This window comes from Deinococcus marmoris, assembly GCF_001949125.1.
Taxonomy (GTDB): Bacteria; Deinococcota; Deinococci; order Deinococcales; family Deinococcaceae; genus Deinococcus; species Deinococcus marmoris_A.
The window spans coordinates 53,579-106,361 of sequence record NZ_MSTI01000028.1; the positions used below are offsets into that span (position 1 = coordinate 53,579).

50 protein-coding genes, 1 tRNA gene and 1 pseudogene are annotated in these 52,783 nt (G+C 64.5%); 37 read left to right on the forward strand and 15 right to left on the reverse strand.

The window, feature by feature from the left end; all coding sequences use genetic code 11:
- Positions 1–464: 464 nt before the first annotated feature.
- Positions 465–986 carry a helix-turn-helix domain-containing protein gene (locus BOO71_RS04120; RefSeq protein ID WP_139322734.1) on the reverse strand — a complete coding sequence of 174 codons (522 nt, stop codon included), beginning with the start codon at positions 984–986 and terminating at the stop codon, positions 465–467.
- 309 nt (positions 987–1,295) lie between these two features.
- Here BOO71_RS04120 and BOO71_RS04125 point away from each other — a divergent pair, with 309 nt between their 5' ends.
- The 17 genes from BOO71_RS04125 (at position 1,296) to BOO71_RS04215 (ending at position 20,349) form a co-directional block, all read left to right on the forward strand.
- Positions 1,296–3,221, forward strand: coding sequence for a hypothetical protein (locus BOO71_RS04125; RefSeq protein ID WP_139322735.1), 1,926 nt, complete (start codon positions 1,296–1,298; stop codon positions 3,219–3,221).
- Between the two features lie 95 nt (positions 3,222–3,316).
- Positions 3,317–5,425, forward strand: a complete 2,109-nt coding sequence (locus BOO71_RS04130; RefSeq protein WP_075830711.1) for a DEAD/DEAH box helicase — start codon at positions 3,317–3,319, stop codon at positions 5,423–5,425.
- A gap of 66 nt (positions 5,426–5,491) precedes the next feature.
- Complete coding sequence (locus BOO71_RS04135; RefSeq protein ID WP_075830712.1) at positions 5,492–6,052, forward strand: hypothetical protein; 561 nt, start codon at positions 5,492–5,494, stop codon at positions 6,050–6,052.
- Between the two features lie 51 nt (positions 6,053–6,103).
- Entirely contained in the window at positions 6,104–6,892 is a 789-nt protein-coding gene (locus tag BOO71_RS04140) for an HNH endonuclease (RefSeq protein WP_075830713.1), read from the forward strand.
- A gap of 52 nt (positions 6,893–6,944) precedes the next feature.
- Entirely contained in the window at positions 6,945–7,586 is a 642-nt protein-coding gene (locus BOO71_RS04145) for a hypothetical protein (RefSeq protein WP_139322736.1), read from the forward strand.
- A gap of 446 nt (positions 7,587–8,032) precedes the next feature.
- Positions 8,033–9,319: a hypothetical protein gene (locus BOO71_RS04155; protein WP_075830716.1), complete on the forward strand. Its 1,287-nt coding sequence runs from the start codon at positions 8,033–8,035 to the stop codon at positions 9,317–9,319.
- Positions 9,320–9,739: 420 nt separating this feature from the next.
- Positions 9,740–10,003: a hypothetical protein gene (locus tag BOO71_RS04165; protein WP_075830718.1), complete on the forward strand. Its 264-nt coding sequence runs from the start codon at positions 9,740–9,742 to the stop codon at positions 10,001–10,003.
- A gap of 188 nt (positions 10,004–10,191) precedes the next feature.
- Positions 10,192–10,277 (forward strand) — tRNA-Leu (locus BOO71_RS04170).
- A gap of 307 nt (positions 10,278–10,584) precedes the next feature.
- A complete protein-coding gene (gene tig / locus BOO71_RS04175) occupies positions 10,585–11,970 on the forward strand; it encodes a trigger factor (protein WP_075830719.1) in 1,386 nt (461 codons plus the stop codon).
- A 131-nt stretch (positions 11,971–12,101) separates the two neighbouring features.
- On the forward strand, positions 12,102–13,145 hold the full coding sequence (locus BOO71_RS04180; protein WP_075830720.1) for a beta-ketoacyl-ACP synthase III: 1,044 nt from the start codon (positions 12,102–12,104) through the stop codon (positions 13,143–13,145).
- On the forward strand, positions 13,142–14,068 hold the full coding sequence (gene fabD, locus BOO71_RS04185) for an ACP S-malonyltransferase (protein WP_075830721.1): 927 nt from the start codon (positions 13,142–13,144) through the stop codon (positions 14,066–14,068). Before BOO71_RS04180 ends, fabD begins: the two co-directional genes overlap by 4 nt.
- A 52-nt stretch (positions 14,069–14,120) precedes the next feature.
- On the forward strand, positions 14,121–14,579 hold the full coding sequence (locus BOO71_RS04190; protein ID WP_075830722.1) for a hypothetical protein: 459 nt from the start codon (positions 14,121–14,123) through the stop codon (positions 14,577–14,579).
- A complete protein-coding gene (gene fabG, locus BOO71_RS04195) occupies positions 14,576–15,328 on the forward strand; it encodes a 3-oxoacyl-[acyl-carrier-protein] reductase (RefSeq protein ID WP_075830723.1) in 753 nt (250 codons plus the stop codon). Before BOO71_RS04190 ends, fabG begins: the two co-directional genes overlap by 4 nt.
- Positions 15,329–15,452: 124 nt before the next feature.
- A complete protein-coding gene (gene acpP, locus BOO71_RS04200) occupies positions 15,453–15,683 on the forward strand; it encodes an acyl carrier protein (RefSeq protein WP_075830724.1) in 231 nt (76 codons plus the stop codon).
- Positions 15,684–15,787: 104 nt separating this feature from the next.
- Entirely contained in the window at positions 15,788–17,032 is a 1,245-nt protein-coding gene (gene fabF, locus BOO71_RS04205; protein ID WP_075830725.1) for a beta-ketoacyl-ACP synthase II, read from the forward strand.
- A 386-nt stretch (positions 17,033–17,418) separates the two neighbouring features.
- Complete coding sequence (gene ppk1, locus BOO71_RS04210; protein WP_439823015.1) at positions 17,419–19,545, forward strand: polyphosphate kinase 1; 2,127 nt, start codon at positions 17,419–17,421, stop codon at positions 19,543–19,545.
- 159 nt (positions 19,546–19,704) lie between these two features.
- Entirely contained in the window at positions 19,705–20,349 is a 645-nt protein-coding gene (locus tag BOO71_RS04215; protein WP_075830726.1) for a phospholipase A2, read from the forward strand.
- Between the two features lie 60 nt (positions 20,350–20,409).
- Here the strand turns inward: BOO71_RS04215 and BOO71_RS04220 are convergent, their stop codons facing one another.
- A complete protein-coding gene (locus BOO71_RS04220; RefSeq protein ID WP_075830727.1) occupies positions 20,410–20,901 on the reverse strand; it encodes a hypothetical protein in 492 nt (163 codons plus the stop codon).
- Between the two features lie 85 nt (positions 20,902–20,986).
- On the opposite strand from BOO71_RS04220, the gene BOO71_RS04225 reads away from it, so the two are divergent.
- The 6 genes from BOO71_RS04225 (at position 20,987) to BOO71_RS04250 (ending at position 27,246) form a co-directional block, all read left to right on the forward strand.
- Complete coding sequence (locus tag BOO71_RS04225; protein WP_075830728.1) at positions 20,987–21,667, forward strand: glycerophosphodiester phosphodiesterase; 681 nt, start codon at positions 20,987–20,989, stop codon at positions 21,665–21,667.
- Positions 21,668–21,821: 154 nt separating this feature from the next.
- On the forward strand, positions 21,822–23,120 hold the full coding sequence (locus BOO71_RS04230; protein WP_075830729.1) for an ABC transporter substrate-binding protein: 1,299 nt from the start codon (positions 21,822–21,824) through the stop codon (positions 23,118–23,120).
- A 180-nt stretch (positions 23,121–23,300) separates the two neighbouring features.
- Positions 23,301–24,599, forward strand: coding sequence for an ABC transporter substrate-binding protein (locus BOO71_RS04235; RefSeq protein ID WP_083652969.1), 1,299 nt, complete (start codon positions 23,301–23,303; stop codon positions 24,597–24,599).
- 180 nt (positions 24,600–24,779) lie between these two features.
- Positions 24,780–25,712, forward strand: coding sequence for a carbohydrate ABC transporter permease (locus BOO71_RS04240; protein ID WP_075830730.1), 933 nt, complete (start codon positions 24,780–24,782; stop codon positions 25,710–25,712).
- Positions 25,702–26,592 carry a carbohydrate ABC transporter permease gene (locus BOO71_RS04245; protein ID WP_083652971.1) on the forward strand — a complete coding sequence of 297 codons (891 nt, stop codon included), beginning with the start codon at positions 25,702–25,704 and terminating at the stop codon, positions 26,590–26,592. The genes BOO71_RS04240 and BOO71_RS04245 overlap by 11 nt, the downstream gene beginning before the upstream one ends.
- A gap of 138 nt (positions 26,593–26,730) precedes the next feature.
- The gene (locus tag BOO71_RS04250; protein WP_075830731.1) at positions 26,731–27,246 is read left to right on the forward strand and encodes an RNA 2'-phosphotransferase; all 516 of its coding nucleotides are present in this window, start codon (positions 26,731–26,733) and stop codon (positions 27,244–27,246) included.
- Between the two features lie 410 nt (positions 27,247–27,656).
- On the opposite strand, the gene BOO71_RS04255 is transcribed toward BOO71_RS04250, so the two are convergent.
- A complete protein-coding gene (locus BOO71_RS04255) occupies positions 27,657–29,174 on the reverse strand; it encodes a carboxypeptidase M32 (protein ID WP_075830732.1) in 1,518 nt (505 codons plus the stop codon).
- Positions 29,175–29,298: 124 nt separating this feature from the next.
- On the opposite strand from BOO71_RS04255, the gene BOO71_RS04260 reads away from it, so the two are divergent.
- The 6 genes from BOO71_RS04260 (at position 29,299) to BOO71_RS04285 (ending at position 36,559) form a co-directional block, all read left to right on the forward strand.
- Positions 29,299–31,131, forward strand: a complete 1,833-nt coding sequence (locus BOO71_RS04260; RefSeq protein ID WP_075830733.1) for a S9 family peptidase — start codon at positions 29,299–29,301, stop codon at positions 31,129–31,131.
- Between the two features lie 155 nt (positions 31,132–31,286).
- Positions 31,287–32,327 carry a rod shape-determining protein gene (locus tag BOO71_RS04265; protein WP_029480650.1) on the forward strand — a complete coding sequence of 347 codons (1,041 nt, stop codon included), beginning with the start codon at positions 31,287–31,289 and terminating at the stop codon, positions 32,325–32,327.
- A 123-nt stretch (positions 32,328–32,450) separates the two neighbouring features.
- On the forward strand, positions 32,451–32,879 hold the full coding sequence (gene fabZ, locus BOO71_RS04270; protein WP_075830734.1) for a 3-hydroxyacyl-ACP dehydratase FabZ: 429 nt from the start codon (positions 32,451–32,453) through the stop codon (positions 32,877–32,879).
- Between the two features lie 118 nt (positions 32,880–32,997).
- The gene (locus BOO71_RS04275; RefSeq protein WP_075830735.1) at positions 32,998–34,143 is read left to right on the forward strand and encodes an LptF/LptG family permease; all 1,146 of its coding nucleotides are present in this window, start codon (positions 32,998–33,000) and stop codon (positions 34,141–34,143) included.
- An 11-nt stretch (positions 34,144–34,154) separates the two neighbouring features.
- Complete coding sequence (locus tag BOO71_RS04280; protein WP_075830755.1) at positions 34,155–35,276, forward strand: MGDG synthase family glycosyltransferase; 1,122 nt, start codon at positions 34,155–34,157, stop codon at positions 35,274–35,276.
- A 137-nt stretch (positions 35,277–35,413) separates the two neighbouring features.
- The gene (locus BOO71_RS04285) at positions 35,414–36,559 is read left to right on the forward strand and encodes a polysaccharide deacetylase family protein (RefSeq protein WP_254843012.1); all 1,146 of its coding nucleotides are present in this window, start codon (positions 35,414–35,416) and stop codon (positions 36,557–36,559) included.
- A gap of 129 nt (positions 36,560–36,688) precedes the next feature.
- On the opposite strand, the gene BOO71_RS04290 is transcribed toward BOO71_RS04285, so the two are convergent.
- On the reverse strand, positions 36,689–37,198 hold the full coding sequence (locus BOO71_RS04290; protein ID WP_083652973.1) for a hypothetical protein: 510 nt from the start codon (positions 37,196–37,198) through the stop codon (positions 36,689–36,691).
- A 202-nt stretch (positions 37,199–37,400) separates the two neighbouring features.
- Between BOO71_RS04290 and BOO71_RS04295 the strand changes: the two genes are divergently transcribed.
- Complete coding sequence (locus BOO71_RS04295) at positions 37,401–37,991, forward strand: HD domain-containing protein (RefSeq protein ID WP_075830758.1); 591 nt, start codon at positions 37,401–37,403, stop codon at positions 37,989–37,991.
- A gap of 51 nt (positions 37,992–38,042) precedes the next feature.
- On the opposite strand, the gene odhB is transcribed toward BOO71_RS04295, so the two are convergent.
- Both odhB and BOO71_RS04305 read right to left on the reverse strand, forming a co-directional pair.
- Complete coding sequence (gene odhB / locus BOO71_RS04300) at positions 38,043–39,350, reverse strand: 2-oxoglutarate dehydrogenase complex dihydrolipoyllysine-residue succinyltransferase (protein ID WP_075830736.1); 1,308 nt, start codon at positions 39,348–39,350, stop codon at positions 38,043–38,045.
- A gap of 55 nt (positions 39,351–39,405) precedes the next feature.
- Positions 39,406–39,843, reverse strand: coding sequence for a DUF1801 domain-containing protein (locus BOO71_RS04305; protein WP_075830737.1), 438 nt, complete (start codon positions 39,841–39,843; stop codon positions 39,406–39,408).
- Between the two features lie 153 nt (positions 39,844–39,996).
- On the opposite strand from BOO71_RS04305, the gene menC reads away from it, so the two are divergent.
- From menC to BOO71_RS04320, 3 genes are all read left to right on the forward strand, one after another.
- The gene (gene menC / locus BOO71_RS04310) at positions 39,997–41,106 is read left to right on the forward strand and encodes an o-succinylbenzoate synthase (protein ID WP_075830738.1); all 1,110 of its coding nucleotides are present in this window, start codon (positions 39,997–39,999) and stop codon (positions 41,104–41,106) included.
- An 80-nt stretch (positions 41,107–41,186) separates the two neighbouring features.
- Complete coding sequence (locus BOO71_RS04315) at positions 41,187–41,948, forward strand: acyl-CoA acyltransferase (RefSeq protein WP_075830759.1); 762 nt, start codon at positions 41,187–41,189, stop codon at positions 41,946–41,948.
- Positions 41,949–42,046: 98 nt separating this feature from the next.
- On the forward strand, positions 42,047–42,592 hold the full coding sequence (locus BOO71_RS04320; protein ID WP_075830739.1) for a single-stranded DNA-binding protein: 546 nt from the start codon (positions 42,047–42,049) through the stop codon (positions 42,590–42,592).
- Positions 42,593–42,700: 108 nt separating this feature from the next.
- Here the strand turns inward: BOO71_RS04320 and BOO71_RS04325 are convergent, their stop codons facing one another.
- The 8 genes from BOO71_RS04325 to BOO71_RS04360 form a co-directional block, all read right to left on the reverse strand.
- Positions 42,701–43,507 (reverse strand): alpha/beta hydrolase family protein, encoded by an 807-nt coding sequence (locus BOO71_RS04325; protein ID WP_075830740.1) that lies wholly within the window; start codon positions 43,505–43,507, stop codon positions 42,701–42,703.
- Between the two features lie 142 nt (positions 43,508–43,649).
- Positions 43,650–44,495 (reverse strand): alpha/beta hydrolase family protein, encoded by an 846-nt coding sequence (locus BOO71_RS04330; RefSeq protein WP_139322737.1) that lies wholly within the window; start codon positions 44,493–44,495, stop codon positions 43,650–43,652.
- Positions 44,488–45,171, reverse strand: a complete 684-nt coding sequence (locus tag BOO71_RS04335; protein WP_075830742.1) for a phosphatase PAP2 family protein — start codon at positions 45,169–45,171, stop codon at positions 44,488–44,490. The genes BOO71_RS04330 and BOO71_RS04335 overlap by 8 nt, the downstream gene beginning before the upstream one ends.
- Before the next feature lie 106 nt (positions 45,172–45,277).
- A complete protein-coding gene (locus BOO71_RS04340; RefSeq protein WP_075830743.1) occupies positions 45,278–45,742 on the reverse strand; it encodes a PepSY domain-containing protein in 465 nt (154 codons plus the stop codon).
- Between the two features lie 189 nt (positions 45,743–45,931).
- Positions 45,932–46,807, reverse strand: coding sequence for an alkaline phosphatase family protein (locus BOO71_RS04345; RefSeq protein ID WP_075830744.1), 876 nt, complete (start codon positions 46,805–46,807; stop codon positions 45,932–45,934).
- A complete protein-coding gene (locus tag BOO71_RS04350) occupies positions 46,804–47,397 on the reverse strand; it encodes a DedA family protein (RefSeq protein ID WP_075830745.1) in 594 nt (197 codons plus the stop codon). The genes BOO71_RS04345 and BOO71_RS04350 overlap by 4 nt, the downstream gene beginning before the upstream one ends.
- 67 nt (positions 47,398–47,464) lie before the next feature.
- On the reverse strand, positions 47,465–47,863 hold the full coding sequence (locus BOO71_RS04355; protein WP_075830746.1) for a hypothetical protein: 399 nt from the start codon (positions 47,861–47,863) through the stop codon (positions 47,465–47,467).
- A 110-nt stretch (positions 47,864–47,973) separates the two neighbouring features.
- Complete coding sequence (locus BOO71_RS04360; protein ID WP_075830747.1) at positions 47,974–48,780, reverse strand: COG4705 family protein; 807 nt, start codon at positions 48,778–48,780, stop codon at positions 47,974–47,976.
- 207 nt (positions 48,781–48,987) lie between these two features.
- Here BOO71_RS04360 and BOO71_RS04365 point away from each other — a divergent pair, with 207 nt between their 5' ends.
- Genes BOO71_RS04365 through BOO71_RS04375 form a run of 3 tightly spaced genes read left to right on the forward strand, consistent with a single transcriptional unit; the run spans position 48,988 to position 51,297 of the window.
- Positions 48,988–49,827 (forward strand): undecaprenyl-diphosphate phosphatase, encoded by an 840-nt coding sequence (locus BOO71_RS04365; protein ID WP_075830748.1) that lies wholly within the window; start codon positions 48,988–48,990, stop codon positions 49,825–49,827.
- Between the two features lie 10 nt (positions 49,828–49,837).
- Positions 49,838–50,515, forward strand: a complete 678-nt coding sequence (locus BOO71_RS04370) for an ABC transporter ATP-binding protein (RefSeq protein WP_083652975.1) — start codon at positions 49,838–49,840, stop codon at positions 50,513–50,515.
- Positions 50,512–51,297 (forward strand): ABC transporter permease, encoded by a 786-nt coding sequence (locus BOO71_RS04375; RefSeq protein ID WP_075830749.1) that lies wholly within the window; start codon positions 50,512–50,514, stop codon positions 51,295–51,297. The genes BOO71_RS04370 and BOO71_RS04375 overlap by 4 nt, the downstream gene beginning before the upstream one ends.
- Positions 51,298–51,726: 429 nt before the next feature.
- Here the strand turns inward: BOO71_RS04375 and BOO71_RS04385 are convergent, their stop codons facing one another.
- On the reverse strand, positions 51,727–52,608 hold the full coding sequence (locus BOO71_RS04385; protein WP_303046712.1) for a COG4705 family protein: 882 nt from the start codon (positions 52,606–52,608) through the stop codon (positions 51,727–51,729).
- Here BOO71_RS04385 and BOO71_RS28225 point away from each other — a divergent pair.
- A pseudogene (locus tag BOO71_RS28225) lies at positions 52,538–52,783 on the forward strand (hypothetical protein); the annotation flags it as partial. The gene BOO71_RS04385 and the pseudogene BOO71_RS28225 overlap by 71 nt on opposite strands.

Below are 52,783 nucleotides of genomic sequence, written 5' to 3' on the forward strand. Positions count from 1 at the left end.
CGGGGTGGCCTGGGTCAGGGGGTGGGGGAGTGATAAGAGAAGAAGAGAAGAGGGTAGGACTGTGGTTAACATGGATGACTTTCGAGCATCCCAGACCCTTCCCCAGGTCTGACCTTTGGCCTGTTTTCGCCGTGTTTGTCGCGTTTCAGGCTTCTTGCATGACCTCACCACCACACTCATCGCTGGTCACCACCCCGGCAGCCGTCAGACGTGACCCGATCTGCGTGGAGGAGTTCTACACTTGACTTACTGAAGGACAAGCGTTGCTTAACTCCTCCCTGCTCGTGCTTCTGCACGGTCGGGGATAGCAACATTTTTACTGGATCTGGTCCGGTGGTGGGAGTGATAAGAGAAGAGATAAAGGAGAGAGCATCTGTGGTCTTACATGGATGACTATGGGACATCCTCGCTCACCCCCGCTCGAGGTCTGACCTTTAGGCCTTTTTCGTCGTGTTCATCGTGTTTCAGTCAACCGGTTCTAGCCCTGCAAGCGTCCCGAGGTGCTCAGCGCGCACCGGGTCCTCGCCCTGCCGCAGGATCGCGGCGCCCCGTCCCGTCCGCCACACATGCAGCCCCGGCGCATCGGTCGGCGCAGTCATCACCATCAGCCGAACCGGGGTGTCAGATGCGATGAGACCCCAGGTGCTATCTACCTGCACCTCGCTGGCCCCATCAAACGCCCACGCGCGGTCCCTGTGCAGCCGCCAGACGCCCCGGCGCGCCTCGGGGATGCTGAGTGCTTCCCACAGGTCCGCGTCGCTCCAGTCGGGTTCCAGACGCCCCACAGCAGCCGCTATCTGACCGGCCACCGCGTCGCTGGTTCGGGTCGCCAGATCGCGCCCGAGGTTCGTCCTGCCGCCGTTGAGGAGCATCGCGAGGGTCTGCTCGTGCACCCCACACAGCTCAGCCATCCCGCGCACGGTCAGGCTGTGCCGTCGCATGATCTGTTTAAGCGCTTCACCACGCTGTTTACCGCTGTTATCCATGTCCGACACTATAGGACACACCCCCCTATACCCCCACTGCCAGTCTTCAAACTGACCCCATCTGAATCGTTTCAGAAGGGCCTTCGGAGGGGGTCAGTTTGAGTCTCAGGCTATGCACGTACAGGGTGTCTGATGTATGGTTGGAGGACCAGCGGATGTTGCTCCCTGCTGCTCTGGAACAAAAGGACCACCCAGACAGCAAAAAGCAACCGCGCTCTATCCCGGACGGAGAGCGCGGTGGTGACGCGAAGGAGGGACGCCAATCCCTGCGACAACGTTACCACAGGGACTGCGAAGGAAACAGCCACCATGACCCCGAAAACAGCGATGGACCCCGTGCAGCTCGACACCCTCCCCACAGTGCTCACCGACGCCCCCCTGTGGCGCATCTGGAAGCGCACATCGACCGGAGGCAAGCTGCCGGTCGGCCTGGACGGCATTGCGCGCGCCGGGAACAGCGGCCACGAACTCGCTACCGCGCACCCGCTCGAGACCGTCCTGCCGCTGCTGAGCAACCGCTACGGCCTCGGCGTCACCACCGGCTACGCCCCCCTGCCTATGGTCGTGATCGACGTTGACGAAAAAGAAGGCAAGTTCACTGGCGCGCGCGTCACCGCAGAGATGGCCGCCCGCATCCCGCGTCTGACCCCGCTGATCGGCATGCCCTACCTCATGGCAGCGATGTCGATCGACAGCATCGACGCCGACGGGTACGTTGAGAAAAGCGTGAGTGGACGCGGCCTGCACGCGTTCCTGGGCGGCACCGCGCCCCAGGGCCACGGGGTCAAGTGGCAGTTCGACGCGGACTACGCGATGCTGAACCTCACGACGTTTTTCGGCATCGCTGGCATGCGCGTGACCGTCGCCGTGCTCGAAGAAGAATTCGCGCTGTACAAAGACAGTTGCGAGGGTGAGATCTACAGCGAGACCCGCTGGCTGACCGTCACGGGAGACCAGCTGCATCCCGCCGGCACCGACACCGCCGCGCTGGCGTTGGCACCGACTGAGTATGGGCAGGAGATCATCAACCGCACTCTGAGCTGGGTGGGCAAGAAGGCACACAAGGCCAACCCCTCAGCCGTGGCGATCGACGCCAGCCTGCGCGCCCAGTACGTCGCCCCCGAGAGCCTCACCGGCCCCCTGCGCGCGTTCAGAAGCCCCGGCCTCGCTAAGCTGTGGCGGAACGAAGCCGGGCAGAACCAGAGCGACGCTAACTTCGCGCTGTGCATGACGCTGTTTGAGATACTGGGAGACGAGCCCGAGCAGGTCAACGCCGCTTTCATCACCTCGGGCATGATGATCAGGAGCGACGGCGACCCCACGCGCTGGTTTGACCGCGACGCAGGCGGCACGCACGGCTCACGCACCATCACGAACGCCCGAGCGAAATGGATCGCGAACGGCTGCAAGAAGTCGCTGGGCGGCTCCCACGGTGCTCCCGACGAACCCGTTGTAGTTGACTGGCCGCAGGAAGCGCGCGACCAGATGCTGACTAAAGTGCTCAACGCCGCGAAGGGCACTCTGTCGCAGCGTCAGGCCGCGCGCAGGCTGCTCCTCGATCTCTTCGACCTGATCGACGCGGGCGAGTACCACCCACACGGCGGCGAGCTGCACATACACAGCGGCGGCCTCGCTGCGATCAGCGAGCGCGTCGGCGGCTCCACAACCAGCATCAGCGCGCGTCTGGAATGGTTCGCGATGGCTGGCATCATCAGCAGCTACAGCAGAGACTCGGAGGGCCGCCCGCGCATCGTGATGGCCGCGAGCGCCGCGCAGTGCATCGCGCTCCAGGAGGGGCTTCGGCCCGGTTGCGACATCATGCCCTGCCGCCCCCCCAGCAGCAAGCCTCGCAAGCCCCGCGTGACCCCGGCTGCGCCCCGTGTGGCACGCGATCCGCTCCCCCGGCACATCCAGCGGGCGGAATGGACCATGTGGATGATTCACAGTGGCGAGCGGGACCTGAACAGCATCGCCGCGCTGACCGGACAGAGCGCCCGCAGCACCAAAAAGAACGTGCAGGACATGCAGGAGCTGAACCTGCTGACCGATGACCTGACCCCCACCTGCACCCGCCCCGAGTTCCGCGCGCTGGTGCTTCAGGAGCGCCTGCGCAACAACGAGATCACCCGTGCGCGGCGTGCAGAGGCAACCCTGGAGTACCGCAGGCGGATGGAGATGCGGAACGTGACCTACAACAGCGGCGGGTATGACGAACTGGCGAACGCAGCTGACTGATCTCGGCGGTGGGGGCGCTCACTACCCCCATACCCCCATCGCCAGACCGCTCAATAGGACACAGCTACATGTATAGTGATCTCAGGAGACACCACATGACCTCAATGCCCCACCTGTTCGCCCCGGCCCCCGTTCACCAGCCCCTCCCCGCCGCCCTTGTTCCCCGTCTGACCGCCCCTGTCGCCCGCGTGCCCACCGAGATCACCGACGCGCAGAACGAACTGCGCCGACTGCTGCGCGCCGCCGCTGAGCGCGGGGAAACCGTCGCTGGGATGGCTGGTCCGGCTGCCGCGCTTGAGATCGTCAAGGTCAAGGCTGAGGGGAAGGGCTGGCTGTACCACCAGAGCAACGGCACGGCGTCTGTGATCGCGCGCACCGATGGCCTCCCGCGTCTGTGGAAGCGGGGTCAGTGGGTCAGTCTGCTGCTGGCTGTGGAGGCTGTCCAGGGCGAGGTCGCGGAGGTTTCGGAGCTGTCGGTCGGGCTGCCTGGGGAGGGGTTTGCGCTGCGCTGGTATCAGGCGCGTGCGATCGACGAAGTTGAAGCGGCGTGGGAGATGATGCGTGAGGTTGGGCCGACTGAGCCGGCGGGCGAGTCAACACCTGTTGAGCTGCTGTTGCTGCGGTCTAAAGCGGTGCTGCTGCAAAGCGTGACAGGGAGCGGGAAAACGGTGATGCTGGTTAAGCTGATCAAGCGGCATCAGGCGCGCTACGGCGGGATGGCTGTGGTCATGGCGCATCGCATTGAGCTGCTGGAGCAGACGCGCGACAAGCTGATCGCTGACGGGATGCGACCTGAGGAAGTCGGCATGCTGGGGAACGGGCACGTTCCGACAGCGGGCAACACTGTGGTCGTCTCTACCGTGCAGAGCGCGCACAAGCTGCAGCGTTACGTGAGCGCTGGCTCGCACCTGATGGTGGTCATTGACGAAGCGCATCACTCGCTCGCTGCTGGCTACATCAGGGCCTGCATTGAGCTTGACCCCTATGTGATCCTCGGCGCGACTGCGACCCCCATGCGCAGCGACGGGAAGGGACTCGGAGACATGTACGGCCACATGGTGCAGGGGCTGGGGTACGTCGCAGCATTTGAGGCCGGGCCGAACGGTGAGCCCGCTGCGCTGGTGCGGCCCACCTACTACTGCGCGAGCACGCCTGATCTTCAGGGGGTCAAGTTCAGCAGGCTGACCGGCGAGTATGACGCCGCCGGGGCAGAGGCGGCCATGATGGTCCCCGAGATCGTCGCTAGCATCATCAAGACCGCAGACTCCCTCTATAGCGACAAAAAGGCGATCGTGTTCTGCGCGACGAGGAGCCACGCCGCTGCGGTGCTTGATCTCTATATCAAGGGCGGCTACGTCGCTGAGTCGGTTGACGGTGAGACGCCCGCGCAAGAGCGCAGAGAGCTGTTCAAGCGGTTCCGAGACGGCGAGACTCAGGTGTTGATCAACGTGCTGGTCGCAACAGAGGGGTTTGATGACCCGAGCACCGAGGTCGTGGTCAACCTCGCTCCGCGCAAAAGCCCCGTGCTGTGGGTGCAGAGCGTCGGGCGTGCCCTGCGCCCCGCCGACGGTAAAGAGGTCGCCCTGGTGGTTGACCACACCGACACCATCCACCGGCTCGGCCCCGTTGATGCGTATGACACTTGGACCCTCGACACGTCGAAAGGCGCAAACAAGACCGTTGAGCGCATCTCGCGCGAGCCAGCAGAGCGTGAGTGTCAGTGCGGCCACACCTACACCGGCGGCAGCAAGTGCCCGAACTGTGGTGCGGTGAGTCTCGGCAAGCGCTGGCACGCAGAAAACAGGGCGGCGCTGGATGCGGAGCTGGTCGAGTACGGCGGGAAGAAGATGCTGGTCAGCCAGATCAAAGAGGGTGGGCACGCCGCGCTGATGGCCGCGCTGGCTAACAAAAAGGTGCCGAAAGAAGAGCGTCAGGCCGCCGCAAAGGCCGCGCTGGACGACGCGCAGAGGGAATCTATCTACCGTCAGATGGTGCAGTGGGCGGTCGCACAGGGGAAAAAGCCGGGCCTGGGGTACGTCATGTACAAAGATGTGTTCGGGACCGGTACGAGCAACGCCTGGTCGCGTGATGGGCTGCCGGTCACGCCTGAGATCGCAGAGTTGTGCGCTGCTGCGAAACGGCGTATGGACATCGCATGGAGGCTGAGCCAGGGACCGCGCAACGGTGCGAGCTGGAAGCGCTGATAGTACACAGTTTTATGTGAAACGCCCCGTAAGCTCAGCGGGGCGTTTTGCCGTACCATGCGCACTATGAGCTTGCTTCACCTGATGACCGGCAAGCGCCGCAGAGACGCTGGGCCAGCGCCAAAGCCCGCTGAGTTTGACGACGTGGACGCGTGGAGGGCGAAACGTTTCGGACACTGGCTGAGGACCCACAACGTCACCGTCGACGGGTTCAGCGCCGTGTCCAAGCAACTCTCTGCGCCCGGCATCTCCCGCACGGCCGTCATCGCGCTCAGCGGCGCGGCGGGCAGCGCTGTGACGTCTCGCTGGTCAACCATCCGCCGGCCAACGCTCATCGCGGTGTGGCAAACGATGAACCAGGTGGAGCCGCTGCGTTTGCATGAGCTGCGAGGGATGCTGGACGTCGCCGCTGACCATGACGCAGGTGTGTGGGCTGAACCGGAGGCGGTGGCCGGAAGGGGAGAGGGGGCTGTGAGTGTGGACGGCGCGCTGTCTGTGTCATGGGATGTGACCGATGCGCGCGGGCCGCACGTGTACGGGGTGGAGGGAGGCTATCTGATCACCACAGAGCCGCTTGATGGCGGGTCACGACTCGGCAGGCTGCGCGCGATCACGCCCACCGACTGATGGGCGGGTGTGCGTCGCTGTTAGGACATAACTACATGTATACTGATAGGCATGACACAGAGAGCGCTCCCGCTGAGCACCGCGTACAAGCCCCTTGACCACAAACCGCACGCCCTGGTTGCTGACTATCCGGAGGGTTTCGGGGAGGCAAAAAGAGCGTTCCTGGACTGGCACCGCAACGGCAAGCCAGCCAGTGAGCGGGGTCGCTGCGAACACTGCGGGCGCACGGAGCAGGAGGTGCGCGCTGCCGGTGAGGGCGAGACCAACTGCTCGCATATCGACCACAACCCTGACGATCTGAGCGCGCTTCAGGCGCTGTGCCCGCGCTGCCACCGTGCCAACGACAAGGTGCAGCAGAGTTGCGCGGCGGCCTTGACGCTGATCTGTGAGGGCCGCATGGTGCAGGAGCGCCTCAAGCTGCGCCTCGAGGACCTGAAACGCGCCGTGAGTCTGCTGGGGCTGCCTGGCGTCACACCAGGCGGCGCAGACTTGGCTGTGGTGTTGATACTGCACGCCGCGCAGGACGGCAGTTCAGAATCCGAACTGAAGACCGCGTTCAGAAAACTGCTCGGTGGCCTTGCTGAAGAGAGCGACGAGGACGTGCGCGCAGTGATCCGGGCTGCGCTGATCCGCCTCAGGATGCGCCGCGTTCCGGTGATCACCACAGAGTCTGTGGCCGTCGGTGGTCCGCTGATCTGGTCCAGCTCCGGCCTGTATTGGCTGCAGCTCGAAGGCTCGCTGACGCTGCCTGGACACATCACAGAGGCAGGCCCAGGACTGTGGGAAGAGGCAGACAGGCAGTACCGCTACGCACGCAACAGCCGCTACGCCCGCCGATAGTACACAGATACACCCGAACCGACAGGAGCAGACCATGAGTAAACTAGCCCCCATGATCATCAGAAGCACCCGTATGCGGTTCACCCCACAGGAGGCGCAGACACTCGCAGGCGCAGACCGTGATGCGCTGACCAGCATGACCCACACGGCCATGCGCGGCCCCGTCGCCGCCCTGCCTGAGCCGATACCTCGGGCAGACCCCACAGCCGCCTACCTAGTGCTGCCGCGCCTGGTCCTGACCCCCGATCTGGCTGAGCAGTGGCAAGCTGCCAGTCAAGAGAGACGCGCGCAGTGGGTGCGTGCTGGTCTCGCCCGTCTTGCACGGCACCACAGTGAGGGTCGCTACCTGCTGAGCGATGTGCCGTACCCCGGCGTTGAGGGCGCGTCTAGGCAGGCAATGACTGTGGGAAACGGCAACCGCGTGATGCGTGCCGCCTGGCTCACGCGGCACGGACAGACCCGTGCGGGGACGCGGCCTGGGCAGGTGATCGGGGCCGGTGAGATCGGACTTGCTACATCGCTTCCCCTGTGGCGCGTAGAGGACGAGAGGAAGATGTTGCTGCGCGTGATCGCTGCCGAGAGCCTGTTCGGAGCAGCCTCGGAGGAGCCGGCCCGCAGCTACCGCCCGGACATCCTCGATAACTACCAGGAGCTGCTTGCTGGACGTGTGGACGCCTCCGACTACCTGATCTAAACGCAGACAGTACCCCCTACCCCCCAGCGCGCCCACCTGGGGGTAAGTATTAGGACACACCTACATGTATACTGATATAAGACAAGGAGAAACGCCATGACCCACAGAAACATCCCGTTCACCCCCGCCCTCACCCGCCGCTGCGACGTATGCGCCGCGCCCGTCGCCGGAGCCGCTCGGTGCGACGACTGCGTGGTTGCCGGGCTGGCCCCGTTCGGCACCTGCGAGACCTGCGGGTACACCCTGCCCTGCCCGTGCGTTGGGGAATCCGCCGCCCTGGATCACTGCATCATCTGCGGGCAGGAGACTGAGAGCACGGCCCACCCGCTCTGCAGCAGCTGCTACGGGGACCCCCTGCTGCGCGCCCACCTGCGTGCCGAGCTGCACGCTGACCTGCACGAGGGTGTGTCTGGGGTTCGCGTGCTGTGGGAAGGGGAGGGGAGGCTGTGACCCAGGTTCAGCAGCTCAACCTGATCCCACCCGCTGCCGCATCTGGGGAGCGGACACAGCGCGCCGAGGTAGCCGCAGCGCTCAGGGGTGGGCTGACGCTCAACGCATCTCAGATCGGGTTTGCCTTGCGCGCCCGCGCTGGTGTGATCCGCCCTGAAGCCCAGTGCACCGTGAAGTTCGAGGGCCGGGAACTGCTGACCGCAACGGGTGGCGAACTGCTGCGGATGATCGCGCAGGAGCGGGAATATGGCCTGGTTCCCGGCGGCCACGTACGCCTGGGAGACCGTTGCGGTACCGTACTGACCCTGACGCCGGCGGATGTGTCAGAGGTCCTGTATGGCCGTGCGGTTCAGCCACAGGAGGCGGTGTTCGTTGAGGATGGCAAGGCGGCGATGTTCGGCGGCGAGATCGTGCGCCGTGAAGCGCTGACCGTTGACCACGCTGGGCTGATCGAGCGGCTGGAGCAGGCGCTGCTCAGATGCGAGGGGTGGGGTGACTCAGAGTGTGAGAGTCAGAGGCGGTGTCACGTTGGCCTGTCTCAGAAGATGGAGCGGGCGCGCGCCGGAGACATGACCTCTTACGACATGATGGCCGCAGAGTGGGACTGGCAGACCTCACAGCCGGGGTTCTGGAACATGCTGGCCCGTGTTGCGCGCATCGTCAGTCCGCAGGAAGCGGCGGCTGTTGATGAGAAGTTCCCGGCGTCGTCTGTAGCGTCTCAGGGCATCATGCCCACCCCCCGGTCTGTCATCAAGGAAACTGATGACGGGTCAACGTTTGAGCAGGTCATGGTTGACTGCTACAGCACCATGGTTCGGAACATGCCGGACAACGGGATGCAGATCATCTGCTTCGCTCATACCGATCCACGCGCCTGGATGCGGTTCGGACTGGTGCTGTCCGAGGCGGGGCTGGCCATCTCTAAGGTCCACATGATCGTGATGGACCCCGCCTCAGTACGGCGTGGCGACGCGCTGACCGAGGCTGCGGTGATCGTCTGCCGGAAGCGTGTCGCCGCGCTGCCAGTTCTGACGCAGCAGGAGTTCGCCGCCGCTGTGGAGCGGGCCGTGGAGTGCCGCCGCGCAGACAACAAACGCGCGGGCTTGAGACCAGCCGGAAAGGACCTCAGGCAGCAGGGCGTGGTCGCAGCCATGCAGACGGCGGTCAACAACACTATCGCTGGCACCGATCGGCGCGTCGAGATGGAAGCCACAGCGAAGGGGGCCCCATACAACGCCATGGCAGAGATGGGCGGCAAGCTGATGTTGGGGAGTGGCGCATGAGCAGGTGGCCGAGTCCTGACTTCATCCTGCCCGTGTCATCTCGGGAGCTGCGCGAGATGGTCCGCACACCGCGCGGGCTGGCAAGGGAGTGGGACTGTCTCGACGGGAGCAAGTTGCGGTTCGCGATCAGGTGGGAGTGTGGATACCCCTGGCTCGCGTGTCTGCTGCTGTGGCCGAACGGGTGCACCAGTGTGTACGAGGTGCGCGGCGTGAGAGTGCCCGGGGGCCGATACGCCGACGAAGAGAGTGATGACTGACCCACAGCACCCCCTGATCTCTGCCGACTGACCCACCGTCACTGTGCCATCTTTTCAACCGCCGCTGAAGCTGATGCCCGCGCGCAGCCCGATCTGAGTGCGCAGTTGGTTAGGTCAGTCGAAGTTACTGAACGCTTTTTCTCATCTTCAGAGGAGTCCAAACATGCAACTGCTCACAGTTCGCCCCCTCAGCATCACCCGCCGCCCGGACCCCTCAGCCCTGGTTGCAGCCGCTCACATCTGTCTCGCTCGCACCACCTGCATCGCCGCCGCCTGTGAACTCGCCTGTCGCAACCTGACGTGCCGACACGCGATCGACATGACGGTGCAGCTGATAGAGCTGGTGTGGTCTGAGCTGCGCGGCCTGGTCAGTCTCGGCACCGCACTCCGCGCCGCTGGTGAGATGCTCCTCGCGTTCAGTCGCTGAGTCCTGCAGGGATCACCTGCCCGGGTGATTCTCTTGACTCCCTACACCCCCGCCCCAGCGCGTGCAGTCGCCGAGGGGTTGCAGCCGGGCGTGATCTAGTACCGCCTGCCCGCCCGGTGGTGTACTATGTTCGCGTGGCTGCGGAGCAAACAACGCGTCCCACACGCGGGCTTTAGCGAGTTGCACATGCGGGGATGGCGGAACTGGTAGACGCACTAGACTTAGGATCTAGTATCCGTAGGATGTGAGGGTTCAAGTCCCTTTCCTCGCACCAGCAAGACAGGCACAGCACCAAAATACGCAGAACACAGGCAGCGCGGCGGTTTTTCCCACACGGGAGGGCCGCCGCGCCGCTGTCTCTGCCAGCAGATGAGGGAAGGGGCAACCGGGGTGGGTGTACGCACAGGGTCGAAACGCACTATGATGCCGGGCGGCATGTCGCGTGCGCGCTGGTCCCGCAGTCTCAGGTAAGGAGTGCAGGAGCGTCACCGACACGGCAAAAAATCAAAGCTGGAATGCGCCCCCGGCGGTGGTCCCCACTGGACCCCTGGCCGCGTGGGACAGCGAACGGGAGAAATGACGTGGCAGAACTGATCAGCAGAGAGGGCAACAAGGTGGAGTTCAGGGTTTCCGTTCCCGCCTCCGAAGTGAACCGGGCATATGACCAGGTGTGGTCCGGGCTGGCGCGCGACGTGCGCGTCCCCGGCTTCCGCCCCGGCAAGGCTCCCCGCAAGGTCATCGAGGGCCGCGTGGGCAAGGGTTATGTGGAACAGGAAGTGCGTGACCGCCTGCTCCAGGCCAACTACAGCAAGGCCGCTCAGGAGCTGAAGCTGAGCCTAGTGGACGCCAATATCGATCCCCAGGAAGTGGTCAGCGGACAGGCTTTCGAGTTCACGGTCAAGGGCGAAACCTACCCCGAAGTGAAGCTGGCCGACTGGAGCAGCCTGAACCTCAGCGCCGAGTCGCCCGAGATCACCGACGACGTGATGGAGCGCACCCTGGGCGACCTTCAGGAGCGCAACGCCACCTTCGAGGAAGCCGAGCGTGCCATCGAGGCCAGCGATCAGGTGACCGTGGAGGAACAGGGCGAGGACGGCGGCACCTACCCCATCTATCTGGACGTGGCCGAAGAGCATGTCCGTGAAGCGTTGCTGGGCAAGAGCAAGGGCGACACCGTGGAAATCACGGTTCCTGCCCACCAGCACGGCGATCACGAGCATCCCGAACACGCCGTCACGGTGGTCATCAAGGACGTGAAGGTCAAGAAGACCCAGGCCCTGGACGACGAGTTCGCCAAGAGCCTGAACTTCGACAACCTGGAGCGTCTGCGGACCGATCTGAAGGCCGAGCTGGAGCGCCGCGCCGCGCAGGAGGGCGAAACTGCCCGCCGCGAGGAATTCGTCTCGCACCTGACCGAGAACATGGAAGCCGACATTCCCGCCGCGCTGCTGGACCGCCGCCGCGACGCCATGCTGGAAGAGATCAAGGATGATCTGGGCCGCCAGGGCGTCAAGTGGGGCGAGTACGAGAGCTTCATGCAGGAGCAGGGCAAGCTCGACGAGTTCATGGCCGACCTGTCCAAGAACGCCGAGAGCCGGGTCAAGCGCGATCTGGCCCTGGAAAAGCTGGCTGAGGACCTGAAAGTCCAGGTCAGCGACGCCGAGTTCAACCAGACCATGAACGCCCTGGCGCAGGCCAACGGCATGAACCCGCAGGAACTGAGCAAGAACCTGGGGCCGGACGGTATCAACACCTACTACGCCAGCCTGATGCGCGAGAAGGGCCTCCAGCAGGCGATGGCCCAACTAAGCAAGCCTGAGCAGGAAGAGGCCGCTCCGGCAGAAGCTGCTCCTGAAGCAACGCAGGAAACCAAAGCCGAGGAAGCGCAGCCGGAAGCCGAGCAGCCCCAGACCGAACAGGTTGAGGGCGAGCAGACCGAGGGCGAAGGCGAGAACAAGACCGAGTAAATCAGAACCGAGAGAGGGGCGCGTCCTGCGGGGTGCGCCCTTTTTCGTTGCTCGTTTGTAGATGTGTTCCGTCCTTCAAAGCTGAACTCAATTCATTGAACGTCCGTTCAAAGAATGCTACCGTGATTGACATGACCGCTCCCACCGTCCGCCCCAGCATCGGTATCACCGCCCTGGGCAGTTACACACCCGAACGTATCGTGCCCAACGCGCACTTCGAGGCGTACATGGACACCAACGCTGATTGGATCGAGTCGCGCACGGGCATCCGCGAGCGGCGTTTTGCGGCCCCCGACGAGTACACCTCCGACGTGGGCGTGGGCGCAGTGCGCGACATGCTGGCGCGTGACCCGGACGCCCTGGGGGAGGTGGACGCGGTGATCTGCGCCACCGTCAGCCCGGACGCGATGATGCCGTCCACCGCCGCACTGATCGCCATGCAGGTGGGGCTGGCGGGCGCGGCAGCCTTCGATCTGTCTACCGCCTGTAGCGGCTTCGTGTATGCCCTGAGCGTGGCGTCGGGCCTGATCCAGTCTGGCGTGGCGCGGCGCGTGCTGGTGGTGGGGGCGGAGGCGCTGAGCAAGATCGTGGACCAGCAGGACCGGGGCACGGCCATCCTGTTCGGAGACGGCGCGGGCGCGGCGGTGGTGGGGCCGGTTCCGGCTGGCCTGGGGTTTCAGGAGTTCATCATGGGCGCGGACGGCGCAGGCGGGTCCAGCCTGTATCTGCGCGGCGCGGCTCCGCAATTGCCCGGCGGTTTTCAGATGGGCCAGTACGTGGGCATGAACGGGCGCGAGGTCTTCAAATTCGCCGTGCGCGTGCTGGGCGACAGCGGCACCAAGGTGCTGCAAAAGAGCGGCCTGACCAGTGCGGACGTGGACTGGGTGATTCCGCATCAGGCCAATGTGCGGATCATCGAGGCCGCCGTGGAGCGCTTCGGCATTCCCATGAGCAAGACCGTGGTCAATCTGGACCGCTACGGCAACACCTCCAGCGCCACCGTGCCCCTTGCGCTGCATGAGGCCGTGCAGGACGGGCGCGTGCAGGACGGCCAGCAACTGCTGCTGATCGCCTTTGGCGGCGGCCTGAGCTGGGTGGCCGGAACGATGAAATGGTGGGGCGGCGCACCCAGCCTGAAGGCATCGGCCCCTGCGCTGGCCGAGGTGGGCGCTTGAGTCCCCTCAGCAGCACCAACAGAATTGCCGCCCTGTTTCCCGGCCAGGGTTCGCACTCGGTGGGCATGGGCGCTGATCTGGCCGCCGCTTTTCCGCTTGCCGAAGCCGTGTATGCCGAGGCCGAGCAAACACTGCCGGGTCTGCGCGCGTTGATCGAAACCGGACCCCTTGAAGACCTGACCCTGACGGCCAACCAGCAGCCCGCCCTGGTGACCGCCAGTGTTGCCGCATACCGCGCATGGCAGGAAAAGACGGGCCTGACGCCGATGGTGGCCGCTGGACATTCGCTGGGCGAATACAGCGCTCTGGTGGCTGCCGGAGTCCTGTCTCTCTCCGATGCCCTGACCCTGACCCGCAAGCGCGGCACGCTGATGCAGCAGGCCGTCGCGCCCGGTGACGGGGCCATGAGCGCCATCATGGGCGATCCGGCAGTGGTGGCGGAAGTCTGCGAGGGGATCACGGGCGTGCAGCCCGCCAACTTCAACGCCCCCACGCAGACCGTGATCAGCGGCGAAGCTGGCGCAGTGGCCGAGGCCAGCGCCGAGTTGAAGTCACGCGGCCTGAAAGCCATTCCCCTGAAAGTCAGCGCCCCGTTCCACTGTCCCCTGATGGCCCCGGCTGCGGCAGGTCTCTCGCCCGATTTGAAGGCAGCGGCTTACGGCCCCTTTGCTTTCCCGGTGCTGGCGAACGTCACGGCTGAATTGAATGACGATCCCCAGCGCGTGCCAGAGCTGCTGGAACGCCAGATCACGGGCGCGGTGCGCTGGGTGGAAACGATTGAGGCGCTGGCGGGCATGGGCGTGGACACCTTTATCGAATTCGGCCCCGGCAAGGTGCTGAGCGGACTGGTGGGCCGCATCGTGCCGGGCGCAAAGACCCTCCAGATGGGCACGGCGGCAGATGTGGAAGCGTCCCGGTTGTGAGGGTGCTGGATGATTTGCCCTTGCTCCCTGTGGCAAGCCAGAATGGTCCACTATGAAAAGACTTGCTCTGGCGTTTCTCGTCGCTGCGGCGGCCACATCCTGTAACCGGGAAGTCGGGTTCACGCCCACGCCCATCTCTTTCGCGGACCATCCCAGCGTCCTGCGGGGGCCGTGGAGCGGCGACACCACCGCCGGGCAGAGACTGCGCCTGCAACTGACCGCCGCCTACGACACCGCCAGCAGCTACCGGGTGACCGGAACGGGGAGCCTGGATCAGGAGCCGCTGAGTGTGACGGGCAGCGTGGGGGGCGGCTCGCTACACACCTATCTGCGCCCGCAACTCACGCCCGCTCCAGAGACGGCGAAATTGACGTTGCAGCGTGCAGGTAAGGCCGATCTGGAGCTGCGGTGTTACGACATAGGCGGCGACGAGGCTGGAGCCGCCTGGCTCTGGCAATGCTTCCTTCCCGACAACACGAAATCGTTCAATCTCACCAGGGAAACGTCATGACCGAACCACAACCCAACAAAGTCGCCCTCGTCACTGGCAGCAGCCGGGGCCTGGGCCGGGCAATGGCCCTGAAACTGGCCGCAGACGGCTTTGATCTTGCCGTCCATTATGGACGCAATGCCGCCGAGGCCGAGAAGGTGGCGGAGGAAGTCCGCGCCTACGGCGTCCGTGCCAAGGTGTTCGGCGCTGACCTCACCACGCCTGCCAACGCCGGGAAACTCGTCGAGGACGTGATCGCGGGGATGGGGCGTCTGGACGTGCTGGTCAACAATGCCGGAATCCCCCGCGACGGCCTCGCCATCCGCATGAAGGACGAGGACTGGGACGCCGTACTTCAAACCAACCTGTCCAGCGCGTTTTTCGCGTGCCGGGCGGCCATCAAACACATGATGCGCGCCCGCTCTGGCCGAATTATCAACATCGCCAGCGTGGTGGGATTGACCGGCAATCCGGGGCAGGCCAACTACGTGGCCAGCAAGGCTGGACTGATCGGGCTGACCAAGGCGCTGGCCAAGGAATACGGCGGGCGCGGCATCACGGTCAACGCGGTGGCCCCCGGTTTCATCGAGTCCGACATGACGGCCACGCTAACCGAGGATGTAAAAAAGGGCTACCTGGCTGGCATTCCCCTGGCCCGCCTCGGCCAGCCGGAGGAAGTCGCCGCGTTGGTGGCGTTCCTGGCCTCCGACGGTGCTGGATACATCACTGGGCAGACCATCGGCGTGGACGGCGGTTTGAATCCGCATTGAGAGAGTCTAGCTGAGAGCTTTCTTCGTCCCTGTTTGCACCCCGTTCAGGAACGTAGCCTCCCACACCCTGCCCGTGTAGACTGGGCCAGATTTCAAGGACACTTCAAGACAGGAGGAAAAAACTATGGCGACTTTTGATGACGTGAAAGATGTGATTGTGGACAAGCTGGGTGTGGACGCGGACAAGATCAACCCCGAGGCCCGCTTCGTGGAGGATCTGGGTGCAGACAGCCTGGAAACCGTCGAGCTGATCATGGGCCTGGAAGACAAGTTCGGCGTGACCATCAGCGATGAGGATGCCGAGAACATCCGCACCGTGCAGGCCGCCGTCGATTACATCGAGAACAAGCAGTAAACGCGCCTGTCCCGGCGACGCATCGAGCGCAGCCAGGACAGTGAATGGGGGCGGGGCGCGGGTCATACCGTCGCCCCGTTTTCTGTTGGAAAGGGAGGGGATGTATGGGCGTTTCAGGATTGAGGCGGGTGGTGATCACGGGGCTGGGGCCGGTGACGCCCATCGGCATGGGGGCGGCGGCGTATGCCGAGGCGCAGCGGGCGGGCCGGAGTGGCATCGGCCCGATCACGCACTTCGACGCCACCGACACCGCCAGCAAGATCGCGGGTCAGGTCAAGGGCAGCCTGGATGAATTCATCGATCCACGCGAGGCCCGCAAGCTGGACCGCTACGTGCAACTGGCGCTGGTGGCCTCCGAACTCGCGGCGCGTGACAGCGGTCTGACCCCCGAGGAACTCAGTGGCGAGCGCGTCGGCACGGTGGTGGGCAGCGGTATCGGCGGGGTCAAGACCTTCGAGGATCAGGCCGGGGTGCTGCACGAGCGCGGGCCGGGGCGCATCAGCCCGATGTTCATTCCGATGATGATTGCGAACATGGCCACCGGACACGTCGCCATGAAGTTTGGTGCGACCGGGCCGAGCAGCACCGTGGTCACCGCCTGCGCCACGGGCACGGGTTCCATCGGTGACGCGGCGCGCTACATCCAGCTCGATCTGGCGGATGTGATGATCGCGGGCGGCACCGAGGCCGCCGTGACTGCCATCGCCGTGGGCGGATTCTCCAATATGAAGGCGCTGTCCACCCGCAACGACTCGCCGGAAACGGCCAGCCGTCCCTTCAGCGCCACCCGCGACGGCTTCGTGCTGGGCGAGGGCGCAGGCATCGTGATTCTGGAAGAGTACGAGAAGGCCAAGGCGCGTGGGGCCACCATCTACGCCGAAGTCGTCGGCTACGGCACCAGCGCGGACGCCCACCACATCACCATGCCTGCCCCCGAAGGACGTGGCGCGCAGGTGGCCATGCGGATGGCCCTGAACACGGCGGGGGTCAACCCTGAGCAGGTGGGTTACGTCAACGCGCACGGCACCAGCACGCACTTCAATGACCTGTACGAGACGCAGGGCATCAAGCATGTGTTTGGCGATCACGCGAAGAAGCTGGCGATCAGCTCCACCAAGTCCATGACCGGACACCTGCTGGGCGCGGCGGGGGCTATCGAGGCGATTGCCGTGGCGCAGGCGCTGAAAGACGGCATCCTGCCCCCCACCATCAATCTGACTGATCCCGATCCCGCACTGGACCTGGATTACATTCCCGAAGGCGCACGCGAAAAGCAGGTGGAGTACGTCCTGAGCAACTCGTTTGCTTTCGGCGGTCAGAACGCGACGTTGCTGTTCAAGCGGGTTTAATTGGGTCTGAAGGTCTGAAAGAAGGCGGTGCTGGGGTGGCCCTGCCCGCTTAACCCCTCCACCCCTCCGGGGCACCTCCCCTTAAAAGGGAGGCGAGAGTTGCGGAATTGCCCGGCCAGCCGCTTTTCTTGGCTCCCTTTTGAGGGGAGCTGGCTGCCAAGCAGACTGGCTGGCACAGCTCCGCAGGAGAGAGGTTCTCTTTTTGCCTTCCACCCAGCCGCCCCATTCCCCCACGAACAATCAAGCTGAATACCGGGTCACTCACGCAAATCGGTGCTTTAATGCCCTGATAGTCGCCTGATAGACCCGGTTTATCTTTTTCCGACTGACTCAAGTTCCAGCTCACTCTAGATTTCCCACCGTCCCGCTTAAAGGAGTTGTCCTCTGTGTCCCGCGCCAAAACGTCCGCCGTCCTGACTGAACCCGCCCCGGCCAGGGCCAAACGCCACCGCAAGAAGCCTGAGCCGGAAGGTCTGGGCGAAACGCGCACACACAGTACGGTGGCAAATACCGAGAGCCGCTACCTGAACCGTGAGCTGTCCTGGCTGGCCTTTAACGAGCGGGTGCTGGCCGAGGCGCGCGACGTTCGCAATCCGCCGCTGGAACGGCTGAAATACGCGGCCATCTGCGGCAGCAATCTCGACGAGTTCTTCATGGTGCGCGTGGCGGGCATTCACCGCCAGATCGCGGCGGGGGTCAACACGCCGGGTCTGGACGGCATCACGCCGCGCGAGACGCTGGCTCTGGTCCGCGAACGCACCCAGGGCATGCTGCGCGAGATCGAGAAGACGACGCGCAAGGTGCTGAAGCTGCTGATGGACGAGGGCCTCAAGCTGGTGCGCGTGGCCGATCTGGGCAAACGCGCCCGCGCCAGCCTGCGCGAACATTATCTGGCCGAAATTCAGCCGGTGCTGACGCCGCTGGTGGTGGACCCCAGCCACCCCTTTCCGTACCTGAGCAACCTCAGCCTGAATCTGGCGGTGCTGCTGCGCGGCAGTTCCGAGGGCGACACCGACTTTGCGCGCGTGAAGGTGCCCGTGGGCGTGCTGCCGCGCGTGGTGGTGATCGGCGACGCGCTGCTGATGCTGGAAGACGTGATCGCCGCGCATATCAGCGAGCTGTTCAAGGGTCGCGAGGTGCTGGCCGCCCATGTCTTCCGCGTGACCCGCAACACCGATTACGAGTTCGAGGAAGAGGAGGCCGAGGATCTGCTCGCCACCATCGAGGACGGGCTGCGCCGCCGCCGCTTCGGCGCTGCCGTGCGGCTGGAAGTGGTGCGCGAGACGCCCATCAAACTCGTGACCTTCCTTCAGGAGCGCCTCAGACTGGCCGCCGAGGACATCTTCCTGCTGGAAGGCCCGCTGGGCACCGCCGATCTGATGGGCCTGCCGACAGAGCGCCCGGATCTGGCCTTCGCGGCTTTCGCCCCCGCCGTGCCCGATCTGGACGGCGATGAGGAAAACGGCATCTTCGACACCCTGCGCGGCGGCGACGTGCTGCTGCACCACCCGTATGACGGCTTTGCCAACATCTTGAACTTCATTGAGGAGGCCAGCCGGGACCCGCAGGTGCTGGCGATCAAGCAGACGCTGTACCGCACCGGGGATGACCCCAGATTGCTGGCCGCGCTGCGAACCGCCGCCGAGAACGGCAAGCAGGTGGTGGCCCTGATCGAACTCAAGGCACGCTTCGACGAGCAGCGCAATATCAGTTGGGCGCGCAAGCTGGAACGGGCCGGGGCACATGTGGTGTACGGCATGGCGGGCCTCAAGACCCACGCCAAGGTGACGCTGGTGGTGCGCCGGGAGGAAGGCGGTCTGCGCCGCTACGTTCACATCGGCACCGGGAATTACAACCCCAAAACCGCGCGGCTGTACACCGATCTCAGCCTGCTGACCGCCGATCCCGAGATCGGTATGGACGTGGCCGAGCTGTTCAACCACCTGACCGGGTACGCCGAGGCCGAGTACACCCACCTGCTGGTGGCCCCCGACACCGCCCGCACCGGCCTGGAAGCCCTGCTGGAGCGTGAGGCCGACAACGCCCGTGCGGGCCATGACGCCTGGGCGCAGATCAAGGTCAATTCGCTGACCGATCCGGCCATGATCGAGGCGCTGTATGGGGCCGCAAGCGCGGGGGTCCGCATCGAGCTGATCATCCGGGGGGTGTGCTGCCTGCGCCCCGGCGTGCCCGGCCTGTCGGAGAGCGTGCGCGTCCGCAGCCTGCTGGGGCGCTATCTGGAACATGCCCGCGTCTACGCTTTTGGCAACGCTGGAAACGCCGAGGTCTACTTCGGCAGCGCCGACTGGATGAGCCGCAATCTGGACCGCCGTGTAGAGGTGATCGCCCCGGTGCTGAACGACGCCCACCGCGATCAATTCCTGGACATCCTGAAGACCGAATGGACCGATCAGCGCGGCTCGTGGGAGCTGTGCCTGGACGGCGAATACGAGAAGCTACCGGGCGATGAGAGCGCGCAGCAGATTTTCGCTTCGGCGCGGCATCCGGTTTAAGGGCGGGATTACCCCCATTCGGGCGGGGAGGGCACGAGTTGACCTCTTCCAAAAGGCGGCTGGAATGATTACCATACGGCCACTCAAAACCTGATTGAGCTTCAGGGGCGGCGGTCTGCGTCTGTCCCCGTTCTCGCCCCCTTTTCCCAGGAGTTGCCCATGCGTTCATTGCTGCTGCCCGCCGCCCTGCTGTCCCTGACCCTGATGGCCTGTGGTCAGACCACGCCCCAGACGGTTTCTGCCGCCCCCACCGCTGCCAACGCCTACGCGCAGCGCCCGGAGTTGCAGGACGCGGACAGTCAGGCGATTCTGGAGAAGTACGGCAACGATCCGGGCCTGCTGGAAGCCTTGCAGGAAGCGTATGGCGAGCGACCCACGGATTTGAGTTTGCCCGACGCACCCGCCATCACTGGCCTTGATCTGGCGAGTGACCGGCTGGCGTATATCAAGCGCACCGGCTGGGGCAGCGTGGGCAATTACAACAACCAGTACGCGGCCTATGCGGGAACGACTCGCCCGTATGCGGGCCTGGACTGGGGCCGCGACGGCTGTAGTGTCCCCACGGGTCTGGGCCTCAGCTACCGCGAGGATTTCCGGCCCGCCTGCAATGTCCATGACTTCGGTTACCGCAACCTCAAGGTCTACCAGCGCACCGACGCTAACCGCAAGACCACCGATCAGGCATTCCACACCAACATGAACGCCATCTGCGCCGCCAAGAGCTGGTACAAGCGTCCGGCGTGTTACAGCGCAGCCTTCGCGTATTACGAGGGAGTGCGGGTGGGGGGCGGAAGCAGCTTCTAGCGCCGGAAGCAGCGAGGGGAGGGCCGCCCACGGATCACTTCGCGGGCGGTCTTCTTCAGCTCAGTCCTGCTGCGGTACGAACGGCCACGCCACGTCTCCCGCCGGATCGCTGTCCTTGAGGCCGTCCCAGCCGTGTGGATAGACCTCGCGCGGGCTGAGGGAACTGCTCCGGCCATGTGCTGAGGCATAAACGGCAGTGGCGTCGTAAGCCTCCAGAATGCCGGGAAAGTCGAACTGCGCTTTGGTCAGGGTGGCATAGGCTTCATGGTGGGCCGGTTCCTCGCGCAGCGTCAGACCACCCGTGGGTGTCAGGGAACCGCTGTACGGCACGCAGACCTCCACCGGGCCGTCACTGTCGGCGTTGACCTGGCCGTGATAGACGACGAAGGGAATGCCCGCAGCGGTTGCGCCCTGCACCTGAATGTGGCGGTGAAGGTCAGCCATTCCCCCGCCGATGAAGTGGGGAAGGTCTTCCACGCGCAGGCGGCGGGAGAGGGTGGCCACCTGCTGGGCGGGTACGGAACGTTGCTGGACATTGAAGTGCTGGGTCATGGCGGCTCCTCCAGAGGTGGCCTCAGCATGGGGGTTGCCCCAGGGGTCAGGTCAAGCGGGCGGCCAAGCGGCTAGTCTGTGCGGCATGACGCCGCTGCTTTTAGGTCACCGGGGAACGCCACGACTGCACCAGGAAAACACCATGCGGGGCTTTCAGGCCGCGCTCGACGCTGGATTGGACGGCGTAGAAATGGACGTGCGGCGGCTCAGGGACGGCACGCTGGTCATCCACCACGACGAGCATCTCAAAGACGGGCGTGCCCTGCCGCAGATGGTGGCCGCCGATTTGCCCGACTACGTGCCGACGCTGGAAGAACTGCTGGAGTGGGCGGCAACAACAGGCGCGTACCTGAACGTGGAGATCAAATACGAGCGGGCGCTGCCGGATGACCGCGTGGCCCGCACGCTGGACGCCATTCGCGCGCACGGGCTGAGCAAGCGGGTGATCCTCAGCAGCTTCAATCCCCTGCTGCTGGCCGCCGCCCGCAGGCACGCGCCGGAGATCGAGCGCGGCTTTCTGTATCACCGCAGCTATAAGTTTGGCCCGCTGGACCTCGTGCCACTGGTGTTGCGTGGGCTGAAGGCCGCCGCCTCGCACCCGCACCACAGCATGATCGACGCGGCGCTGATGGCGCAGGCGCGGGCCGGGGGTTGGCGGGTCAACACCTGGACCGTCAACAATCCCGCCGAGGTCATCCGGTTGGAAGCCCTGGGCGTATCGACCCTGATCGGCGATCTGCCGGAGGTGCTGCTCGTCTCGCGCTGAGAGCAGATGAATGATCGGGCGGAGTAGCGTGATTGGCGGCAAATCTGCCCAGCACGATAGATTCATCTCTATCCCGTGCCACACATCATTTTCCAGGCACCGGCAATCGTCTGCGCTTGACAAGAACATGATGAGAAGGGCCTAATCTAGCGACATGAAAAAAATAATGTTGACGCTGGCCCTGCTGGGACCAGCCATTGCGCAAACCGCGCAGGCACAGACCACCGTGGAATTCTGGCACTCGTTCGGGGACGCCAAGCGCACCGGCTGGATTCAGGCCCGCGCCGATGAGTTCAACAAGGCCAACCCCGGCGTCAAGGTGGTCCCCACTTACAAGGGCAGCTACAACGACAGCCTTCAGGCCACCATTCTGGCCGCGCGTCAGGGCAAGCCACCCGCGCTGGTGCAGATTTTCGAGGTGGGCAGCCAGCTCGCCCTCGACAGCGGCGTGTTCCAGCCAGTCAGCGGCATCAAGAACGTGGATTTCAGCGATTACATCAAGCCCGTGATCAACTACTACACCGTCAACGGCAAGGTCAACAGCCTGCCCTTCAACTCCAGTAGCCCGGTGCTGTATTATAACAAGGACCTGATGAAGAAGGCGGGCCTGGACCCCAGCAAGCCGCCCACCACCTTCGACGGCCTGCTGTCTGCCTGCAAGAAGATCGAGGCCGCCAAGCTGGGCGTCACCTGCTTCGGCATGAGCCTGAACGGCTGGTTTGTCGAGCAGTGGATGGCCGAGCAGGGCGCGACGCTGCTGAACAACGACAACGGGCGCAAGGGCCGCGCCACCGCCACCAACCTGGACAGCCCCGCCGCCAAGAAGATCTTCAGCTTCTTCAAGACCCTCCAGGACAACAAGTACTACACCTACACCGGCAAACTGGAAGACTGGGACGGCAGCGACGCCATCTTCACCAACCAGAAGGTCGTCTTCCACATCACGTCCACCGCCGACATCGGCAACAACGGTGAGGCCGCCAAGAAGGCCGGATTCCAGATGGGGATCGGCGTGCTGCCCATCGTGTCGGGCACCAAGCGCAACGGCGTGGTCATCGGTGGGGCCAGCGTGTGGATTCCCAAGGGCATTCCCAAGCCGCAGGCGGAAGGTGCGCTGGACTTTGCGCTGTACATGACCAACACCAAGAACATGGCCGACTGGCACAAGCTGACCGGCTACTACCCGGTGCGCCAGAGCAGCATCGACCTGCTGCGCAAGCAGGGCTGGTTTACCCAGACGCCGCTGCAACTGGTGGCCTTTAACCAGCTCACCCAGACCATCCCCAGCCCCGCCACCGCTGGCGGCCTGAACGGCGCGGCCATCCAGACCCGCAAGATCATCGAGGAAGGCGTGCAGAAGGTTCTGAGCGGCAGCTCGGTGGACGCCGCCCTGAAGGAAGCCAAGACCCGCGCAGACGCCGCGCTGGCCGAGTACAACGCCAACTTCAAGTAAAGCCGGGCCACACCGCCCATCTGAACGCTGAACCCACGGTCTGCCCCCAATTCGGGGCGGGCGGTGGGTTCAGCTTTTTCTGAACAGGTCTTGGCTGCGTGCAAGGCGGGCCTTGAGCGAAGACACACACATTAGCCCCGCTTACAAGTCAGGTGAGCCTCAGCCTCTAACTTGTCCAGCATGCGAAAAATAACCCTTTTGCTGGCCCTGATGGGACCGGCTGCATTTCAGCTCGCGCAGGCCCAGACCACCGTGGAATTCTGGCATACCTTCGGTGATCCCAAGCGCGGCGGCTGGATTCAGGACCGCGCCGACGAATTCAACAAGGCCAACCCCGGAATTAAAGTCGTGCCTGCCTACAAGGGCAACGACAATGACCTGATCTCGGCCACCATCCTCTCGGCGCGGCAGGGCAATGCCCCGGCCATCTCGCAGATTTTCGAGGGCGGCTCGCAGCTCGCCCTCGACAGCGGCGTGTTCCAGCCAGTCAGCGGCATCAAGAACGTGGATTTCAGCGACTACATCAAGCCCGTCATCAACTTCTACACGATTGGCGGCAAGGTCAACAGTCTGCCGTTCAACTCGTCCTCGCCCGTCCTGTACTACAACAAGGACCTGATGAAGAAGGCGGGGCTGGACCCCAAGAAGCCGCCCACCACCTTTAACGGCCTGCTGGCGGATTGCAAGAAGATCGAGGCGGCCAAAATCGGCGCGACGTGCTTTGGCATGAGCGTGAACGGCTGGTTTGTGGAGAACTGGATGGCCGAGCAGGGCCAGACCTTCCTGAACAACGACAACGGGCGCAGCGGACGCGCCACCGCCACCAATCTGGACAGCAAGGCAGCCAGGAACATCTTCAGCTTCTTCAAGACCTTGCAGGACAACAAGTACTACAGCTACACCGGCAAGATCGAGGATTTCGACGGTTCGGACGCGATTTTCACCAACCAGAAGGTCGTCTTCCACATCACGTCCACCTCCAAGATCGGCAACAACAGCGATGGGGCCAAGCGCGCCGGGTTCGAGCTGGGCGTGGGCGTGCTGCCCATTCCCAACGGGACCAAGCGCAATGGTGTCGTTCTGGGCGGGGCCAGCCTGTGGATCGCCAAAGCCATTCCCAAGGCCAAGGCGGAAGGCGCACTGGACTTCGCGCTGTACATGACCAACACCAAAAATATGGCGTCCTGGCACAAACTGACCGGCTACTACCCGGTGCGCGAGAGCAGCATCAAACTGCTGCGCGGCGAGGGCTGGTTTACCAAGGCTCCGCTGCAACTGGTGGCCTTTAACCAGCAGACCAACACCGTGCCCAGCCCCGCCACGGCAGGCGCGCTGACCGGCGCTGGCCCGCAGACCCGCAAGATCGTGGAGGAAGCGTGGCAGAAGGTGCTGAACGGCACCTCCGTGGACGCCGCGCTGAAGGAGGCCAAGACACGGGCCGACGCCGCACTGGCCGAGTACAACGCCAACTTCAAATAAGTCTCTTACCTTTCCAGCCGCCCCGCCCGTTTCTGTGGCGTGGGCGGCCTTTTGGGGGTATAGGAAGAGGACCGCAGACAGCAGGGTGACATCTCCGCTCTAAAACAGTCTAAATTAGGTCCCTCACTCCCCGACACTGTTTTGACTGTGTTCTCACACGAACCCAAGGAGGTTCCGCCCTTGCTCAAGCCCGCATCCCCCCCCGCCAACACCGAGGCCAACGCGGTCTTCAAGGGAACGGCCATGCCCTGGCTGTTCCTGCTGCCCAGTCTGCTGATCCTGGCGGTCTTCATCTATCTGCCCGCGCTGCAAACGCTGCGGCTGGCCGCCTACAAGGCCAACCTGATTCTGGGCACCGAGCGTTTCGTGGGCCTCCAGAACGTCACCGAGCTGCTGCTGAGTCCGGCGTACCGGCAGGTGGCGCTGCAAACACTGATCTTCATGGTGCTGACCGTATCTCTGGGGCTGCTGTTCTCGCTGGGGCTGGCGTGGCTGGCCAGCCGCCCCGTTCGCGGGTCCAAGTACTACCGCCTGCTGCTGATCTACCCGTACGCGCTGAGTCCGGCCATTGCTGGAACGCTGTGGCTGTTCATGTTCAACCCGGAAATCGGGGTGGTCAACCAATTGCTGGGCAGTCTGTTTAATGTCAAGCCGCGCTGGCTGGACGATCCCATCCTGGCCTTCAGCCTGGTGGTGGTGGCGGCCATCTGGAAGGGACTGGCGTACAACATCGTGTTTTATCTGGCGAGCATCCAGAACCTGCCCGGCGACGTGATGCAGGCCGCCGAGATCGACGGCGCGACGCCCGCGCAGGTGTTCTGGCGGGTGGCCTTTCCGCTGCTGACGCCCATCACCTTCTTTCTGGTGTTCACTAACATCATTTCCGCGCTGTTCGACTCCTTCGCGCTGACCGATATCCTGACGCGCGGCGGGCCGTACTTCCACAACGCGGGGATCACCACGTTTCTGGTGTACCAGCTCTATCAGGACGGCTTCGTGAACTTCAAGAGCGGGGTGGCCGCCGCGCAGGCCGCGCTGATGCTGGTGCTGGTGGCGTTCATCACGTTCATGCAGTTTAAGGTTGGGGAAAAGAGGGTGCATTATGGCGGATAACACTGGGGCGGTTAAGACAGGCAGCATCGCGCCTCAGACGGGGAAAACAGGCAAGCGCGGGCCGGGCCGTCAGGGGCCGAGCTGGCCCACGCATCTGGCGCTGATCGTGGCGGTCCTGATCATCAGCACGCCGCTGATCTTCGCGCTGATCAAGTCCACGCAGGCGTCCAGTCAGGTGATCAGCCCCAATATGCTGCCGGGCACCTCCTTCGTGGATAACCTGAGCAGCATCTGGGTGGAGGCCAAGCTGGGGCGTTACATGCTCAACAGCACCATCGTGGCGATCAGCGTGACCACCGGGAAAACCATTCTGGCCCTGATGGCCGCGCTGGCCTTCGTGTACTTCCGCTTTCCCCTCAAGGGTGCGGCCTTCACGCTGGTCCTGCTGTCGCTGATGCTGCCCACCGAGGTGCTGATCATCGCGCTGTTCGATTTCGTCAGCCGCGATCTGAAATGGGCCAACACCTTTGCCGCCATCATCGTGCCGTTTCTGGCGAGTGCCACCGGGACGTTCCTGTTCCGGCAGCACTTCCTGAATATTCCCACCAGTCTGGCCGATGCCGCGCGCATCGACGGTTGCGGGCCGCTGCGCTACCTGACCCGCATCCTGATTCCGATGAGCTGGAACACGATTGGCGCGCTGGCCGTGATCCAGTTCGTGTACGCCTGGGACCAGTACATCTGGCCGCTGGTGATCGTGCAGCAGGACGACAAACAGGTGGTGCAGGTGGGTCTGCGCAAGCTGATTGAGGTGGGCGGGCAGACCGACTGGGGCGCGGTGATGGCCGGGGCGATTATCACCATGCTGCCGCCGCTGATCGTGTTCACGCTGTTGCAGGAGCAGTTCAGCCGGGGCTTTGCACTGAGCGAGGACAAGTAGGTGGCGGTAGAAGACGCCTCAACCAGCCCTCTCCCACCACGGAGAGGGTTTTTTGGATGGATGATGTCTGCCAACTGACGTACTGTGGCTGTCCATCTGGCAGATGCATCCGCGCCGCTTTAGCGAGAAATTAACGGCATGACCGAGAAACAACTTTCGCACCGCCTGTCCTATCTGCTCAGGCACGCGCCGCACGAGGCGGGCCTGACCCTGCAATCCGGCGGCTGGGTGCCGCTGGAGCCGCTGCTGGCGCATCTGCATGTGACGCGCGAGCAGGTGGAGCGGGTGGTGGCGGCTTCCGACAAACAACGCTTTGCAATGGACGGGGAGCGCATCCGGGCCAATCAGGGGCACAGCGTCCCCGTCGATCTGGAGCTGACGCCGCAGACGCCGCCCGCCGTGCTGTACCACGGCACATTTCCTGGGGCTTTGCCTGCCATTCGCCGCGAGGGCTTGCGGCCCATGAACCGGCACCACGTCCACCTCTCGCCTGACACGGAGAGGGCACGGAGAGTGGGGGCGCGGCGTGGGCCTGCCGTGATTCTGACCGTGCGGGCTGACCGGATGCACGCGGCGGGTTGGCTCTTTTACAAGTCGGAGAACGGCGTGTGGCTGGTGGATGCGGTGCCTGTGGAGTTTCTGTCGGAGATGTGACGGTGGGGGGAGGCTGGGTTGAGATGTTGTTCAGGCAGCCCCACCCCCAGCCCCCTACCCCAGAGGGGCAGTGGGAGCAGCGCTGCGCTAGGCAGCAGGATTGGGCATTCTGGGCGGGAGAGGGCGGCGGCATCCGGGTCTGATGCCCTGCTCCGTGACGCCGAATGTGGCCCGTGCGCTGCGCGCCCGACGGCCTTCGGAGGCTGTTTCGGTGGTGATTTCGCGCGCTGAATGAAACAACGCTCCTTGGCCTTTAGCCCCACCCCCCTTGCGGGGGAGGCTGGGTGGGGGGAAACGCAGACGCCCCCCCAGCGCCATCTGAGAAACGTGGCAACTTGCGGAAGCTAACGCAATACCGGAGAAGGGAAACTTGGCCGATCCGCTGGGCCAGGGCTAAAGGACCAACCCCTTCAGCACACCCCGTACAGCTCTCCATACTTGCCCCGCAGGTACTTCAGATATGGCTCCACGGTCATGGCCTGCCCGGTGGCCCGTTCCACAAGTTCGGCGGGTTTGTACAGTCCGCCCGGCGCGTAGACGTTTTCCTTGAGCCAGCCGTGCAGGCGGCTGAAATCGGCGCGGGCGATGTCGCCTTCCAGGCCCGGATTGGCATTCTCGGCGGCGGCGTAGAATTGCGCGCTCAAGACATTGCCCAGCGTGTAGCCCTGGAAGGCCCCGCCGATGCTGCCGAAATACCAGTGAACGTCCTGCAATGCGCCGTCCACATCGCTGGGGGCGCGCAGACCCAGGTTCTGCTCGTAGGCGGCGTGCCAGGCGTCGTTCAGGTCACGCACGGCCAGCCTACCGCCCAGAAGCTGACGCTCCAGCTCGTAGCGGGTAATCACATGCAGGTTGTAGGTCAGCTCATCGGCGTCGGTGCGGATGAGAGAACGGGCCACGGTGTTGACCGCTCGGTGCATCTCATCCTCGGAGACACCTGCCAACTGCTCGGGGAAGGCGTCGCAGAATTTGCCGAAATAGGCGGCCCAGAAGGCGCGACTTCTTCCCACCTGGTTTTCCCACAGCCGCGACTGACTCTCATGCACCCCGGAGCTGACGCCGCCGCCGATGGGCGTATCCAGATATTCCTCATTCACGCCCTGTTCGTACAGCGCATGTCCGGCCTCGTGCAGGGTGGAATACAGCGCCTCGGTGGGGTCATTTTCCTTGACGCGGGTGGTGATCCGCACGTCCTGGCCGCCCAGCCGGGTCATGAAAGGGTGGTGGGTCAGGTCCTGGCGGCCCCGCCCGAAGTCGTAGCCGTAATCGCGGATGACCGATTCGCCAAATTTGAGTTGCGTGGCGCTGTCGTAATGGCGGCCCATGAAATCGGTGCGCGGCTTCCCGGCCCTGATCACAGCGTCGGCCAGCGGCACCAGTGCCTCGCGCAACTGGCTGAATACGTCGCCCACCTGCTGCGCCGTCATGCCCTCGTCGGACTGATCGATGAAGTAGTCCATCGGATCGCTGAATTCGGGAAAGTAGCCCGCCGCCTGAAGGCTGAAATCGCGCGACTTTTCCAGATACGGCACCATGCGCGCAAAGTCGTTGGCGGGGCGTGCAGTGGTCCAGGCGCTGTAGCTGTCGCCGCCGTGCTGGCTCCAGGCGGCCACGAAGTCGGCGGGAAAGCGGGTGGCTTCCTCGAAATTCTTGCGGGCCAGTGCCACCATGCGCGTCTGCGCGGGCGAGAGGTCCGTGCGGCTCTGCGCCGTGTCCAGCAACTTTCCATACCCGGCATCGGTGGCGCGGGCGTGGGCCATGCGCGAGAGCAGCGACTGCTGACGCGAACGGCCCGCCGACGCCCCGGCGGGCAGATAGGTACTCTGGTCCCAGCCCAGCAGCGAACCGATGCCGCCCAGATCGCTGAGTTCCTGCCAGCGGGCCTTGAGGTCTGCCCACTGGGTATCGTTGGCTGAATTGGAAGTCATGGCGAGAGCGTAGCGCAGCGAGAAAGGGCCAACGCCGAAAAAGCCGTCAGACCGCAGGCTAGGCCGATTGGCTTAGCACGCAGTCTTCATGTTCCGCCTCTGTCCGTTGTGGAACACTCGTTTCATGTCCCAACGCATTTCCCTGGAAGCCCTGGCGGCCCTGCCCACTGTGGCGGCGCTGAACGTCTCTCGCGGCGGCGATCAGGTGGCCTTTTACGCCGACTGGACCGGGCGTTTCGAGCTGTACACGCTGAATCTGGAGACCCGCCAGCGCCGTCAGGTCACGGACGGACAGGCCCCCAAGGCCATCCGCGCGGGCTTCGTGTGGGCGGCGGACGATTCACGCATCTTCCTCAGCCGCGATCACAACGGGGATGAGCGGCAGGCGCTGTTTGGTCTGAATCTGGAGTCGGGCGAGGTCAGAGCTTTACAGCACGAAGCCCAGAGCATGGATTACGCCGTTGCTGCTCACCCGGACGGTCAGCGCCTGCTGGTCAACAGCACGCGCGGCGGGCAGATGAACGTGCATGTCTATGACCTGTCGAAAGAGGGCGAGGACGCCTGGACCGCGCTGACCGCATTGCTCAACTCCACCCAGGCCGCCGCCTGGAGTCCCGATGGTACGCGGCTGACGTTGACCACCAACGAGAGCGCAGATCTTCGCAACACGGACGGCTACGTGCTGAATGCCGATGGCTCCGGCCTGAAGCGCGTCCTGCGTGTCCGTGAGGGCAGCCAGGACAGCGTGGGCGAGTGGCACCCGGACGGAAAGCGCGTGACCGCCAGCAGCGATGCGGACGGAAACAGGCGAGTGGGGCTGCTCACTGTTGACTCGGGCGAGGTGCAGTGGCTCACTCCTGCCGCTGAGCGTATCGAGGAGTCTCCCGGCAGCTTCTCGCCGGACGGGCGCTGGCTGAGCGTGATCCGCAACGTGGACAGCACCCTGACCCCCGTGCTGTACGACACGGCGACGGGCGAGGCGCGTGAGCTGAAGCTGCCACCGGGTCTGGCCGTGGGGACCGAATTCGCGCGCGGCGGCAGCCACCTGCTGTTCAGTTACGTGACCGCCACCACCCGCCCACAGGTCTTGCTCTACAACCTCGCGGACGACACCACCGAAGTGCTGCTGGACGCCGACTACGGCGACGTGGACCCCACCGACTTCGTACCGGGCGAGTATGTTCACTACCCCACGGCGGACGGGCTGCAAGTGCCCGCCATCCTCTACAAACCGCGTGAGCTGGAGGAAGGCAAAACCTATCCCGCCCTGATCCACGCGCACGGCGGCCCCACGGCGCAGTTCTTCCGGGGCTTCGACGCGCAGGCGCAGTTTCTGGCAGACCGGGGCTATCTGGTGCTGTGTCCCAACGTGCGCGGCAGCACTGGCTACGGCGTGACGTGGCGCGACGCCAACCTGCTGGACTGGGGCGGGCGCGATCTGGCCGACATCACGGCTGGGGCGGAATACCTGGAGTCCCTGCCAGAGGTGGATGGCGCGCGCCTGGGCATCTTCGGCGGCAGTTACGGCGGGTATATGAGTTACATGGCGGTGGTCAAGCAGCCCGATCTGTTCAAGGTGGGCGTGCCCATCGTGGGCATCACGGACCTGCATCAGTTGTACGAGGACAACAGCCGCGTGATGCCGCAACTGGGCTACTACTTCCGCACCATGATGGGCGATCCGGTGGAAAACGCCGACCTGTGGCGGGACCGTAGCGCCATCACGCACGCCGCCGATCTGAAGGCGCACCTGTTCATGATGCACGGCACCAACGATCCCCGTTGCCCGATCAATCAGGCCCGTGGCTTCCGCGACGCGCTGCTGGCGAACGGGCGCGAGGAAGACCGGGACTTTGAATATGTCGAATTTGGTGACGAGGGCCACGGCGCGGGCGACATCGCCGGAAAGACCCGCAGCTACCGCCTGATGGCCGATTATCTGGAACGGCGGCTGTAGCAAAGCGGAGCAGCCCTGGTCACCAGAACCCTGTCCAGCCCTCTGCAAAATCGCTCATCCAACCCTGCCGGGAAGCGCCTGTAGCGCGTGATACGATCAGTGCGTTTTGACTAGGGGAGACCCCGGGAGGACGGAGTGAAGTGGAGGGGCATGGCGTGAGGCTGTCAGAAGATATTGGAATCGATCTGGGAACGGCGACGTTTCTGATCTACACGAAAAGCCGGGGACTGGTGTTGCAGGAACCCAGCGTGATCGCCATGACCCGCGACAGCAAGCAGGTGCGCGCGGTGGGCGAGGAAGCGTACCGCATGATCGGGCGCACCCCCGGCGGCATCGTGGCGGTGCGGCCCATCAAGGACGGCGTGATTGCCGACGAGGGCCTGACCGAGAAGATGATCACCATGTTCCTGGCCAAAGTGCAGGGCAACGCCGGGCGGCTGTTCGGCTTTAAGCCGCAGATGATGGTGGGCGTGCCCAGCAGTGTCAGCGACGTGGAGCGCCGGGCGGTGCTGCGGGCGGCCCTGAACGCCAACGCCAAACGCGCCTTTCTGATCGAGGAACCGCTGGCGGCGGCCATCGGCGCGGGTCTCAAGGTCACCGAGCCGCTGGGCAGCATGGTGGTGGACATCGGCGGGGGCAGCAGCGACGTGGCTGTGATCTCGCTGGGCGGCATCGTGGTCAGCGAGTCCATGCGCGTGGCGGGCAACGAGTTCGACGAGAGCATCATCCGCTACGTGCGCCGCAAGGAAAACGTATTGATCGGCGAGCGCACCGCCGAGGAGATCAAGGTCAAGGTGGGGGCGGCCATGCTGCTCAACGACTCCGAGAATCTGGTGGCCGAGGTGCGCGGGCGGGATCTGATCAACGGTCTGCCCCGCACCATCAGCCTGGACAGCCGCGACGTGGTGGAGGCTCTGGCCGAACCCGTAACCCGCATCGTGGAGGGCGTCAAGCGCGTGCTGGAAATCACCCCGCCCGAACTGGTCAGCGACATCATCGACCGGGGCATCGTGATGACCGGCGGCGGCAGCCTGCTAAGAAATTTCGACGAACTGCTGCGCCAGACCACTGGCATCCCTGTCTCCGTGGCCGAGAACGCCGTGGAGGCCGTGGCCGTCGGCACCGGCATGGCGCTGGACATGCTTTCCGTGCTGGGCGACAGTCTGGTCTCCAGCGACTATTACCTGCGCCGCTGAATAGGGTTGTGGGCTGTGGGTTGTAGGGTGTGGGAAAAGACAAATACCCGGCTTACGGTGCGTGCCAGGCGGTCTTTTTCCATCATCCATCACCCGTCCCCCATCACCCTCAAGGAGTTCCCCATGCAACCCATACTGATTCAGGAGGTCATGAAGACCCTCCCGCACCGCTTTCCCTTTCTGCTGGTGGACCGCGTGCTGAGCGTTGAAAACGGTGAGGTCCACGCCATCAAAAATGTGAGCGTGAACGAGCCGTTCTTCACCGGTCACTTCCCCACCGAACCCGTGATGCCCGGTGTGCTGATTACTGAAGCGCTGGCCCAGGCCAGTTTCTTCTGCATGCATGAGGCGCTGGAACCCGGCACCATCGGCTATCTGGCGGGCATCGACGGCGCACGATTCAAGCGCAAGGTCATTCCCGGCGATACCATGCACCTGTACGCCAAGCTGGAATTCATGCGCCGGGGCCTGGGCAAGACCACCTGCCGCGCGGAAGTGGACGGGCAGGTGGCGGCGCAGGCCACGATCCTGTTCGCGGTGGGCAAGGGGTGAGGATGGCTGTGGGCTGTGGGGTGTGGGATGTGGGAAAAGCGCAGCCTGGGCTGGCTGCCCCCGCAAAAGCTCCTGCAACCCACACCCTGCAATCCATAGCCCGCGCCGCAGGCGAGCAATGACCCGCCTGACCCGCGCCGTGACCGCCGAGCTGATTCCGCCGCTGCTGGCGGGCACGCTGCTGTTCACGGCGGTCCTCAGCTTCGGCTACTTCTTCATCTCCAGCCAGTGGCTGACGGGCGTTCCAGTCGCGCTGATCGGGCGCTGGATCGCCCTTCAGATGCCGGACACGCTGGTCAAGGTCTTTCCGATGGCCGTGGTCCTCATGACCGTGGTGGCCTTCGGGCGCATGAGTACCGAGCGCGAGCTGGTGGCGGTGCAGTCGGGGGGCATCAGCCTGGGGCGGGTGGCGCGGCCTGCCTGGGTGGTGGCCGCACTGGTCACGGCGCTGGCGGTCTGGCTGAGCCTGTGGGTGGCCCCGCGCGCCAACGTGGAGTCGCGCGGGCTGTACTGGGACGCCCTGACGGGGGCGGGACTGTCGCAACTGGTGGGCAAGACGGTGGACCTGGGCGCGGGTCTGACATTGGCGATGGCCGGGTACGACGCGCCCTCCCGTGAGTTGCGCGGCGTGCGGGTGGAAAAGTGGCTGCCGGATGGGCAAAGGCGCGCCACCCTGATCTTTGCCGATGCGGGGACCTTCGAGAACAACGTGATCTCGCTACGCGGTTACAGCGTCTACACCGTGGATTATGCGGCGGCGGCGCAACTCTCCGCTGTGCCGGAAAATGATCCGCTGGCCTTCCGCGCGGCGGTGCAGAACGTGTTTCCCAGCGTGGTGATCCCCGAGAAGGCCAGCGACACGCTGAACGTGGATACCGGGCTGTCGCGCAAGCAGACCCTGGCCACCTACGCCGACGCCATCGGGGCGGACGCGCAGGGCTGGCCGGAACTGATCACTTCATTGACCGCTCCTGGTGTGAAACCCGCCGAACGGCAGGCGGCGCGGCTGAACCTGAATCGCAAGCTGGCGCTGCCCTTTGGGAATCTGGTGCTGGCGCTGGCCGCCCTGCCCTTTGCCCTGCGCTTCGGGCGCACGCTGGGCGTCAGCCTGGGGATCGCGCTGCTGATCGCGGTGGCCTATTACCTGCTGTTCTTCGTCGGCCTGACGGTGGCGGCGGCCATGCCTGCCTTTCCAGAACTGGGCGCGTGGCTGGCGAATATCGTCTTCGCCGGGGCCGGGCTGTGGCTGCTGAGGCGAGCGTGACCGACAAGAACATGACAGATAGGGCAGAGCTGCGGGCGTTGATTCTGTCGGCCTCCTTCGGCAGCGGGCACCATCAGGCCAACGACGCGCTGGATCAGGCGCTGCGGGCGTCAGGCGTGAACCTGAACGCCCGCCACGCCGACTTTCTGGCCTACCTGAATCCCTTCGAGCGGGCCGTGACTGCCGGAACCTATGACCTGTGGCTGCGATACGCCCCCGCCATGTACAAGGCGTTCTACGACTGGACCGACTCCGAGACCGAGCCGAAGGCGTTGACCGGAACCTTCGGCTGGCTGGGCCTGCGCGGCATGACCCGCGACGTGCGGGAGATGGTTCCCGAAGTCGTCGTCGGCTCGTATCCCACCACCGTCGCGCTGTCCAACACCGCCCGCAAGCGGCTGGGCGTGGATTTCCTGAACGCGCTGATCGTCACCGATTACCGCGTTCATCACCACTGGGCGCGGCCCGAGGCCGAATTGCTGCTGGTGGCCACCGAGGAAGCCCGCGAGCAGATGGCCCGCTGGAAGATTCCGGCAGGCAGCGTGGAGGTCACGGGCATTCCCATCGGCCCGGCCTACCGCGCGCTGATCGGGGCCGACAAGACAGCGTTGCGCCTGAAACACGGTCTGGACCCGGCCCTGCCCCTGATTCTGATCTCAGGCGGCGGCACGGGCACTTACCGCGCGCTGAAGCCCGTCCTGAACGAACTCTCGGCGCTGGGGCGGCGTGTGCAGGTGCTGGTGCTGGCCGGGGCCAGGGGCCGGGGCGTGCAGCGGGTGGGCGGGGCGACGGTGCATCAACTGGGCCACACCGACGATTTTCCTGAACTGCTGGCCGCCTCCGATCTGGTGGTGGGCAAGGCGGGCGGCCTGACCGTGGCCGAGTCCACCACGCTGGGCATCCCGCAGGTCATTTACGAGCCGATTCCTGGTCAGGAGGAACACAACGCCGACTATCTGGAACGCCACGGCGCGGCCCTGTGGGCGCGGAAACTGAACGAACTGCGCCCCGCCGTCCTGCGCGCCCTGGACGAGAGCGAGAATGCCCGCATGGGTCACTGCGCCCGCATGATCAGCGTGCCGGACGCGGCGGATAAGGTGGCGGCGGCGCTGCTGAAGCGGCTGGGGCGGTGAGGAGGCCTGGAAGTTCAAGGGTCAGAGGCTCTGAGTCTGATGGCTCTTTTTCCATCAACCGTCAACCGTCAACCATCAACCGTCTGCTCCTTCCCCTCGCCGCCCTGACTGCCTACCTGATCCTTCCCGCCCTGGCCGTGCAATTCGCCAACATCGGCCTGCTACGAGAGGGCAGCCGCAGAAAGCGTGAGCTGGCGCTGACCTTCGATGACGGGCCGGACCCGCTGACCACGCCCGCCGTGCTGGACGCCTTGCGAGATGTTGGGGCGCGGGCCACCTTCTTCGTCGTTGCGGGCCGGGCCGAGGCGCATCCGCAGTTGATCGCCCGCATGCTGGCCGAGGGACATGAGGTGGCTACCCACGCCGAGAGACACGTCCACGCCTGGATTCGCACGCCCTGGGGTGGATTTCTGGATGTGGTGCGGGCGGTGCGGCGGGTGGCGAAAGTAACGGGGCAGCCGGTCAGATACCACCGTCCACCCCACGGCGCGTACACCCTGGCAACCGTGCTGGGCCAGCGGGCGGCAGGCGTGCGCGGCGTCCACTGGAGCGTGGAGGGTCAGGACTGGCGCGCGAGCCTGACGCCGCAAGGGCTGCGAGATCGGCTGCTCCTGCGTGCTGGCCCCGGCTCCATCGTCGTCCTGCACGACGCCGGGCCGGGAGCGGTGAACACGGTGCCGATGCTGCCGGGGCTGTTGCGGGAATGGAAGGCGCGTGGCTATACCTTCAAAACCGTCTCCGAGTTGGAGGGGGGGACACCCGTCGATTCGGCAGCACTGCGGCGGCGGGCCTTCATCGCTGTGGACGGCGTGTTTGATCGGCTGGGCCGCATCCAGCCGACGGCGGGCCGGGCCGACAACCTCTTCCGCACGGGCGCTTCGGCCTTTCCGCTGACAGGCGTCAGGCTGGCCGACGGCACCCCGGTTCCGAAGGGTGCGCCATGTGCCGAGTTCCATGTCAACAATCCGCTGATGGTGGACCTGGGGATCAACCGCCCCGCCATCCGGCAGGCGCAGCGGGATTACCGGCTGGTGGCCGACGACTTGTTGCACCGCCCGGACCTGCGGGGCGCGCAGTACGTCTTCTGCCTGAGTGCGGTCTCCCCGTTGATGGCCGTCATGGGCTTCGAGACCTACGATCTGCCCCCCGCCGATGCCCGTCGCCTGCAATTCTGGGCGCATGTGATGCGCTGGGGCTACACGGGCGCACCCAGAGTGGCCGAGCCGAGGCTGAGCATCCTGAGCCGGGCAGCCTTCCTGGCGCAATACGGGGACCGTGGATAGTGCGGGGCACGCGGTTTTCTGGCGGTTGATCGTCCTCTCTGCCCAGGCCAAAGCTGTGGCTGCACTGATCTCTCTCGTTCCGTATGCCCCAGAATGCCCACAACATCGGTTCCCGAAGCCAGATCGCGGTTAACCCGGCGTCGCGGCCAGAGCCACATGCTCACGCCACAGAGACAGGGCGCTGACCGCCAGGATCACAGCCAGCGGGAGCGGCACGTCGCCCAGGTCCATCCGCAAATCCGTGCCGCTCGAATAGCCGCCAAAGCGCCCGCGCACCTCGCCCGCATAGTGGCGCAGATTGAGGTCCAGGCCATCGGTAAAGCGCCCGTAGCGGCCCACTGCCCCGTCCTCTGTAAATTCCAGTCGGGCGTCTATGCCGTCCACGCCGCCCAGATGCAGGTGCAGTTCCCCCGCCAGAACCTCGGCGCGCAGGTCAAAGCCGCGTGTGAAGCTGCCCACCCGGCCCTCCAGTCCATCGGCAGCCAATGAAACTACGATGTCCTGCCCCGCCGTGAAGCTGCCGACGCGTCCGCTCAGGCGCTGACCGTCCCAGGTGGCGTGCAAGTCCAGGCCCCCCGCGATGTTGCCCAGGCGTCCGCGCAGCGTTGTCTGTGGGGCTGTGTCCGGCATGACCGTCATGGCTGGATGTTAAACCGGGCGGTCTCTCAAAAGCCTGACGGCTGATACGGATTCCGTCTGTTTCGCGCAGGAATCGGGACAGCGCCGATTCATTCACTCCACGCCCGGAACCCGTTTTTCTCGTACTCGCTTCGCTCAGATTTCCAGGTGTTTCCAACCCCCTCCAATCGGAGGCCGTCTGACGGCAGGTATGCTTCCCGGCATGTCTCGATTAGACGCGCAGGTGGAGTTCCTGCTGACCTGTGACCGTCTCAAGGCCGTGACGCGCACCACCCTGCTGCACAGCGGCGAGCGGGCCGAGAACAGCGCCGAGCATTCCTGGCATCTGGCGCTGATGGCCCTGACGCTGGGGGAATACGCGCCGCCCGGCACGAATCTGAACCGGGTGATGGAACTGCTGGTTGTGCATGATCTGGTAGAGGTCTACGCCGGAGACGTGCATTTCGATCAGTCTGAAGCCAGCAAGGAGCAGCAGACCCAGCGCGAGGCCGAGGCGGCGGCGCGGCTGTTTGGTCAGCTTCCGCCGGACCAGCGCGAGATGTTCGGGGCTGCGTGGCAGGAGTTCGAGGCCCGGCAGAGTCCCGAAGCCCGCTTCGCGCGTGCCCTGGACGCCTTGCAGCCGATGTTGCTGACCTGGGGGCCGGGCGGAATCGGCTCGGCGGCACACCCCGAATTGACCCTGGGGCGTTTGCTGGCGCTCAAGCATCCGGCACTGAAGGATTTTCCAGAGCTGTGGGAGCTGGCCCAGCAGACGGCAGCGCGGGCGGTGAAGGCGGGCATCATGCCTGAATAGATACGAAAGGGCGGCCTCCAGTGTTTGGAAGCCGCCTCAGACTGGCTGTGTTTACAGCTCCAGCAACATGCGTGCCGGGTCTTCCAGCAGGTTCTTGATCATCACCAGAAACTGCACGGCTTCCTTGCCGTCGATGATGCGGTGATCGTAGGACAGCGCCAGATACATCATCGGCGCGATGACCACCTGACCGTTTTGCGCGATGGGCCGCTCGATGATGTTGTGCATGCCCAGAATGGCGCTCTGCGGGGCGTTGATGATCGGCGTACTCATCATGCTGCCGAAGGTGCCGCCGTTGGTGATCGAGAAGGTGCCGCCACTCATGTCTTCCATGGTCAGCTTGCCGTTGCGGGCCTTGGCCGCGTAGCCCGCGATTTCTTTCTCAATCGTCGCCAGCCCCATGCCGTCGGTGTCGCGCAGAATCGGGACCACCAGACCGCGCTCGCTGGCCACGGCAATGCCGATGTCGTAGAAGCCGTGGTAGATGATGTCCTTGCCGTCGATGCTGGCGTTGACCAGCGGGAAGGCTTTGAGGGCCTCGGTGGCGGCGCGCACGAACAGGCTCATGAAGCCCAGCTTGACGCCGTGCTTGGCGACAAACTGATCCTGATACTTCTTGCGCAGGTCCATGCTGGGCTGCATGTTGACCTCGTTGAAGGTGGTCAGCAGCGCGGCGCTGTTCTGCACTTCCTTCAGGCGCTCGGCAATGCGGGCGCGAATACGGGTCATCGGAACGCGCTGCTCGGTGCGCGGGCCGCTGGGAATGATGGCCGAGGGTGCAGGCTGAGCGGGCTTTGCCGACGCTGGGGCTGCCGCCTTCTGCGGTCCCTGATCGGTGCTTCCGCCCTGTGCCGAGACAACCTGGGCTGCCCCCACCGCGTCCTGCTTGGTGATGTTGCCGCGCGGACCCGTCGCCGGAATCTGGCTCACGTCCAGATTATTCTCGGCCACGACTTTGCGGACGGCGGGGGAAAGGTCTTCACGCCGCTCTGCCCCCTGTGCCGCAGGCTGGGTGCCCGTGCTGTCGGGCTGGACGGCGGTGCCGCCCGCGCTCTTCTCATCGGCAATGGGGCCGCTGGTTTCCTCTTCAGTGGCCTTTGCTGCTGGGGCGGCAGGCGCGCTGCCCGCGTCACCCATTACGCCCAGCACTTCCTCGCTCAGAACCGTATCGCCCTCGTTCTTGGCGACGCTTTGCAGGACGCCGTCGGCCTGCGCCGTGACCTCCAGCACCACCTTGTCGGTCTCGATCTCGGCCAGCACGTCACCGCGCTTGACTGCCTCGCCGGGTTGCTTATGCCAGGTCAGCAGCGTGCCCTCGCTGACCGATTCGGAAAAAACTGGAACTTTAATGTCCGCCATAGTGTCTGTAGTTATAGCGCCCAGGGGTTGTGACTGGGGTGGGAACGGCGGGAGTTCAGGTTTTCGCTTTCTTCGGAGACTTGGCCTTTTTCACGCCGTTCAGGGCCACGGCCTGCTGAATCAGCGCTTTAAAAGCGTCCCCATCCACCTCTTCCCCCTCGTGAATATCGATGGCGCGGCGCGTGTTGCCCTCCAGGCTGGCGTTGAAGATCCGGGCCGGATCGTCCAGCGACGCACCTTTGGCGAAGGTCAGTTTGACGGCCCCCTTGTACGTCTCGCCCGTGCAGATGACGCCGTCATGCTCCCAGACGGGCGTGCCGTCCCACTTCCACGTCTCGGTCACGTCCGGGTCGGCCTCCAGAATCAGCCCGCGCATCCGGCCCAGGATTTCGCCGCGCCAGTCCCCGAGGCTGGCAATCTTCTCCGAGATGAGTTCCGATGCCGACTGGTCCGCGCCTATGTTCTGGTCCGCCCTCACGTCTGACTGGCTCATGTTTCCCCTTCACAGGCTGCGAATGTGCAGGATGGAGTGCGGTCAAGGCCCCGCCAAACTGAGGCGGGAATTCATTCCATTGCCCTGCCTTCCTGGCCCCGCGTTCACCTGTTTTCCAGCCCATTCTAGTTCGCAGCCCCCATACTGTGTGCCATGCTGCGAATAGAAGCCGCCGAAATCATGATCGTCCGCCTGCCGCTGAAATTCCGGTTCGAGACCAGTTTCGGCGTGCAGACCGCCCGCACGGTGCCGCTGCTGGTGCTTCACGGCGACGGTGTACAGGGCGTCTCCGAGGGCACGATGGAAGTGGCCCCGATGTACCGCGAGGAAACCCTGGCCGGGGCGCTGGATCTGGTGCGGAATATCTTTCTGCCGCGCATCCTGGGCAAAACGTTTGCTAACCCGGAGGAGCTGAACGACGCGCTGGGCGCGTTCCGGGGCAACAAGATGGCCCGCGCGATGGTAGAGATGGCGGCCTGGGATTTATGGGCGCGGATGCTGAATGTGCCGCTGGGCACGCTGCTGGGCGGGCGCAAAACCCAGGTGGAGGTAGGTGTCAGCCTGGGCATTCAGGCCGATGAGGCTGCCACCGTGGACGCCGTGCGCCGCCATGTCGAGCAGGGCTACCGCCGCATTAAACTCAAGATCAAGCCCGGCTGGGACGAGGCCCCGGTGCGCGCCACCCGCGAGGCGTTCCCCGACATCCGCCTGACGGTGGATGCCAACAGCGCCTACACGCTGGCCGATTCGGTGCGGCTGCGGGCGCTGGACCAGTACAAGATGACCTATATCGAACAGCCGCTGGCCTGGGACGATCTGATTGATCACGCCACGCTGCAAACCCGCCTCCAGACGCCGCTGTGCCTGGACGAGAGCATCGCCAGCGCGGCGGATGCCCGCAAAGCGTTGGCCATCGGCGCAGGCGGCGTCATCAACCTGAAAGTGGCCCGTGTGGGCGGTCTGGCGGAAGCCCGCCGCGTGCATGACGTGGCGCAGGCGTTCGGTGCCCCCGTGTGGTGCGGAGGCATGCTGGAGGGCGGCGTGGGCCGGGCGCACAACATCCACCTGTCTACCCTGCCCAATTTCACGCTGCCGGGGGATACCTCCAGCGCCAGCCGCTACTGGGAGACCGACATCATCAACGAACCGCTGGAAGCCGTGGACGGCCTGATGCCTGTGCCGGAAGGTCCCGGAATTGGCGTGACCCTAAACCGCGATTTCATCGAGAGCGTGGCCGAGCTGACGGAGGAACACCGCCCTTGAGCGCTGCCTCCGGCCCCGTTCCAGAAGCCCCGCTCCCGAAACGCCCCTACGTGATCCGCGACGTGACCGATCCCTGGGCCATGCGCGGCCTGGAGGGGGTGCAGGTGGACGCCTGGGGCTACCCGGACCGCGAGGTGCTGCCCAGCAGCATGTTCCGCATCAGCTCGGTGTGCGGCGGCGTGGTGCTGGGCGCGTACGCGGCAGACGCGCCCGAAGGCGGGCCGCAGCTTCCCTTTGGGCTGGCCTACGGCTTTCCGGCGCTGGTGGGCGGGCAACTGTGGCACCACTCGCACCTGCTAGCGGTCCACCCCGACTGGCGCGGCAGCGGGCTGGCGGTGGCCCTCAAGTACGCGCAGCGTGAGCGGGTGCTGGCGCAGGGCATACAGCGCATGACCTGGACCTTCGACCCGCTGATCGCCCGCAACGCCCGCCTGAATCTGGGCAAGCTGGGCGCGCGGGCCGTGTCTTACCATCCCGACTGGTACGCGATGGGCGACGATCCGGCCACCGCCTTTCCCGCAGACCGATTGATGATCGAATGGGATCTGTCTCAGCCCCGCGCCGCCCATCCACCCCCCGCCCCAGACGGCGAGGTGGTGCTGGCCGCTGTGCCGGAGGGCGAGGAACCGGACGCGCCGAGGTTGAATCTGAATGACCCGCAAGTGCTGGCCGAGGTTCCCCGCAAGGCCGAGCTGATGAACGAGGCGCTGCGCCTCGGCTGGCGGCTGGCGCTGCGCGAGGTGCTGGGCGAGTACATGGGGCGCGGCTACGTGGTCACGGACGTGGCCGCCGATGGCGAGCGGGTGTATTACGTGCTGACGAGGGACCCTCAGACCGCCTGACCGCAGGATGCCCCGCGTCTTGACGGTTAGACATTCAGGCATCTTCTGGCACACCACCACCCAAACTGTGTTATGTTATTTACGTAAGGGAGGTTCAATTGTTACACATAGAATTTATCACCGATCTGGGCGCGCAGGTGACCGTGGATGTGGAAAGCGCCGACAAGTTGCTGGACGTGCAGCGTCAGTATGGCCGTCTGGGCTGGACCAGCGGCGCAGTGCCAGGGGGCGGCTATCAGTTTCCGCTGGACAACGAGGCCGACTTCGACTGGTCCCTGATCGGGGCCAGAAAGTGGACCAACCCGGAAGGCGAGGACATGGTCATCCACAAAGGGATCGCCTACCGCCGCCGCGAACTGGAGGCCGTGGACAGCCGCAAGATGAAGCTGCCCGCCGCCGTCAAATATAGCCGGGGCGCACGCGGCACCGATCCCGAGCATGTGCGTGAGAAGGCCGATGGCGAATTCGAGTACGTGACGCTTGTCATCTTCCGTGGCGGGAAACGCCAGGACCGTTACGCTGCGCCGGGGGGAAACCGCGCCCCGCAGCAGGCCGCCCGTCCGTCCGCGCCCCGGCCCCAGCCTGTGGCAGCGGCGCGACCCGCGCCCGCCCCAGTGGCCCAGGAAGAAGAAACGCCGTTCTGAACGCGGTGCGGCTGGCGTCTGTCAGCCTGGCTTGCAATGCTGGAGGGGCGAGGCATCCCAACGCCAATCGCCTCCAGAAGAATCTGAAGGATGTCTCAGCGGTGTGGCTCAGCGGTGTGCCCCAAAAAACGCGCCGATCTGCCGCCCGATATCCGCGTTCACATACTGGCCGTTCAGGTGCGGCCCGGTTACCGCGATGATTTCGGTCTGCGCGCCTGCTTTGCGGGCCAGCGCCGCCAGCAGCAGGCCGTTCTTTTCACCGGCCACCATCCTGTCCTGCGGGCTGCTGACCACCAGCAACGGCGTTCGCTTGCCCACGAAGCCGCCGAAATCATTGACTGGATCATGCCCCCGCGTGGACGCCTGACCGTAAGCCGCCGCGACGGCTCTGGTTCGGCTCCTGGACGTCCGCACCGCATTACGCAGGTTGACCCAGCCTCCCACCACAGCCACGGCACCGACGGAAAGCCCCAACGTGCGCCGGTAGGCTATGAGCGTCGCGGGCAGGCCACCCATCGAGATGCCCAGGGTATAGACCCGTCCATCGTGCTGGAAGCGGGGCAGGGCAGCGCGGTAGGCCCGCCTAAGCGTATTGAGTGCCGCCGGGCTGCCCCAGGTGTCGCCCCCGCCGTCACTGCTCAGGAGCAGGGCGTAGCCCTGAACGTCGAGGGCGCTGAGCATGGCGTTGAAAGGCTTATGGGAGCTGCCGTCGCTGGCCTTTCCGCCCCGTCCGTGCGAAACGATCACCAGGGGGCAGGCGCGTTTCCAGCACGCGGGCGGCACGATCAATTGCGAGTCTCCAGCAGCGTCGGGCAGGATCAGCAAATGCCGTCCATCGGGAGTCAGCGTCCAATCAGCCCCACTCCATTTCTGATCGCAGCCCAGCAGAAGGCAGGCGGTCAACATGAGCGCCACGGCCCGGCATAGCTTAAACGTGGGTCTTCACCTCCACCTTTTTATCCCATTTCAACTGGAGTCCATATCAGTGTCTAGTGGAGGCAGAAGGAAGACACAGAATCTCAGCGCCAGGCTTGTTCAAAAGCGTCCGAATCCTGTCTCAGCGGTGCGCTCTGAAAAAAGCCCCGATCTGCCGCCCGATATCCGCGTTCACGTACTGACGGTTCAGGTGTGGTCCCATGACCCCGATCACCTTTGTCCGAGCGCCCACCTTGCGGGCCAGCGTCGCCAGTAGCAGACCGTTCTGGACGCCGTTGACGGCCTGATCCTGCGGACTGCTGACCACTAGCAGGGGTGTGCGCCTCCCCACGAACCCGCTGAAATCATTCACCGGATCATGCCCCTGCCTGGACGCCCCAGCAAACGCTGCCGCGACACTCCGGCCCCGACTCTTGGAGGTTCGCACGGCGTTATTTAAGTTGACCCGGCCCGCCACCAATGCAATGGCGTTGATAGGAAAGCCCAGCGTGCGCCGGTACGCCGTGAGCGTCGCGGGCAGCCCACCCATCGAGATGCCCAGCGTGTAGACCCGTCCATCATGCTGGAAACGGGGGAGAGCCGCGCGGTAGGCCCGCCGAAGGGTGTTGAGTGCCGTCGGACTGCCCCAGGTCTCGCGTCCGCCGTCGCTGCTCAGCAGCAGCACGAAGCCCTGAACATCGAGGGCGTCCAGCATCGCATCGAACGGCGCATGCGTGCTGCCGTCGCTGGCCTGCCCGCCCCGCCCATGCGAGACGATCACCAGGGGACAGGCACGCTTCCAGCACACGGGCGGCACCACCAACTCAGAGTCTCCAGCGGGATCGGGCAGGATCAACGAGCGCCGTCCGTCCGGGTCCAACTTCCAGCCTGCACCGCCCTGTATCTGTCCACCGCCCTGGGCCTGAACACTGCCCAGCGAACCGAGCGCAATGAGCGTCAGGGCCACCGCTTTCAATCCATTACGCATGCGTTTTCAAATCCACCTTTTCGTCTGACCGCAGCAACCGAGGAGAGCTGCCCAGCACGCTGTACGCGCCCAGCACGCAGGCCAGCCCGGTCAGCCAGCCCGCCAGCACGTCGCTGGGATAGTGGACGCCCAGCACAACGCGCCCGTAGCCCATCAGGAAGGCGTACAGGACAGCCACGATCAGGACGGGCCAGCGCCAGCGGCTGCGCCAGGCCAGCAGCACCACGAAGGTGGCCAGCGCCGCCGCAACAGTGGAGTGGCCGCTGGGAAAGGACGCGCCGTTTTCCACCACCAGCCGGGGCCACAGCTCCGGGCGGGCACGGGCGAAGATCAGCTTCATGGCGAAGGCGAGGGCCACCGAACTGCCCAGTCCCAGCAGCGCGAACACGGCCAGGGAACGGCGTTGAGTGAACCACAGGGCCAGCACGATGGCGATAAAGACCACGCCCATCGGGACGGGGCCGCCGAAGGTGTGGAGAAAGATGCTCAGGCTGGTCAGCGTGGGTGTGGCATGGGCGTGGACCCACAGCATCAGCGGCTGCTCGAAGGCGAAGCGCTGACGCTCCAGCACGTCCTCTGCGATCATGCCAATCAGGATCAGCGGCAGCAAAATGCCCAGCAGAAAGCGGATCAGGGCCACTGGGCGCAGGCGGGTCAGGGCAGGGGGCAGGTGCATATAGCCCAGCATGAACCGCGAAGGTAAAGCGGCGGTATACCAGACGAAACGACAAAACCACCCTTGCGGGTGGCTGCTGGAGGTCAGAGGCGGCGGTCAGTTCAGATCAATCGTCGTTCATTTCGTTGTCTTGGTCATTGTCGCCCGCGTCCCTCGCGCCCTGATACAGCACCTTGCCGTTACCTGCGTCGATGATGACTTCCTGGGTGCCGATCTCCACCTCGTAAACCAGGTAACCGTCTTCCTCGTCCAGCTTGATGCTGGTGACGGTGCCGGGAACGGCGGCCTGCGCGGCGGCTCTGGCCTGGTCCAGCGTGATCTTCGCCAGCTTGAGGTACTGGGCCGATTCCTGGGCGTCCGTCATTTCCACGCCCTTCTGCTCGGCGGGAAGCAGGATGCTGCCCTTGATCATGGGTTCCTGGGTAGCGTTCTTCGTCTGGGTCTGGGCCAGTGGCTGGGTCATGGCCGGGGCCGCTTTGGGGGCAGTCTGGGCCAGGGCGAATCCGGCGAGGGGCAGAGCGGCAATCGCGGCGGTGATGGTCAGCAACATGGTCTTGGTCTGTTTGTTCATGGTGGGTCTCCTTGAGAGGGGGTTTGAGGGCAACGGTTGATCCGTTCACCTGCCATCAGGTTGCCCGACAAAGGTAAAGGACGCGTATAGCACGGTATATTCGGCCTATAGGCAAGAGGCAGCAAAGGATGCGGACTCCCGCAACTGTCGGGGAAGTCCAGTGGTCAAGCGTGGGCGTCTTTTGGGGAGCTATGGGCCGAACAGATCCGTCATCGGTCTGGCCGTCGCCGCCTCCCGCAGCGGGGGTAGCCCCCAGCCGTCCTGCAAGGTCCGCAGCAGCGAGTAATGGTTGTACGGCTGCGCCGAGGTCATACCGCGTGGCCCGGCCTTTGTGATGACCACGGTGGCGAGTTTGCCACCACCCCCGGTTGTGTCGCCGCCCTCCGATTCATCAAAAGTAATGACGATGGCTGCATGGCCTGTCCAGGCACTCGACGCCATGATCCTGTCCGTCCAGACCTTGATAAAGGCGTCGCCCGTGCGTTGCAGCCCCGGCCCCCGCAGGCAGTTCAGTGCGCCGTGCATGTCGTGGCACACGTCCGGCACGATCAGGGCGAAGTTTGGCGCTTTGCCGGAGTTCAGATCGGCGCTCAGGGCGTCCAGCTTCACGACATTCTGGCGGCGCTTGGTATCGTCGGCAATCACCGACGACAGCATGAAGGGGTTGTGTTTCTTGCCGTAATTGCCCGCCGCGCCGCCGTCCCAGCCGACGCTGGGCAACCCCTGAAAGTAGCCCTTCCAGCTCAGCCCGGCATGTTCCAGTTGCAAGGCCAGATTGTCGCCCCCAAAGCTCTGGCGTGGATCGTCACTGTGGCTGCCGAAGGTGGAGCCGAAGAGCAGCGCCACGTAATTGGGCAGGCTGGGATGCGCCACGCCCGTGTAATTCGTTGCCAGCGAATACTTTTGTGCCAGCGCGTTCAGCGTCGGCAGATTGGGATTGCCGATGGCCTGCGCGTAGCCCGTGTTTTCCATGACGATCACGAAAACGTGGGAGAAGGGCTGGGGAGCGGCTTCTGTGGACGAGATCAGCGACGCGGCCACCAGACTGAAGGCGAGAGACCTCATCCCTTCACGGTCCGCGCCCGGCGCAGTTCCACGGCCACCGGAATAAAGCTCAGCACGATCACCACGCCGATCACCAGCAGGATGTAACGGTCCAGGTTGGGAATCAGCCCGCCCAGCAGGTAGCCCAGCAGCGGCACAGCCAGCGCCCACAGCAGCCCGCCCAGCACGTTGTAAGACACGAATCGCGCGTAGGACATGCCGCCCACCCCGGCCATCGTGGGGGCCACCGTCCGCAGCACCGGAATGAAGCGGGCCATGATCAACGCCTTGCTGCCGTATTTGTCGAAGAAAGCGCCGGTGCGCGCCACGTATTCGGGCTTCAGCAGGCGGCTTTCGGGGCGGCTGAACACGGCGGGGCCAAAGCGGCGGCCAATCGCGTAGCCCACGCTGTCGCCGATCACCGCGCCCAGAAAAACAGCCAGCATGATTCCCGGCAGGTTGAGGCTGCCTGATCTGGCGAGAATACCCGCCGTGATCAACAGGCTGTCACCGGGCAGAAAAAACCCGGCCAGCAAGCCGGATTCAGCGAAAATCATGCCAAAGATGCCCAGGTAAGACACGCTCTGGATCAGGTGCGGAAGATCAAACATGCGGGTAGCGTAGGCAACGAAGGTATAGGGACGGTATACGCACTCAGGTCAGGCTCCGCATGCAGATTCAGCGAATGGCAGAACCCTGTGTCTGAACCGCCAGCACGGGGCGGCGCAGCATGACGACGCTCAGCACCACGAAAGCCGCTTCCAGAATCAGCGAGATGATCTCGGCAGGTTCGGCCCAGTTGCCGATGTCACCGCGCGCATTGGGCAGGCCCACCGTGCGGGTCAGGGTGTAGGCGAGGATGGCCCCGCCCGAAATCAGCAGGCCCAGCGCGTAGCCGTTTTTCCAGTGCGAACTGAGCAGCCACGCCCCCGCCGCCGCGCATCCGGCCACCAGCAGAATGTACAGCCAGCCCAGGTAGGCGGTTTCCCCCAGCTTGTCGGGAATGTCCCGGAAGTGCATCCAGCCGATCCCAGCGAGGAGCAGTAAGCCAAACCAGTGGTCCTGTAGGTGTTTCATCGTTTCTCCCTTGTGGTGCCTTTTTAAGAAGCCGAGTTTCCTCTTTAAGAAGCCGAGTTTCCTCCGGCTGACCAGAGGAAACGAGGACGAAGAGATACTTTTTCAGACACTTATGCGGCGTTCACGTCTGCGTCACTCAGGGCCACCTGATTGCGGCGGGTCACTCCCAGGTAACTCACGACGGCCAGAATCGCGGCCAGGAAAATGAAGCTGGTGACGGTGGTTCCCAGTCCCAGGCCACCGTCCGCTCTGGCCTGCGATAAAAAGTCCCCGATGGATGCGCCCAGCGGACGGGTCAGGATATAGATGATCCAGAAGGTCAGGATGCTGCCCAGCTTCAGGTACACATGCGCCAGCGCGGTCAGGGCAATAACGCCAGCGAACAGCAGCACCGAATTGGAATAGCCCAGGGCCAGTTTCTCGGCCAGCAGATCGCCCGTCGCCGTGCCCAGTGCGAAGGTAAACAGCACCGCCAGCCAGTAAAACGCCTCACGCCTCGCCGTGAAGATGCTGTGGATGGACAGCGTGCGCTCACGCAGATACCACGCGGTAAAGGTGGCAGCCAGGGCGGCGGCAAAGATGGCACTGCTCGTCCACAGGCTGACGCCGAAATTGTCGGTCAGGTTGTCCGTAATCAGCGTTCCCACCACGCTGATCAGCACGATGGCGAGCCAGTACACGCCAGGAACATACTTCTTCAGACGAAATTGCACGATCAGTACGGCAATCAACAGTGCGCCCATGATCAGGGAGGTGCCGGTCAGACCCAGATTGAGGTTGGTGTTCAGGTAATCGGCAGCAGTCTCACCCACGGTGGTGGCCAGTACCTTGATGATCCAGAAGAAGGCGGTGACTTCCGGCACCTTGCTGATCAGCGTTCGCAGGGTGTTGCCCTGTGTGGGGGCGGCGGCGGTCATGCCCGGCCTGTAGGCGCAAAACCTGTACGCGCAGAGAAGAAGAACAGGGCGGACGTGATGCAAGTGCATTGATTCATCGGGGAAGCCTCCTGCGCGGGGTCTGGTGCAGCGCTGGGGCAGCGTAGGTGTGGTGGGTATAGACGCGGTATAGCGTTGACTTGCCGCCCGGTATACCGGATCTATACCTTCACCCCTTAGCTTGCCATCATGAATCCAGAAGTACAGGCCGTGGTGCTGGGCGTCGTCGAGGGACTGACCGAATTTCTACCGATCTCGTCCACCGGACACCTGATCGTCGCCGAGCGACTGATCGGTTTTAAGGACACCGGCGAAGTCTTTACGGTCGTCATTCAACTGGGCGCGATTCTGGCCGTGGTCTGGTTCTACTGGCGCGAACTGCTGCATCAGGTCACACGGCTGTTTCAGGGCAGCCGCCGGGCCAGGGGGTTCTGGCTCAATCTGGTGGTGGCCTCCATCCCCGCCGCCGTGATCGGTCTGCTGTTCGAGAAGGCCATCAAAGCCGCGCTGTTCTCGCCGCTCACGGTGGCCATCACCCTGATTCTGGGCGGCGTGGTGCTGTGGTGGGTGGAAACGGCCCGCAAAGAGCCGGTTCAGGAAAACACAACCGACATAAAGACTGAACCCGATCTGGACAGCGTGACCTTGCGTCAGGCCGCACTTATCGGCGTGGCTCAGGCCGTGGCCGTGATTCCCGGCGTGTCCCGCAGCGGCGCGAGCATCGTAGGCGGCCTGCTGACCGGCCTGAACCGCGTGACCGCCACCGCCTTCTCGTTCTTCATGGGGATTCCGGTGCTGGGCGGCGCGGGGCTGTACAGCCTGTACAAGGCCAGAAATGCGCTGGGCAGCATTCCTGGTGGTTCGCTGGCCCTGATTCTGGGCACGGCGGTGGCCTTCGTCACGGCGCTGATCTCGGTGGGCTGGCTGCTGAAGTATGTCTCCACCCACGACTTCCGGGGCTTCGCCGTGTACCGGGTGATCGCTGGAGTGCTGATCCTGGTCCTGATCGCCACGGGCGTGATGCGGTAGAACGGGACCTGTGCAAAGTCAGGCTGTCCCAGATCAAGACCTTCTGCTCTCGGCGCGTGGCCTGAGCCGTAGCGTGGCCTCCCGGCGGCTGTGGCAGGGCGTCGATCTGGAGGTGGGCAGGGGTGAGCGGCTGGCCGTCTCCGGGCCATCGGGTGTGGGCAAGAGTCTGCTTTTGCGGGCGCTGGCGGGCCTGGACGCGCTGGAAGGTGGCGAGGTCTGGTTGCGCGGCAGACCCCAATCAAGCTGGCCGATGCCCCAGTTTCGTGCGGAGGTGATGTACCTGCTGCAACGCCCCGCGCCCGCATCTGGCACGGTGAGCGCGCATCTGGCCGAACCGTTCGGTTTCAAGATTCACGCCGGGAAAAGCTACCGTTCCGAAGACGCCGCGCGTTTGCTGGAACATCTGGGCCGCCCCTCTACTTTTCTGGATCAGGACGCCGCTCGGCTGTCCGGCGGCGAGGCGCAACTGGTGGCGCTGGTGCGGGCCTTGCTGCTGTCGCCCACAGTGCTGCTGCTGGATGAGGCGACTTCAGCGCTGGACGCTGAAACGGCGGAACTGGCCGAGACGCTTCTCCAGACGTGGCTGGACACTGGCCCCGCGCGGGCACTGGTGTTCGTCAGCCATGACCGCGCGCAGCAGGAACGCTTTGCCACCCGCATCCAGCTTCTCTCTGGAGTCGGTGCATGAGCGTCCCCATTTCCCTGTTTCAAGTCGTGCTGGCGGCGGCGCTGATGGGCCTGAGCGTGCTGCTGTCCTGGCGGCTGCGCCTCGGCCTGGGCCGCGACATCCTGATCGCCGGGACGCGCATGACCGTGCAACTGCTGCTGGTGGGTCTGATCCTGGGCTGGGTCTTCGCGCTGCGGTCTCCCTGGCCGATCCTGGGCATCGGGCTGGTCATGACCGTGCTGGCCGCGCAGGCTGCCGTGGGCCGCACGAAGGGGCGTTATCCGGGCATCTTTCTGGACGCCTTCGCCGCCATCTTCGGCAGCTCGTTCATTCTGACCGGGCTGGCCCTGAGCGGCATCCTTCAGATCAGGCCGTGGTTCGAGGCGCAGTACGCAGTGCCGATCCTGGGCATGGTCCTGGGCAACACCCTGACCGGTGTGTCGCTGGCGCAGGACCGCTTTACCTCTGATCTGGGGGTGGGCCGAAGCGCCGTGGAGGAACGGCTGGCGCTGGGCGCAACCCGCTGGGAAGCCGCGCACGACACCGTGCAGACCGCCGTGCGGACGGGCATGGTGCCGACGCTGAACAGCATGGCGGTGATGGGTCTGGTCAGCCTGCCGGGCATGATGACCGGGCAGATTCTGGCGGGGGCGTCGCCGGGCGTGGCGGTGCGCTACCAGATCGTGATCATGTTCGTGATCGCAGCCAGTTCGGCGCTGGGCAGTCTGGGCGCAGTGCTGCTGGCCTACCGCGCGCTGCTGGACTCACGTGACCGTCTGCGGGGGGAGAGGCTGGGAAAGTAAAGGTTACGCTGAATTTCAGTGGGTGCTTGCCAACGCCAATGGCGTTTCCACTGGCTGTGAGTTGGCATCCTGCACCGCAGCGGCGACGTCCAGCATCCGCCAGATCGAGTGCTTCTTTTACCAGCATCCCCTGTGTCCTCTCGACGTTGCCCGTCTGGTTCTGGCGCTGCTCCCCGATGGGAAACGGCGGGAATTCACCCTTGACCGCACCTTCTTGACCCTCAGGTCAGGCAAACTCGCCAAACGCCAGAGTACTTATACGGATTCCGTCTGTTTCGTGCAGAAATCGGGACTGCGCCGATCCCTCCACTCCACGCCCGGAACCCGTTTTTCTCCTGCTCACTATCGTCGCGAACAGACGCCCATGAGGACGCTGCTCCTCCCGCTCGGATTACGGGTGTTTTCAACACCCTCTAATCGGAGTCCGTACTAGTCTGTCGGTGCCAGCGCCTCACCCCGCGCAGCAGAACGGCCCTGGTGTACAGCGCTTGTCAGCACAAAGACCAGGATCAAAACGCACAGACCCAACGTCACAGCACCTGTCCCCCAACCCAGTCCACCCTGACTGTGCGGCACTGCCATCCAATCCGCGAATGACGCGCCAACAGGCCGCGTAATCACGTAAGCCCACCAGAAGGCCAGCACCGGACTGAATTTAAACCGCACGCGCGCCAGGACCGGTAAAGCCATCAAAGCCGCGAACAACAAGCCCGAGGTGAGCCAACCCAGTCCCAACGTGCGGGCGGTAAAATCGCCGGCAGCCGTACCCAGCGCGAACGTCGCCAGCACGGTGGCCCAGTAAAATAGCTCGCGGCGGCGGGTGGTGACGCTGTGAATGGAAAGTGTGCCCTCTGAGCGCTGCCAGAGGGTAAAGATCACCCCGAGCGCCAGCAAAAAACCGAGTGTGGAAACCCAGTACGGGACGCCAAACCCAACGTGTACAGCGTCGGCGGCCAGCGTACCAAAGACGCTGATCATGATGACGGCAAACCAGTACAGCGGCGCGGCGTAGCGCCTGGCCCGGAGTTGCAGCGCCAGAGCAACCACAAAGACGCTGCCGGTGAGAGCGACGGCAGGCAGCGGCCCCAGGCGATGCGCCAGAAAGTCTGAAGCGGTTTCGCCCATGCCGGTGCTCAGCACTTTGATGATCCAGAAAGATGCGGTAATAGCTGCGACTTTACTCAGTGCAGTACTCCGGAAGGTTTTTGACGAATGGGGTGGGGATCGTCCATGTTGATGTGTGGCAACAAAACGGACGACCCCCAGCCAGATTCTAGCGGCCCTGCTCCCTGGAACCAGCCTGCGTTCCACCCAGGCCGCCTATCTTCAGGTGCTGTTGGTGCTGTGGCTGGTCGTTCCTGGACGACTGAATTTCACCAATCTGGCCCGCTATGGCGGGCCATCTGAGCGAACCCATCGCGCCTGGTTCCAGAAACCAATGCCGTGGGTGGAGTTGAACACCAGTTTGATCTTGCAGATGCAAGAT

Bases quoted from the DNA above. Each gene is read 5' to 3' on its own strand.
- BOO71_RS04120 (WP_139322734.1), bottom strand. From the start codon at position 986: ATGGATAACAGCGGTAAACAGCGTGGTGAAGCGCTTAAACAGATCATG.
- BOO71_RS04125 (WP_139322735.1), top strand. From the start codon at position 1,296: ATGACCCCGAAAACAGCGATGGACCCCGTGCAGCTCGACACCCTCCCC.
- BOO71_RS04130 (WP_075830711.1), top strand. From the start codon at position 3,317: ATGACCTCAATGCCCCACCTGTTCGCCCCGGCCCCCGTTCACCAGCCC.
- BOO71_RS04135 (WP_075830712.1), top strand. From the start codon at position 5,492: ATGAGCTTGCTTCACCTGATGACCGGCAAGCGCCGCAGAGACGCTGGG.
- BOO71_RS04140 (WP_075830713.1), top strand. From the start codon at position 6,104: ATGACACAGAGAGCGCTCCCGCTGAGCACCGCGTACAAGCCCCTTGAC.
- BOO71_RS04145 (WP_139322736.1), top strand. From the start codon at position 6,945: ATGATCATCAGAAGCACCCGTATGCGGTTCACCCCACAGGAGGCGCAG.
- BOO71_RS04165 (WP_075830718.1), top strand. From the start codon at position 9,740: ATGCAACTGCTCACAGTTCGCCCCCTCAGCATCACCCGCCGCCCGGAC.
- BOO71_RS04180 (WP_075830720.1), top strand. From the start codon at position 12,102: ATGACCGCTCCCACCGTCCGCCCCAGCATCGGTATCACCGCCCTGGGC.
- BOO71_RS04190 (WP_075830722.1), top strand. From the start codon at position 14,121: ATGAAAAGACTTGCTCTGGCGTTTCTCGTCGCTGCGGCGGCCACATCC.
- fabG (WP_075830723.1), top strand. From the start codon at position 14,576: ATGACCGAACCACAACCCAACAAAGTCGCCCTCGTCACTGGCAGCAGC.
- acpP (WP_075830724.1), top strand. From the start codon at position 15,453: ATGGCGACTTTTGATGACGTGAAAGATGTGATTGTGGACAAGCTGGGT.
- fabF (WP_075830725.1), top strand. From the start codon at position 15,788: ATGGGCGTTTCAGGATTGAGGCGGGTGGTGATCACGGGGCTGGGGCCG.
- BOO71_RS04215 (WP_075830726.1), top strand. From the start codon at position 19,705: ATGCGTTCATTGCTGCTGCCCGCCGCCCTGCTGTCCCTGACCCTGATG.
- BOO71_RS04220 (WP_075830727.1), bottom strand. From the start codon at position 20,901: ATGACCCAGCACTTCAATGTCCAGCAACGTTCCGTACCCGCCCAGCAG.
- BOO71_RS04225 (WP_075830728.1), top strand. From the start codon at position 20,987: ATGACGCCGCTGCTTTTAGGTCACCGGGGAACGCCACGACTGCACCAG.
- BOO71_RS04230 (WP_075830729.1), top strand. From the start codon at position 21,822: ATGAAAAAAATAATGTTGACGCTGGCCCTGCTGGGACCAGCCATTGCG.
- BOO71_RS04235 (WP_083652969.1), top strand. From the start codon at position 23,301: ATGCGAAAAATAACCCTTTTGCTGGCCCTGATGGGACCGGCTGCATTT.
- BOO71_RS04245 (WP_083652971.1), top strand. From the start codon at position 25,702: ATGGCGGATAACACTGGGGCGGTTAAGACAGGCAGCATCGCGCCTCAG.
- BOO71_RS04250 (WP_075830731.1), top strand. From the start codon at position 26,731: ATGACCGAGAAACAACTTTCGCACCGCCTGTCCTATCTGCTCAGGCAC.
- BOO71_RS04255 (WP_075830732.1), bottom strand. From the start codon at position 29,174: ATGACTTCCAATTCAGCCAACGATACCCAGTGGGCAGACCTCAAGGCC.
- BOO71_RS04260 (WP_075830733.1), top strand. From the start codon at position 29,299: ATGTCCCAACGCATTTCCCTGGAAGCCCTGGCGGCCCTGCCCACTGTG.
- fabZ (WP_075830734.1), top strand. From the start codon at position 32,451: ATGCAACCCATACTGATTCAGGAGGTCATGAAGACCCTCCCGCACCGC.
- BOO71_RS04275 (WP_075830735.1), top strand. From the start codon at position 32,998: ATGACCCGCCTGACCCGCGCCGTGACCGCCGAGCTGATTCCGCCGCTG.
- BOO71_RS04280 (WP_075830755.1), top strand. From the start codon at position 34,155: ATGACAGATAGGGCAGAGCTGCGGGCGTTGATTCTGTCGGCCTCCTTC.
- BOO71_RS04290 (WP_083652973.1), bottom strand. From the start codon at position 37,198: ATGACGGTCATGCCGGACACAGCCCCACAGACAACGCTGCGCGGACGC.
- BOO71_RS04295 (WP_075830758.1), top strand. From the start codon at position 37,401: ATGTCTCGATTAGACGCGCAGGTGGAGTTCCTGCTGACCTGTGACCGT.
- odhB (WP_075830736.1), bottom strand. From the start codon at position 39,350: ATGGCGGACATTAAAGTTCCAGTTTTTTCCGAATCGGTCAGCGAGGGC.
- BOO71_RS04305 (WP_075830737.1), bottom strand. From the start codon at position 39,843: ATGAGCCAGTCAGACGTGAGGGCGGACCAGAACATAGGCGCGGACCAG.
- menC (WP_075830738.1), top strand. From the start codon at position 39,997: ATGCTGCGAATAGAAGCCGCCGAAATCATGATCGTCCGCCTGCCGCTG.
- BOO71_RS04315 (WP_075830759.1), top strand. From the start codon at position 41,187: ATGCGCGGCCTGGAGGGGGTGCAGGTGGACGCCTGGGGCTACCCGGAC.
- BOO71_RS04330 (WP_139322737.1), bottom strand. From the start codon at position 44,495: ATGCGTAATGGATTGAAAGCGGTGGCCCTGACGCTCATTGCGCTCGGT.
- BOO71_RS04335 (WP_075830742.1), bottom strand. From the start codon at position 45,171: ATGCACCTGCCCCCTGCCCTGACCCGCCTGCGCCCAGTGGCCCTGATC.
- BOO71_RS04340 (WP_075830743.1), bottom strand. From the start codon at position 45,742: ATGAACAAACAGACCAAGACCATGTTGCTGACCATCACCGCCGCGATT.
- BOO71_RS04345 (WP_075830744.1), bottom strand. From the start codon at position 46,807: ATGAGGTCTCTCGCCTTCAGTCTGGTGGCCGCGTCGCTGATCTCGTCC.
- BOO71_RS04350 (WP_075830745.1), bottom strand. From the start codon at position 47,397: ATGTTTGATCTTCCGCACCTGATCCAGAGCGTGTCTTACCTGGGCATC.
- BOO71_RS04355 (WP_075830746.1), bottom strand. From the start codon at position 47,863: ATGAAACACCTACAGGACCACTGGTTTGGCTTACTGCTCCTCGCTGGG.
- BOO71_RS04360 (WP_075830747.1), bottom strand. From the start codon at position 48,780: ATGACCGCCGCCGCCCCCACACAGGGCAACACCCTGCGAACGCTGATC.
- BOO71_RS04365 (WP_075830748.1), top strand. From the start codon at position 48,988: ATGAATCCAGAAGTACAGGCCGTGGTGCTGGGCGTCGTCGAGGGACTG.
- BOO71_RS04375 (WP_075830749.1), top strand. From the start codon at position 50,512: ATGAGCGTCCCCATTTCCCTGTTTCAAGTCGTGCTGGCGGCGGCGCTG.